Annotated in this window: 37 protein-coding genes, 1 tRNA gene, 1 other RNA gene and 1 pseudogene; 29 read left to right on the forward strand and 11 right to left on the reverse strand. The window is 64.4% G+C overall.

All coding sequences use genetic code 11. The features are described from left to right. A pseudogene (locus tag KEM60_RS05705) lies at positions 1 to 254 on the forward strand (oxidoreductase); the annotation flags it as partial. A gap of 26 nt (positions 255 to 280) precedes the next feature. On the opposite strand, the gene KEM60_RS05710 reads toward KEM60_RS05705, so the two are convergent. The 3 genes from KEM60_RS05710 to KEM60_RS05720 are packed head-to-tail and all read right to left on the reverse strand — an operon-like array spanning position 281 to position 2,933. Continuing rightward, entirely contained in the window at positions 281 to 1,324 is a 1,044-nt protein-coding gene (locus tag KEM60_RS05710) for a cell wall metabolism sensor histidine kinase WalK (protein ID WP_219106503.1), read from the reverse strand. Continuing rightward, the gene (locus KEM60_RS05715) at positions 1,321 to 2,082 is read right to left on the reverse strand and encodes a response regulator transcription factor (protein WP_219106610.1); all 762 of its coding nucleotides are present in this window, start codon (positions 2,080 to 2,082) and stop codon (positions 1,321 to 1,323) included. Before KEM60_RS05715 ends, KEM60_RS05710 begins: the two co-directional genes overlap by 4 nt. 38 nt (positions 2,083 to 2,120) lie before the next feature. Next, positions 2,121 to 2,933, reverse strand: a complete 813-nt coding sequence (locus tag KEM60_RS05720; RefSeq protein WP_219106504.1) for a FadR/GntR family transcriptional regulator — start codon at positions 2,931 to 2,933, stop codon at positions 2,121 to 2,123. A 190-nt stretch (positions 2,934 to 3,123) separates the two neighbouring features. Between KEM60_RS05720 and KEM60_RS05725 the strand changes: the two genes are divergently transcribed. Next, on the forward strand, positions 3,124 to 3,645 hold the full coding sequence (locus tag KEM60_RS05725; protein WP_219106505.1) for a gluconokinase: 522 nt from the start codon (positions 3,124 to 3,126) through the stop codon (positions 3,643 to 3,645). After that, positions 3,642 to 5,042 carry a GntP family permease gene (locus KEM60_RS05730; protein WP_219106506.1) on the forward strand — a complete coding sequence of 467 codons (1,401 nt, stop codon included), beginning with the start codon at positions 3,642 to 3,644 and terminating at the stop codon, positions 5,040 to 5,042. The genes KEM60_RS05725 and KEM60_RS05730 overlap by 4 nt, the downstream gene beginning before the upstream one ends. Positions 5,043 to 5,106: 64 nt before the next feature. On the opposite strand, the gene ffs is transcribed toward KEM60_RS05730, so the two are convergent. After that, positions 5,107 to 5,203: signal recognition particle sRNA small type (gene ffs / locus KEM60_RS05735), an RNA gene on the reverse strand. Positions 5,204 to 5,363: 160 nt separating this feature from the next. Here ffs and KEM60_RS05740 point away from each other — a divergent pair. Beyond that, positions 5,364 to 5,453, forward strand: a tRNA-Ser gene (locus KEM60_RS05740). Between the two features lie 130 nt (positions 5,454 to 5,583). Beyond that, positions 5,584 to 6,495, forward strand: a complete 912-nt coding sequence (locus tag KEM60_RS05745) for a M48 family metallopeptidase (protein ID WP_219106507.1) — start codon at positions 5,584 to 5,586, stop codon at positions 6,493 to 6,495. 58 nt (positions 6,496 to 6,553) lie between these two features. Here the strand turns inward: KEM60_RS05745 and KEM60_RS05750 are convergent, their stop codons facing one another. Together KEM60_RS05750 and KEM60_RS05755 are read right to left on the reverse strand one after the other, a co-directional pair. Next, complete coding sequence (locus tag KEM60_RS05750) at positions 6,554 to 7,252, reverse strand: response regulator transcription factor (protein ID WP_219106508.1); 699 nt, start codon at positions 7,250 to 7,252, stop codon at positions 6,554 to 6,556. Further along, positions 7,252 to 7,986 (reverse strand): sensor histidine kinase, encoded by a 735-nt coding sequence (locus KEM60_RS05755; protein WP_255574295.1) that lies wholly within the window; start codon positions 7,984 to 7,986, stop codon positions 7,252 to 7,254. Before KEM60_RS05755 ends, KEM60_RS05750 begins: the two co-directional genes overlap by 1 nt. A gap of 120 nt (positions 7,987 to 8,106) precedes the next feature. On the opposite strand from KEM60_RS05755, the gene KEM60_RS05760 reads away from it, so the two are divergent. Both KEM60_RS05760 and KEM60_RS05765 read left to right on the forward strand, forming a co-directional pair. Beyond that, a complete protein-coding gene (locus tag KEM60_RS05760; RefSeq protein WP_219106509.1) occupies positions 8,107 to 8,799 on the forward strand; it encodes an ABC transporter ATP-binding protein in 693 nt (230 codons plus the stop codon). Beyond that, positions 8,796 to 10,217, forward strand: a complete 1,422-nt coding sequence (locus tag KEM60_RS05765) for an FtsX-like permease family protein (RefSeq protein ID WP_219106510.1) — start codon at positions 8,796 to 8,798, stop codon at positions 10,215 to 10,217. The genes KEM60_RS05760 and KEM60_RS05765 overlap by 4 nt, the downstream gene beginning before the upstream one ends. 17 nt (positions 10,218 to 10,234) lie before the next feature. Here KEM60_RS05765 and KEM60_RS05770 read toward each other — a convergent pair whose 3' ends face one another. Beyond that, positions 10,235 to 11,218: a BadF/BadG/BcrA/BcrD ATPase family protein gene (locus tag KEM60_RS05770; RefSeq protein ID WP_219106511.1), complete on the reverse strand. Its 984-nt coding sequence runs from the start codon at positions 11,216 to 11,218 to the stop codon at positions 10,235 to 10,237. Between the two features lie 424 nt (positions 11,219 to 11,642). Between KEM60_RS05770 and KEM60_RS05775 the strand changes: the two genes are divergently transcribed. The 17 genes from KEM60_RS05775 to KEM60_RS05855 all read left to right on the forward strand — a co-directional run bounded on the left by KEM60_RS05775 (position 11,643) and on the right by KEM60_RS05855 (position 30,739). Further along, entirely contained in the window at positions 11,643 to 12,200 is a 558-nt protein-coding gene (locus KEM60_RS05775; RefSeq protein ID WP_219106512.1) for a LytR C-terminal domain-containing protein, read from the forward strand. Between the two features lie 174 nt (positions 12,201 to 12,374). Further along, positions 12,375 to 13,538, forward strand: coding sequence for a [citrate (pro-3S)-lyase] ligase (citC, locus tag KEM60_RS05780; RefSeq protein WP_219106513.1), 1,164 nt, complete (start codon positions 12,375 to 12,377; stop codon positions 13,536 to 13,538). A 141-nt stretch (positions 13,539 to 13,679) separates the two neighbouring features. Next, positions 13,680 to 13,982: a citrate lyase acyl carrier protein gene (gene citD, locus KEM60_RS05785; RefSeq protein WP_219106514.1), complete on the forward strand. Its 303-nt coding sequence runs from the start codon at positions 13,680 to 13,682 to the stop codon at positions 13,980 to 13,982. A 38-nt stretch (positions 13,983 to 14,020) separates the two neighbouring features. Next, positions 14,021 to 14,977 (forward strand): citrate (pro-3S)-lyase subunit beta, encoded by a 957-nt coding sequence (gene citE / locus KEM60_RS05790; protein WP_219106515.1) that lies wholly within the window; start codon positions 14,021 to 14,023, stop codon positions 14,975 to 14,977. After that, the gene (gene citF, locus KEM60_RS05795; RefSeq protein WP_219106516.1) at positions 14,974 to 16,557 is read left to right on the forward strand and encodes a citrate lyase subunit alpha; all 1,584 of its coding nucleotides are present in this window, start codon (positions 14,974 to 14,976) and stop codon (positions 16,555 to 16,557) included. Before citE ends, citF begins: the two co-directional genes overlap by 4 nt. Continuing rightward, positions 16,554 to 18,110, forward strand: coding sequence for a citrate lyase holo-[acyl-carrier protein] synthase (citX, locus tag KEM60_RS05800; protein ID WP_219106517.1), 1,557 nt, complete (start codon positions 16,554 to 16,556; stop codon positions 18,108 to 18,110). Before citF ends, citX begins: the two co-directional genes overlap by 4 nt. Before the next feature lie 100 nt (positions 18,111 to 18,210). Next, positions 18,211 to 19,467 (forward strand): hypothetical protein, encoded by a 1,257-nt coding sequence (locus KEM60_RS05805; protein ID WP_219106518.1) that lies wholly within the window; start codon positions 18,211 to 18,213, stop codon positions 19,465 to 19,467. A gap of 184 nt (positions 19,468 to 19,651) precedes the next feature. Continuing rightward, positions 19,652 to 20,683: a LacI family DNA-binding transcriptional regulator gene (locus tag KEM60_RS05810; protein ID WP_219106519.1), complete on the forward strand. Its 1,032-nt coding sequence runs from the start codon at positions 19,652 to 19,654 to the stop codon at positions 20,681 to 20,683. Continuing rightward, positions 20,680 to 22,182 (forward strand): sugar ABC transporter ATP-binding protein, encoded by a 1,503-nt coding sequence (locus KEM60_RS05815; RefSeq protein ID WP_219106520.1) that lies wholly within the window; start codon positions 20,680 to 20,682, stop codon positions 22,180 to 22,182. The genes KEM60_RS05810 and KEM60_RS05815 overlap by 4 nt, the downstream gene beginning before the upstream one ends. Further along, entirely contained in the window at positions 22,172 to 23,155 is a 984-nt protein-coding gene (locus tag KEM60_RS05820; protein WP_370626297.1) for an ABC transporter permease, read from the forward strand. Before KEM60_RS05815 ends, KEM60_RS05820 begins: the two co-directional genes overlap by 11 nt. A 57-nt stretch (positions 23,156 to 23,212) precedes the next feature. Next, positions 23,213 to 24,169, forward strand: a complete 957-nt coding sequence (locus KEM60_RS05825) for a substrate-binding domain-containing protein (protein WP_219106521.1) — start codon at positions 23,213 to 23,215, stop codon at positions 24,167 to 24,169. Continuing rightward, positions 24,166 to 25,134, forward strand: a complete 969-nt coding sequence (locus KEM60_RS05830) for a ribokinase (protein WP_255574298.1) — start codon at positions 24,166 to 24,168, stop codon at positions 25,132 to 25,134. The genes KEM60_RS05825 and KEM60_RS05830 overlap by 4 nt, the downstream gene beginning before the upstream one ends. Beyond that, positions 25,131 to 25,523 carry a D-ribose pyranase gene (rbsD, locus tag KEM60_RS05835; RefSeq protein ID WP_219106522.1) on the forward strand — a complete coding sequence of 131 codons (393 nt, stop codon included), beginning with the start codon at positions 25,131 to 25,133 and terminating at the stop codon, positions 25,521 to 25,523. The genes KEM60_RS05830 and rbsD overlap by 4 nt, the downstream gene beginning before the upstream one ends. A gap of 98 nt (positions 25,524 to 25,621) precedes the next feature. After that, positions 25,622 to 27,826 (forward strand): chorismate-binding protein, encoded by a 2,205-nt coding sequence (locus KEM60_RS05840; RefSeq protein WP_219106523.1) that lies wholly within the window; start codon positions 25,622 to 25,624, stop codon positions 27,824 to 27,826. Continuing rightward, entirely contained in the window at positions 27,823 to 28,611 is a 789-nt protein-coding gene (locus tag KEM60_RS05845) for an aminotransferase class IV (RefSeq protein ID WP_219106524.1), read from the forward strand. The genes KEM60_RS05840 and KEM60_RS05845 overlap by 4 nt, the downstream gene beginning before the upstream one ends. A 103-nt stretch (positions 28,612 to 28,714) precedes the next feature. Then, a complete protein-coding gene (locus KEM60_RS05850) occupies positions 28,715 to 30,196 on the forward strand; it encodes an exonuclease domain-containing protein (RefSeq protein ID WP_219106525.1) in 1,482 nt (493 codons plus the stop codon). 207 nt (positions 30,197 to 30,403) lie between these two features. Continuing rightward, positions 30,404 to 30,739 (forward strand): hypothetical protein, encoded by a 336-nt coding sequence (locus KEM60_RS05855; RefSeq protein WP_219106526.1) that lies wholly within the window; start codon positions 30,404 to 30,406, stop codon positions 30,737 to 30,739. A 167-nt stretch (positions 30,740 to 30,906) separates the two neighbouring features. Here the strand turns inward: KEM60_RS05855 and KEM60_RS05860 are convergent, their stop codons facing one another. Genes KEM60_RS05860 through KEM60_RS16860 form a run of 4 tightly spaced genes read right to left on the reverse strand, consistent with a single transcriptional unit; the run spans position 30,907 to position 33,843 of the window. Continuing rightward, a complete protein-coding gene (locus tag KEM60_RS05860; protein WP_219106527.1) occupies positions 30,907 to 31,080 on the reverse strand; it encodes a hypothetical protein in 174 nt (57 codons plus the stop codon). Positions 31,081 to 31,113: 33 nt separating this feature from the next. Further along, a complete protein-coding gene (locus tag KEM60_RS05865) occupies positions 31,114 to 32,514 on the reverse strand; it encodes an MFS transporter (protein ID WP_219106528.1) in 1,401 nt (466 codons plus the stop codon). A 1-nt stretch (position 32,515) separates the two neighbouring features. Beyond that, positions 32,516 to 33,313 carry a nitrate/nitrite transporter gene (locus KEM60_RS05870; RefSeq protein ID WP_370626305.1) on the reverse strand — a complete coding sequence of 266 codons (798 nt, stop codon included), beginning with the start codon at positions 33,311 to 33,313 and terminating at the stop codon, positions 32,516 to 32,518. Continuing rightward, a complete protein-coding gene (locus KEM60_RS16860) occupies positions 33,250 to 33,843 on the reverse strand; it encodes a nitrate/nitrite transporter (protein ID WP_370626299.1) in 594 nt (197 codons plus the stop codon). The genes KEM60_RS05870 and KEM60_RS16860 overlap by 64 nt, the downstream gene beginning before the upstream one ends. Positions 33,844 to 34,094: 251 nt before the next feature. Here KEM60_RS16860 and KEM60_RS05875 point away from each other — a divergent pair, with 251 nt between their 5' ends. The 5 genes from KEM60_RS05875 to KEM60_RS05895 are packed head-to-tail and all read left to right on the forward strand — an operon-like array spanning position 34,095 to position 41,356. Further along, on the forward strand, positions 34,095 to 37,847 hold the full coding sequence (locus tag KEM60_RS05875; protein WP_219106529.1) for a nitrate reductase subunit alpha: 3,753 nt from the start codon (positions 34,095 to 34,097) through the stop codon (positions 37,845 to 37,847). A gap of 29 nt (positions 37,848 to 37,876) precedes the next feature. After that, a complete protein-coding gene (narH, locus tag KEM60_RS05880; protein WP_219106530.1) occupies positions 37,877 to 39,532 on the forward strand; it encodes a nitrate reductase subunit beta in 1,656 nt (551 codons plus the stop codon). Next, a complete protein-coding gene (gene narJ / locus KEM60_RS05885; protein ID WP_219106531.1) occupies positions 39,529 to 40,299 on the forward strand; it encodes a nitrate reductase molybdenum cofactor assembly chaperone in 771 nt (256 codons plus the stop codon). Before narH ends, narJ begins: the two co-directional genes overlap by 4 nt. After that, positions 40,296 to 41,066 (forward strand): respiratory nitrate reductase subunit gamma, encoded by a 771-nt coding sequence (gene narI, locus KEM60_RS05890; protein ID WP_219106532.1) that lies wholly within the window; start codon positions 40,296 to 40,298, stop codon positions 41,064 to 41,066. The genes narJ and narI overlap by 4 nt, the downstream gene beginning before the upstream one ends. After that, positions 41,063 to 41,356 carry a DUF6457 domain-containing protein gene (locus KEM60_RS05895; RefSeq protein WP_219106533.1) on the forward strand — a complete coding sequence of 98 codons (294 nt, stop codon included), beginning with the start codon at positions 41,063 to 41,065 and terminating at the stop codon, positions 41,354 to 41,356. Before narI ends, KEM60_RS05895 begins: the two co-directional genes overlap by 4 nt. Positions 41,357 to 41,732: the final 376 nt, after the last annotated feature.

Below are 41,732 nucleotides of genomic sequence, written 5' to 3' on the forward strand. Positions count from 1 at the left end.
GGGCCACTCATGTGGGGGTGCGGGCGGTGCAGGTGCGGGTCGATGGCGGGGGGTGGCAGGAGGCTGAGTTGAGTGCTGAGGTGGGGGTGGATTATTGGCGGCAGTGGCGGTTGCCGGTGGAGGTAGGTGTTGGGGAGCATCGGGTGCAGGTGCGGGTGATTGATCGGGGGGGTGCGGTGCAGACTGAGGCGCGGGCGGCGGTGGCTCCGAATGGGTCGACGGGGTGGCATCAGGTGGTGTTTACCTGCCGGTGAGAGGCGTCGGTGTCCTGAGGGTGCGGTCAGGGGTGAGGGCTGGGTTGGTCGGGTAGGGCGGGCAAGCGCAGCGCGAACCGGCAACCGCTAGGGATGTTGGTGACGGTGACGTGGCCGTGGTGGCCGTCGACGATGGCTTGGACGATGGCGAGCCCGAGGCCGGCTCCGGAGGATCGGAATGGGCCGCGTTCGGGGGTGCGGGCGCTCGATCCGCGCCATCCTGGGGAGAACACTTGGGTGAGGTCGTCACCGGGGATCCCGCCGCATCCGTCTTCGACGGCGAGTTCGATGTGGTCGCCGAGGTGTCGTGCGGTGACGGTGACGCGACCTCCGGGTGGGGTGTGTTGGACGGCGTTGACGGTGAGGTTGAGGCAGGCTCGGGAGAGTTGTCGGATGTCTCCGTGGACCCACAGGCCGTCTTCGGCGTACCCGTTGAGGTCGATTCCGGTGGCTGCGGCGGCGGGTCCGACGCTGGCGAGGGAGTCGGAGACGAGGTCGGCGACGTCGAGGGGGGATCGTTCGGTGGGGGTGGTGCCGGCGTGCAGGCTGGTCAGGGCGAGGAGGTCGTCGACCATGGCGGAGGTGCGTTCGGTTTCCCGCAGGATTCGCCGGAGGTAGTCCTGGGGGTCGGTGGCGACGCCGTCTTCGAGGGCTTCGGCCATGGCTCGGATTCCGGCGAGGGGGGTGCGCAGGTCGTGGGAGACGGAGGCGACGACGTCTCGGCGGACGCGTTCGGCTTCGGCGGCTTCGCGTCGTCGGGATTCTTGGCGGGCGCGTTCGCGGTCGACGGCGTGGACTCGGGCGGCGAGTAACACTCCGACCAGGAGGGCGACCGGGATGGTCGCGCCGATCATGGAGACGAGCACTTTGAGGCGGGCGCCGTCGAAGAGCATGGTGCGGGTGCCCATCAGCACTCCGGCGGCGACGGAGAGCACTGCGACGAGGGGGGCGGCGACGGTCGCGACGGTCACGGAGCGTCGGGACAGGGCGATGGTCAGTGCGGCGCCGACCAGTCCGACGAGCAGGGTGGCGCTCATCGCGGTGGTGACGGGGTAAAGGTCGGGGTTCACGGGGTGGCTCCGGGAGGCGCGGGGTGGTCGGTGGTGCCGTCCCAGCGGTAGCCGACGCCCCAGACGGTGACGATGCGGGTGGGGCGGGGTCCTGGTTCGATTTTTTCCCGGAGGCGGCGTACGTGGACGGTGACGGTGGACTGGTCGCCGTGTTCCCATCCCCAGACCTCTCGCATCAGGTCTTCTCGGGAGAATGCGACTCCGGGGTGGGAGAGAAGGTGGACGAGCAGGTCGAATTCGCGGGTGGTCAACGACAGAGTACGGCGACCGAGTCGGGCGCGGCGGGCGGTGATGTCGACGACGAGATCACCGTCGTGCAGGGTCGATGAGGGTGCGTTGGTGTCGGCGTTCGGGGACGGTGCGGGGTCGTTCGTGGAGGGTACGGTGGGGGCCGGGGTGGCTCGTCGTAGCACTGATTGGACTCGCAGTACCAGCTCTCGGGGGCTGAAGGGTTTGGCGACGTAATCGTCGGCGCCGACTTCGAAGCCGAGGATACGGTCGGGTTCTTCGCCGCGGGCAGTGAGCATGACGACGGGGATGGCGCCGATGTCAGTGCGGATACGTCGGAACACTTCCAGCCCATCGAGGCCGGGCAAGGTGAGGTCGAGGACGACCAGGTCTGGTCGGTGCGCCGCGGCGAGGGTCAGCGCTCGCAGACCGTCATCGGCTTCATAGGTGCGCAGGCCAGCGGCGTGGAGGTAGCTGACGACGACCTCGCGGACGGTGGGGTCGTCGTCGACGACGAGCACGGTGGACACGCTGGCAGGATGCCATGTCCGGATGGGTGACGGGTGGGTCAGTGGTCGGCGGTGGCGATGGCGGCCATCGCGGTCTGTGATTCGTCGACGATGGCCCGCATGGTGTTTTCGGCTTCGTCGACGCGCCCGCCGGCAATGGCTGCGGCGACCTGACCGTGCCATCGGACTGCTTGGGGCTCCGGGACGGACGGCATGAGGTGGTGGTGGGTGCGGCCGACGAGGACTTCGCGGACGACCGGGGCGAGCGCGGCGATCATTTCGTTGCCGCTGGCGCGCAGCAGGGTGGTGTGGAACGCAATGTCGTGGCCGAGGTAGTCGATGAGGTCGGGGATGCGCGCGGCGACGGCCATTCCGGTGGCGGCGGCGGTGAGTGCTTGGGCGTGGTCGACGTCAGCTTGTTGCGCGGCGAGCCGGGCGGCGAGGGGTTCGATGCCTCGGCGGAGTTGGCTGATCGACGTGAGCTGATCCATCCGCCCCGGACCATCTAGTCGCCAACGAATAAGTCTGGGGTCGTAGACATTCCATGATTCGACGGGGAGCACTCGAATCCCGATACGGCGACGGCTGGCCACCATCGACATCGATTCGAGGACTTTGACCGCTTCCCGGACGACAGTGCGTGAAACGCCGTACTGTTCCTCCAACTCCTCAATTCGCAAGATCTGATCAGGTGCCATCGTGCCGTCAGTCACCGCAGTACCGAGTTGGTCCAACAACCATTCGTGCAGCGGACCCGAGGGGTCACGCGGGGTCACCGCCAGCGCTGCTTCCCAGCGTTCATCCCGCGGGGTATCCGACGGGTCGACACCGGGAGCAGTCGCACGAGATGGTCTGCCGACCCGAGAAGGCATGTGCCTGAGCATAGTCGGCTGCGCCATCGGGAGTTCCGCAGCTACCTGCCCGCACAGATCATTTCTTTGCGCATCATTTCATTGCAAAGATCATATTTATGGCGCATGCTCGGCTGCGGGCCGCGCAACGCCGTACGGCGTCATACCGGCCACCCCCACTCACCGGTCAACGCCGACCCCAGGAGGATGCATGGGCAACGCAGCCCCTCTCGTCGTCGTCATGGGCGTGTGCGGATCAGGCAAGAGCACCCTGGCCGAGGCACTCGCCCCGGCGCTCGCCATCCACACCGCAGACGCCGATACGTTCCACCCCCAGGCCAATGTCGACAAGATGTCTGCTGGGACCCCCCTCACCGACGCCGACCGGCTGCCATGGCTGGACGCCATTGGCCAGTGGTTGGCTGACCACCGAGAATCAGGCGCGGTCGTCTCCTGCTCAGCATTGAAATCGACCTATCGTGACCGGCTTCGCACGATCGCCCCCGATGTCTTCTTCGTTCATCTGGCTGGCCCGATAGACGTGGTGACTGAACGAGTCGCCGAACGCAGCGACCATTTCATGCCGTCATCACTTGTGGCTTCGCAATACGACATCTTGGAGCCACTAACCCCCGCCGAACACGGTCTGACCCTAGACTTCACGCTGCCGGTGCCGCAGCTGGTCGAGCAGGTCAGCGCAGCTCTGAGCTCGACTTCTCGGGAGACACGATGAATATCCTCACCCTCGGCCTCGCGGCCGCCAATCCCGTCCCCACGGCGTCTTCGGGTCAACTCGTCCTGGCGGCACTCGGGGGAATCGCGACCCTGGTCGTCCTCATTACGTATGTCAAACTTCACCCATTCCTGTCATTGATCTTGGGCTCCTTGGTCGTGGGTCTGGCTGCGGGAATGCCGCTGCAGGCCACCACGGATAGTTTCACCAAAGGTGTGGGATCCACCGTCGCCAGTGTGGGTCTACTGATCGCCCTGGGCGCGATGATCGGCAAGCTTCTGGCTGACTCCGGCGGCGCTGACGACCTTGTCGACACCATCATCGGCAAAGCCTCCCCCGCCGCCCTGCCTTGGGCGATGGGCTTGGTGGGCGCCTTGATCGGTCTGCCGATGTTCTTCGAGATCGGTCTTGTTCTGCTGATGCCGGTGATCCTGTTGGTGACCCGCCGCTCCGGTCTGCCGTTGATGAAGGTCGGCATCCCGGCACTGGCCGGTCTGTCAGCGATGCACGGTTTCGTCCCCCCACACCCCGGTCCGTTGGCTGCCGTGGACGCCTTGAAAGCCGACCTGGGAGTGACCCTGGGCTTGGGCATCCTGGTGACCATCCCGGTGATCGCCCTGTCCGGCCCGCTCTTCGGATCGCTAGCGGCGCGCTGGGTGCCCGTGGGCGCCCCTGACCTCTTTGTCAGCGCCGACGAACAGCAAGGGACAGCAGGCACCGGCACCGGTCGGCGTCCTGGCTTCGCCACCACCCTGTGCACCGTGCTATTGCCGGTGGTCCTGATGATGGGCAAAGCTCTGGCTGACATCTTCGCCACCAAGGACAACCCGGTACGTCAGTTGTTGGACTTCGTGGGCGCCCCACTGACCGCGCTGTTGATCACGGTGCTGGTGGGTGCGGTCACTTTGGGTCGAGGCGCCGGGATGAACCGTGAGTCGCTGGCTGCGACCTTCGGTGGCTCGCTCGGCCCCATCGCGGGGATCCTGCTCATCGTGGGATCCGGCGGTGGCTTCAAGCAGGTCCTGGTGGACACCGGGATCGGCACGATGCTCGCCGGATGGATCACCGGGTCCAGCGTGTCCCCGCTGTTGCTCGCCTGGCTGGTGGCGGTAGTCATCCGACTGGCGACCGGTTCTGCGACGGTGGCGACGATCACCGCAGCAGGCGTGATGGCCCCGGTGGCGGCCTCTGCTGGCGGGACCGGAGCGGCACTGCTGGTGCTGGCGATCGGTGCTGGATCCGTGTTCTTCAGCCACGTCAACGACGCAGGCTTCTGGCTGGTCAAGGAATACTTCGGCCTGGACGTCTCCCAGAACCTGAAGACCTGGTCAGTGATGGAGACGATCGTGTCGGTCTCCGGTTTGGTAGTCGTGCTCTTGCTCGGCCTGATCGTCTGACTCTAGGGACGACCTTGGGGGGTCCCGACGGTGCCGACCGGCACTCGGAGGGGCCCCCGAGGCATGAAAGGACCCCCCGCGTACCTGGAAGAGCTCACTTACCCTTGCTGCATTCCTGCCCTGGGGGAGTTCAGTGAGGTACCACCACGCGGGGGGCCTTCCCACACTCTAGACCAGAGCGGGCCACGGATCGAACGGGGTCAACCCACCAGGCCCGGCACACCTTCGCAGACCAGCCTCCCACCGCTGCGATCCACCTGAGAATCCGCTAACAGCCTGCTGAATTGGGCGAGTGGGTCACCCTCCGGTATTCTTCGTCGCGGAGGATTCGCATAGTGGCCTAGTGCGCACGATTGGAAATCGTGTTGGGGATGAAACCCCTCGCGGGTTCAAATCCCGCATCCTCCGCCAGAGACGCGTGATGGGCCCCGAAACTGCTGTTTCGGGGCCCATCACGCGTCTCTGGCCCAGAAGGGTGCTGACCGCCCGACCGCCCTGTCGGGCCGAGGCCCATTGCCGCGACAGGACCAAAGGGACGCACATGACGGGATCGATCCACGACGCCATCACCGCTGACCCCCCATATCAGCCTCCTGTCCCCCACCCTCACCACTCCGCCTGCCAGCGACCGAGCATCGAAGCATTCCGGCATCGTGCTGAAGTGCCGATGCTCATCACCGGTGGCATCCTGACCGCCACCGTGATTCCGTTGCTGATCGCTTTCCTCCTCACCGATCAGGCGATCCCCGAATGGCTCATGGGCGCTCTGGCGGGACTGTCCGCGCCCTTCTTGGCCTGGGCGGCCCTCATCCGCTGGAATTACTGGAAGACCATCGCCAACGGCGTCGAGATCACTCCCCGACAACTACCCGAGGTCTACCAGGTCTACTCCGAACTCGCCCAGGAGATGGGCTTCGGTGATGCGGCAGGGCTCAACGCGATCCCGCAGCTGTACGTCGTCAACGGCAATGGCACCATCAACGCCTTCGCCTCTAAGTGCGCACTATCCAAGGCCTACATCGTCATCAACAGTGACCTTCTCGACCTGGCCACGATGTATGGGGATTACCACGCGCTCCGCTTCGTCATGGCCCACGAGCTCGGACACATCCGGTGCCGCCATGTCAGCCTGTGGCGTCTGCTGCTGATACCGGTCGCCTCGCTGCTCTATGTCAACCAAAGCATCACCCGCGCACAGGAATACACCGCTGACCGGGTGGCTTCCTATTACGTCCCGGACGGCGCCGAGGCCATGATCGCGTTATATGCGGGCAAGCATGTCTCTCGGTACATCGACATGGATGCCTACTTTGAGTCGGTGCAACGCCACGAGGTGAGTTGGTGGCTGCGGATCGTCAATCTGTTCGCCGATCACGCTGTGGGGTTCCGCCGCCTGGATGCCTTGCGCCAAACCCGCACCCGCGGTTGGGATGTGCACGGCCGAATGCTCTGACCTGAGCAGGGCAGCCCCGACACTCGTCAGCGCGTCGCACGTCAAGACTTCAGCACGGTCAGTGACCTGGGAAGTCAGCCGCAAATGGTCGTTGCGCCAGGAAGGTCAGGACAGCCCGCACCCGGCGGTTGTCTTCACCTGCGTCCAGCCCCAACTTGGCGAAAATACCGGCGACATGTTTAGCCACAGCCGCTCCGGACACCACCAATTCCGCCGCAATCTGACCGTTGGATAGGCCTCTGGCCATGAGTTCAAGGACATGGAGTTCCCGCCTCGTCAGGTCCCCGAGACCTGCTCGACGGGAGCTCATCATGGCGCGGGCGACGTCGGGGTCGATGACGACGCCACCGCCGATCATCAGGCGAAGCGAGGCGAGAAAATCGGTGACATCAGCGACGCGGTCTTTGAGGAGATAGCCGGTGCCCGCCCGAGCGGGCAGGTCGAGGAGTTGCTGCGCATGGGTGGGAGCGACGTACTGGCTGAGCACCATCAGCGCAATGTCGGGGTGATGGCGGCGGATGTCCAGCGCGGCCAGGAGGCCATCGTTAGTCATGGTCGGGGGCATTCGTACGTCGATGATGCACAGGTCCGGGAGGCGCCCGTCTGCGGCGAGTTCGGTGACAGCCTGGGTCAGGGTATCGGCGCGGGACACCGTGGTGATCACCTGCCAGCCTTGGCGAGAGAGCAGACCGGCCAGTCCTTCACGAAGCAACGCGGCATCATCCGCGATGATCACAGTGGGGGTGTCTTCGCTCATCAGCAGGCACTCCCGACGATTCCGGTCTCGCCGTACTGGAGCAGTAGCGGTGCCTGCGCGGCGATCTGGGTGGGTCCCCCGACGGGGCTGGTCACCTCCAATGATCCTCCGAAAGCGGCGAGCCTTTCCCGCATTCCGGCTAGTCCGTGTCCGGCAATGATCTGGGCACCGCCGGGACCATCATCCACCACCGAGACCCGCAGGTGGGTGTCAGCGGTCAGCAGCACGCTCGCTGACGCTTCTGGGGCGTGTTTGGCGATATTGGTGAGCGCCTCGGTCGCAAAGAAATAAGCGGTAGCCAGAACCCCTTCTGGGACTTCCGGGAGCGGATGGGGGCAGATCATCCGTACCGGTATCGGAGAACTCCTGGCGACGTCGTGGAGGGCAGCAGCCAAGCCCAGCTCGGTGAGGGACTGCGGATGGATCCCCCGCACGGTGATGCGCAGCGAGTCCAAGCCGTGTTGGACCGCGGACCTGGCCTCTGAGATCAACGTAGCGAGGTCAGGATCACCAGTGAGAGTCGAAGACAGTTGAGCCTCACCAAGTTTCATGGTGGCGGCAACAAGATATTGCTGGACGCTGTCATGGAGGTCGCGTTCGATACGTCGACGTTCCACCTCGTAGGCCTCAACGATGGTCCGACGGGATGCCGTCAGGTCAGCCAACGAGGACCGGGCCTGATCCTCACGTGACCGGCCTGCGCCGCGTCGGCCCCACACTCCACCACCCCGCACGATGTCAGCCTAGTGGTGCCCAGTCAGGTCGCTACGGATCTGGGGGTAGCGCTAGCACTACCTCAGACCCGGGTGTCGGCACCATCGCCGCGGCGGGAGAATTCGGGTCGAATGGCTGTCATGAGTTCTTTACTGTCCACCGAGGACATCACGCTGCATTACGGCTCAGTGGCTGCGTTGGCCGGAGTGAGCCTGCATATCGAGGCAGGTGAGTCGGTGGCCATCATGGGCCCGTCGGGTTCGGGCAAGTCGACGTTGTTGCATTGTTTGGCGGGCATTGTTGTCCCCGACCATGGACGGGTGGTTTTTGCCGGTCAGGATCTCACCCGGTTGACGGACCGACAACGCTCCCATCTACGACTGCGTCAGCTCGGTGTGGTCTTCCAAGACGGGCAGCTCATCCCTGAGCTCCCAGCTCGGGAGAATGTCGCCTTGCCGTTGATGTTGCAGGGTATGGCTCGAGGCGCAGCGTTACGGACCGCTGACGAGCATCTGACACGTCTGGGGGTGGGCGAGTTGCGGGGACGGCGCCCTGGGGACATGTCTGGTGGTCAGAGTCAACGGATCGCGGTGGCGCGCGCTTTGGCTGGGCAGCCACAGATCGTTTTCGCCGATGAACCCACCGGTGCCCTCGACCAGGCGACTGGTCACGAGATGATGCAGCTGTTGACGACGACAGCCCGGATGGCGCAGACATCGCTGGTCGTGGTGACCCATGACATTGACGTGGCCCGATGGTGTTCTCGGCTGGTCGAGATCCGGGACGGCCTGATCCACGCTGACCGCCGGTGGGATGCGGAGGTGGCGCGGTGAGTGCCGCCGCAAACAATCTGGGACGGGCAACATACCTACTGGCCAAGGCGCGGTTTTCGACGCGTTCAGGGGAGTCGCTGCTCTATGGGGCATCAGTGCTAGCTGCTGCCGTCTCGGCAACGATCACTTTCACCACTGTCGCAGGGACGTGGATGTTCTGGCAGCGATCTGCGCATCCGACGGGGTTGCATGCCGCGCTAGTCAACGAGACCGGGTTTGAAACGATCCTGAATTTCTATGTGGGCTTGGCTTCGCTGGCATGCGCTTTGGTGCTGCCAGCGGTGATATCCCTGGCGGTGTCTGGGGCTCAGTTAGGGGCGCGTGGGCGGGAGCATCGATCGGCAGCGCTCCGGCTGATCGGTTTGTCTTCTGTAGATGTGACCAAGATGGCGCTGGTGGATGCGGCGGTGCAGTCGGTGGCGGGTACCTTCGTGGGTCTGGTGGTGTACGGGGCCACGGCGTCATCCTGGGAGAGGATGACGTTCCAGGCCGTGGCAATCCGGGACGGCGAGATGTGGATGCCGTGGTGGCTGACGTTGACTGTCGCACTTGTCCTGGTGGGAGTGTCGCTCGCGTCATCAGCGTGGGGGCTGCGCCAGGTGCGGATCTCCCCGTTGGGCGTGTCACACCGAGCCAACAAGCCCGCGGCACGGGCGTGGCGACTGGGGGCATTCGTGATCCTCGTGCTGGTGTCGATGATCGTGGCGCAGAGCACGACAGCGTTGCGAGGTGGCACAGGTCTTTTCATGGTGGCAGCGGTCTTGGCGTTGATGATCGCCGGGGTCAATCTGCTCGGTCCGTGGATCTTGCAGCTGGTGGCTCGGGTGGTGGCGCTCGCGCCGTGGCCGACGGTGATGGTGGCCGCCCGGCGGGTCATCGCCGACCCGGTCGCTACCTGGACGCGGGTGTCCACCATCATGGTGTTGGCGTTTGTGGGTGGGTTCCTTGCGACGGTGCCCTTCGGGTATAAGTCCGCGTCAGCCACCCCAACTGTGCGGGCATTCATGGATGGTGCCGCTCCTGATTTCGTCCAGGGCGGGGTGATCACGGTAGCTTTCGGTTTTCTGTTGACGTCGACGTCATTGCTGATCACTCAAGCGTCAGCGACGATCGGGCGGGCCGAGCAGTCGCGGGCGTCGTACAAGATGGGTTTTCCGGCGGGTTTCGCGATGCGGGTGATGTGGTGCGAGACGTTCGGGCCGTTGCTGCTCAGCACGGTCCTGGGCGGGCTGGCCGGGGTGCAGGCAGCGATGCCGTTGGCGCGACAGGCCCGCAATCTCGGGTTAGCACCAGGTGACGCTGGCGCCTTGATCGGTGCAGTCCTGGTAGGTGGGTTAGGGATCGCGGTCCTCGCGTTGAGCGCGTCACATCCGTTGCAACGACGACTGGTGCACACTGAGCGACGCCGTAACGACTGAGGGTGCGCTTGTCCCGGTCAGGAGCCGATTTCGCCGGGCTCGTCGATCCACAGGTACGGCGGATGGTGACTCAGGCTGGACGTGCTGGTGCTGCTGAGCAGGTGCTCCCCTAGGAGCCGAGCGCCTTCAAGAGTGCCGCCCAGCCCGGGGACCAAGAACAGATGTCGGCGGCCCAGCGCGGAAGCCAGTGCGACGCGCAGTTCGTCCAGGTAGAGCAGACCGCCGACTGCCACGAGAGGGCTGTCTGGGACGAGTTGTGCTCCCGCGGCGAGGAGATCGGTGAGGTGTTCGCCGGCCTGTTCGACGATGGCTCGGGCGATGGGGTCGTGGTGAGCTGCCTGACAGACTCTCGGCGCAAAAGCAGTGAGGGCGCTGTCAGCGTCCTTGCCAGCTGCGAGCGCGGGCCATTGGTGTTCGGGTCCGAAGGTGGTCCGGCCGAGTTCTAGCAGACTCGCTGAGCCGTGCGGCACGCCGTCGCGTTCGCGTAGTGCGGCGGCGAGTCCTTGGGTCCCGATCCACGCGCCGGAGCCGCGTCCGCCGAGGGGGGTGCCCCAGCCGTCGAGGGTGACCCAGATCTGGTCGAGGTCGGTGGCTAGGACGGTGGCGGTGGCGGCGACGTCGAGGGTGATGCCGGGGTGGACACCACCGAGCGCGCCGATGTGGGTGGCGGTGAGGTCGGCGGTCACTGCGATCCGCGCGGCGGGGTAGGTGGTGCGCATGGTGTGCGTGAGGTGGGTTGCGGTGGGTCCGCACCAGGCGCGGGGGACGGCCCAGACGACGGATTGCGGCGGACGGCTGCTGCGGGCGGTCAGGGCGGTGACGGCGGCGACGAGGTCGCGGGCTTCGTGGGGGCCGACGGGCGTGGTGGGTGCGTCGGGGACGTCGACGATGGTGTCGGCGGCGTCGGTGAGTCCGGTACGGCGGGCTCGGACACCGCCGATGCCGACGGTGACGGCGAGGACGTCGTGCGTCGGGGGCGGTTGGGGGGGAGGGTGCCTCACGGGTGACTCATCGGCGTTGCTGGGCAGCGTTGAGATGCGCGACCGGGTGGATCCAGGCGTATCCGGCGCGGATCTCGTCGAGGTTCACTCCCGACGTCGTGGGAGAATCGCTCACGCTCGTGAGCGTACGACGCCGGGCCGCGCCTGATCGATGATCGGGCCCGGCCAGATGGATGCGGCCCGGGTGGGTGCAGTGCGCCTGGGTTCTGTGTCCACCGATGTCGTCGTGTGGTGGTGCCTGATCGCGGTGGACGGGTGCTTTTTTCGTGAGTGGGTTCGCGCAGCGGCATATGTGCCGCTTCACCAGTGGTGATGACGCATCGGGGCGATCTTCTGTCGTGGTTTTCCACAGGACACGATTGCGGCCTCATCGCGCGAGTGCCCTGTCCTCGGGCAGGATGGGCGCAGTAATGAAGGAGAAACGGTGACAGAGGATCACGACGACGGCTATGCCGAGGTGGAGAGCGAACGCCGCCGTGCCATCGCGACCCTTTCTGCGATGGGTTCGGTGCTGTTGGTCACTTTCGTTCTGGCGTTCTCCTTCATCCAGGGATGGTTCGGGAGCGACTCGACGGTGCCGGTGGCTGCGAAACCGTCAGCAAAGGCGTCAACGGCACCTGCGGATAAACCCTCCGCTACCTGCACGCCTGCAGTGACGGGCCCCCCGGTCTCGGAGATCACGGTGAACGTCTACAACAGCACTCAACGGGTGGGGTTGGCGTCAACGACAGGGAAGACCTTGGGTGATCAAGGTTTCAAGATCGGGAAGATGTCGAATGACCCGTCGGGACGGAAGGTAGATGGGGTCGCCGAGATCCGGTTCGGCGAGTCAGGTGCGGCAAAGGCCGAGGTGGTGTTGTTGCGTTTCCCCGGAGCCGTGAAGGTGCAGGATAACCGCACCGATGACACGGTTGATGTCTCTATCGGGGAACGGTTCGCCTCGGTCAATGCGGTGGCGACTGAGGCTATGCCGCGCTGCTGACCTGGTGTTCTGATGGTCGCTGGCGGGCGCCGTTGGTCGCCTGGCTGGAGGCTGCTGCGGGGAACACGGCGTGTCTCGGCGCGCGGACGCCTAGGCTAGGGGCATCTGACCATCCCGGCCGACGGTGGGCTCTCCCGGGATCCCCGTCATCCGACGACACCGAAGAAGCCTTCCGTGGACGACATCCCCTTGGACGAGATCAGCTACGACACGGTGATCCCAACCTTGCAACCAGGAACGATGGCTCAGGTCAGGGATCTGATCGCCCAACAGGGATTGCAGGTCGACTCGGGCATTGATGTCTACTGCGTGGCCCGCCGACAGGACCGGCTCGTCGGCTGCGGCGGGTTGAGTGGTGACGTCATCAAATGCGTGAGCATCGACGATGCCGTCCAAGGGCAAGGTGTCGTGGAAAAACTGATCACCGAACTCACCTACACGGCAGTCGACCGGGGTGTCCACCATTTGTTCCTCTACACCCGACCTCAATATGAGCAGGCTTTCTCCGGGTGTGGCTTCCATACGATCGCGTCGGTCCCAGACACGGTAGTGATGATGGAGAACACCGCGTCCGGGGTGTCCACGTGGACCGAGCAGTTGACGTTCTACCGACGAGACCGCCCCAAGGTCGGCGCGTGCGTGGTGAATTGCAATCCCTTCACGCTGGGCCATCAATATCTGCTGCAGCAGGCCGCGCAGGACTGCGATTACCTCCATGTCTTCGTGGTGTCTGAGGACGCCAGTTTCTTCCCTTACCGTGACCGATTGGCGTTGGTCCGTGCCGGGGTCGCCACGCTGCCCGAACGGGATCGGATCCACGTCCATCCTGGCTCGCCGTACATCGTCAGCAAAGCGACGTTCCCGACGTACTTCTTGAAGGACGAAGGAATCATTGACATGGCAGCCACCGCAATTGACCTGCGGATCTTTCGGCAACACATTGCCCCAGCGTTGGGGCTGACCCACCGGTACGTCGGAACGGAACCGTTGTGCCGCGTCACCCGGCAATACAACGCCGACATGCGCTACTGGCTGGAGCAGGCATCGGACTCGGCGCCGCCGGTGACGGTCGTGGAAATTCCTCGATTGACGTCCCATGATCGGGCCATCTCAGCGACCGAGGTGCGCCGACGGATCCTTGACGGCCGGTTGGATGGGCTGCGTGACCTGGTGCCATCAGCGACGTACGCCCTGATCATCGAGCGGTACGGCGACGCCCACGACAAAGCCCGGGCGACTGCGGAGGCCAACTCGGAGGCTTCATGGTCGGACCCGCACGTGCGGGAATCCGCGCTCGCCGCCTTAGAACGCGCCTTCGTCGGGGCCCCGGTGGCCTGATGCGCTCCGTCCTGTCCGGACCGTTGGCATCCCCTCCGGTGGTGCCGCAGAGCTGGACTCCGCCGCGTCATCGCGGCCGTGAAACGTCGTCGGCGATGTCCGACGCGAAAAAAGCCACCTAGCAGCGACGAGAGGACGACCGTGCAAATCATCCAGCCGGCGGTGGCCGGCACCTTGGAGTCCAGTGATCTGATGGTGCGCATCACACCACCAGACCGGCCCGACGGAGCGATGGAGGTGGTGGTGACATCCACGGTGATGGCGCAGTTCGGTGACGCCATCCGGGAGGTCGTGTCCTCAACACTGCAGGACCTCGGAGTCCATGCCGGACATGTCCTCGTGGAGGACAAAGGCGCCTTGGACTTCACCATCCGGGCCCGAGTGCAAGCAGCCTGCCTGCGAGGGTCGGGCGCGCCGGACGCGATCGACTGGGCTCGGCTATGAACACCACCGAGGTGTCTGACCAGATCAGGAGCACGGTCATGCCCGCAAGGCCACAGGCAGCGGCGATGTCGACGTACACCGCCACCCCAGCACCGCACGCAGGTCGACGGGATATGCGTGCGGAGCGACCGCACCGCTCGATGTTGTTCATTCCAGGCAGCAATGCCGCCATGGTGGCCACGGCGTACGTCTTTGGGCCGGACGCGGTGATGTTTGATCTGGAGGACGGAGTCGCCCTGCGGGAGAAGGACTCGGCCCGACTGATGGTCTTCCATGCGCTGCAACACCTGTCCTACCAGGACATGGAAACGGTGGTGCGGATCAACCCGTTGGACACCCCATTTGGGCCAGCTGACCTCGAGGCGGTAGTGCGGGCCGGGGCGAAAGTGGTCCGACTCCCGAAGACCGAGACCCCAGATCAGATCCATGAGCTAGAACGCCACGTGGAGGACATCGAACGAGCTTGTGGGCGTCCGGTGGGTTCGACCCGGTTGATGGCGGCGATCGAATCCGCGTCTGGGGTGGTCAACGCGGTGGCGATCGCCACGGCCAGCCCCCGCATGGATTCCATTGCGTTGGCGGGTTTTGACTACGTCATCGACATGCAGACCACTCGCGGCGATGGCACTGAATTGTTCTACGCCCGCTGTGCGGTGCTGCACGCGGCTCGCGTCGCTGGGATCGGCGCGTACGACGTGGTCTGGTCGGATCTCTCTGACGAAGACGGTTTCCTCGCCGAGGTCGAACTGATCAAACGGCTCGGTTTTGATGGGAAATCCTTGATCAACCCACGACAGATCGACCTCCTGCACAATGCCTACGCGCCAACCCAGTCGGAGTTGGACCACGCTCGTCTGGTGATTGAGGCCGCTGATCGCGCCGAAGCCCAAGGTTTGGGAGTGATTTCGTTGAACGGCAAGATGATCGACGCGCCGATCGTCGCTGCAGCACGACGGACCGTCCAGTACGCCGATGCGTCAGGAGTACGTCGATGACTGTCTCCCCGAGCAATGGCACTTCGACGTACACCACCCGCAGTTACGCCGACAACACGTTGCGGGTGCGCGGACTGGCCGCACCCGAACTGGACGGGTTGACGCCGTACACCAGCTTTGATGCGGCGGCGCCACACCTCTCAGATGCCAAGGCGAAACGGACCCGCAAGATCGTGGACTCGGTGGAGGAAGCGATCCGTCGCAGCGGGCTGCGCGACGGGATGACCATCTCCTTCCATCATCATTTCCGGGAAGGCGACAAGACAATCCTCCGGGTGGTTTCCACCCTGGCGCGCATGGGTTTTCAAGACTTGACGCTGGCGTCGAGTTCGTTGAACAACTGCCATGCCGGGCTGATCGAACACATCCGGTCTGGGGTGATCCGGCGGATCTACACCTCCGGGATGCGCGGACAGCTGGCCCGAGAAATTTCCGGCGGCTTGCTCGACGAGCCGATTCACATCCATTCCCACGGTGGCCGGGTCGGGCTGATCAGCCAAGGTGAGTTGCACCTGGACGTCGCCTTCCTCGGGGTCAGTCAGTGCGACGCGATGGGCAACGCCAATGGCACCGCCGGGCGCAGCGCCTGCGGCAGCCTGGGATACGCAATGGTCGACGCGGCTTTCGCTGACGTCGTGGTGTTGCTCACCGAGGAAATCGTGGAGTATCCGCACCTGCCGGCATCGATCAGCCAAGACCAGGTCGACTGGATCGTGCCCGTCGAGGAGGTCGGTGACCCGGCCCGAATCTCGGTGGGCGCGGCCCGGGCGACGTCAAACCCTCGGGAGCTGCTGATCAGTCGGCTGTCCGCGGATGTCATTGAGCACAGTGGCTTTTTCAACGACGGTTTTTCCATCCAAACCGGTTCGGGTGGTTCAGCGACCGCGACTGCGCGATTCTTGGAGACGAAGATGCGCCGCCAAGGGATCACCGCGAGTTTTGCCTTGGGCGGGATCACCGGCGCGATGGTTGACCTGCACGAGAAAGGTCTGATCCGGTCGATCCTGGACACGCAGAGCTTTGACTCTGTTGCGGCGAAGTCGTTGCGGGACAACCCAGCCCATCATGAAATCTCCACCAACGAGTACGCCGCGTTGACCTCCAAGGGAGCGTCGGTCGACGAGATGGACATCGTCATCCTGTCCGCGTTGGAGGTCGACGTGGACTTCAACGTGAACGTCATCACCGGTTCAGACGGGCTGATGATGGGAGCTTCCGGTGGGCACAGTGACACCGCTGCCGGGGCGCATCTGCCGATCATCGTGGCGCCGCTGATCCGTTCGCGTATCCCCACCGTGGTGGAGCGGGTGACGACGTTGGTCACGCCGGGCGTCAATATCGGTGCGGTGGTCACTGACCATGGCATCGCCGTCAACCCTGCCCGTCCCGAACTGGCGGAGCGGCTTCGGGCAGCGAAGTTGCCGGTGTGCAGCATCGCGGAGTTGCACGAGCGCGCCCTGGCCATCTGTGGTCGGCCCCGCCCGATCGAGTTCGATGAACGCATCGTCGGGGTGATCCGCTACCGCGACGGATCGGTCATCGACGTGGTCCGGCAGGTTCATTCCCCCACGTCACGGTGATTCCCTCAGGACATCGCAGGTCCGCTGCCCTCCCGGTGCGACCGGGAGGGCAGCGCCCTGAGATCGCCGCAGCGGTTTTAGCAGCCCGGGAAGCTCGAGCCGAGCGGCAGCGGTCATTGTTGGCGCCACCGCACGTGACTGCGGTGGTGTCAGCGACGCTGGTGGTGCCCGGTCCGCAGAAATGCCCGCCGTGGACGGTCCCGGTGTGGGCTGAGATGGTGGCCGTTGTGCGCCGCACGATCGCACTGCGAGGGTGGCCAGTGGCGGCCGAGGACATCCGCGCTGGTGGTGTCGGCGGGGATGAGGCGCTGTGGGCACTCACCGCTGCCCCAGAGGTGGTCAAGCGGGCGCTCGTCGATGTGGAGGACAGCCATCCGTGCGGGCGGCTGTGGGATCTTGATGTGCTGACCCTCCAGGAGGGGATCGCCCGGCCGTTGTCTCGTGGCGGGTGGGGTTCGTTGCCGCGACGGTGCCTGGTCTGCGGGGAGGCAGCGGCCGCATGTGCCCGCAGTGGCGCACATGCCCACTCTGACGTGGCTGCGGCATGTCGACGGATCGTCACCGGGTGGGAACTGGCGGAGGCGTCACCATATGCGTCGTCGGCGTACCAGGCATTGGTGACGGAGGTGTGGCACACCCCGAAGCCAGGACTGGTCGACCGGATGAGCTGTGGGGCACATCCAGACATGGATGTGTCGTTGTTTGAGGTCAGCGCGGCATCGGTGGTGTCGGGATTCACCGCGTGTGAGCAGGTGGGTCGGTCGGTGGGGCGGCGGGGAAAGTCGCCGGTGACGATGATGCCGCAGTTACGGCGAGTGGGCATCGCGGCGGAGGCCCGGATGTACGACGCCACCGGCGGGGTCAACACGCATAAGGGCGCGATTTACGCCTTGGGGCTGTTGACGGCGGCTGCGGGGTGGGTAGCGTCGGCGTCGCCAGCGGTGGTGGCGGCGGTGACCGGCATCTCGGACCACGACCCGGTGTCGGTGGTGTGCGCGGTGGTGTCGGTGATGGTGCGCGGGGAGTCTTCGAGTCCGCCACTCACCGAGTTGGACACGCACGGAGCTCGGGCGCGGGCGACATACGGGATGGGTGGGGCGCCAGCGGAGGCGGCGAGGGGTTTTGACTCGGTACGCCGAGGGTCGTTGCCGGCGTACCGGCGGGTCTTGGCGGCGGGAGGAGATGTTGACTCGGCCTTGTCGGAAGCGTTGCTGGTGTTGTTGGCGAGCAACGATGACACCTGCCTGGCAGCTCGCGGTGGCCTGGTGGCGGTGCAGTCGGTGCGGGAGTGGGCGGCGGGGATGCTCGCGGCGGGTGGGGCGGCGGCTCGGGATTTTGCGGAGCACGCAGAGCGGTACGACGTGGAACTGTCGGCACGGGGCTGGTCGCCGGGAGGCTGCGCGGACTTGTTGGGGGTGACGGTGTTTTTGGCGTCATTGACCCCAGTGGCCCCGGAGACGTCACTGCTGGTATCTCAGCGCAGCGACATTTATGAATCATTCTCTCCAGCAATCGATTTGGATTCTGCGATTGAGGCTTCTGCCTGGCCTTAAGCCCCCTGAGACGTCGCAGAGGAGCGTAGTCTCGACAGTGCGCGTAGATCGAGGGGCGGAGGTCGTCGGAATGGTTCCTTGGGGGAGGCATTGGCCCCGCGTGACGATCCCCCATCACCACCGCGCGACACCAGGCGGCGAAGACCCCACCGCATCACTACGGACCGCTGCCGCAGAGCTGGACTTCCGCCCAGTCTTCCGCACCATGACCCGCGACCGATCAGCACTCATCGCCAGCCATCCAGCGGGTGCGGACGCTGCCCGCGCCCGCGCCTTACGCATAGCCCTCCTCGACTCCCCCGATCTGGTCAGCCTCGATGGGATGCGCGCCGCGGGAGTAGCCATGGCCCTGCGAGCGGCGCCCACTCCGATCGACACCCCGGTATTGGTGCCGGTGACGGTGCAAGCTGCGCTTACTGACACAGTGCAAGAAGCCTTCGCCGCACTCCCCGCTGGCTCCGGGATGATCCTGGAACATCAAGACGTCACCGCCGATCCTCGCAGCGCACAACGAGCGGTCATTGACCTGCGGGTCAAGGGAGTCTCGTTGATCGCGATATCAGGCCTGACTGCCGCACCCGCCACAATGCACCCGGTGGTGGCCCATGCGGAGCGACGCGCCGTCGAGCTGATCCGACCGGACATTCTGCTCCTGGACGTCGACAAGCCACTGGACTACAGCGAGCGCAGAGAGTCGGTCAGCGCGTTAGTGGCGGCGGTGCGGGGGGCCCGGCCGTGGGTGGTAGCTGATTCGGTCGGCAGCGCGGTCGACGAGTGGGCTGCGGTCTCTGCTGGGGCGACCCATGTGGCCGGTCCGTTTGTCACGGCAACCTCTCAGGTCGCGGATCACCCGACGACGTCGGTGGAGGTAGACAGCGCGACCCGCACCCCGTTTGAGGTGATAGCGGCGGCGTATCCCCCGCGGGTGGTGGACAAGGAAGAGATGCTCGCTGCTGGATGGACCTTGGAGCAGGCCGCTCTGTCCGTCGGGATGCATGCGGACATGTTTGTCTGCGCGCAGCATTCGCACTATTTGGACGAGCGGGCAGTGTCGACGTACCGGGAGTTGGTGGACCGGGGAGTGGCGGTCACGATGATCGGGGCCGGGTCGGAGCAGTCGCCCGTGTCGGGGATGTTGTGGGGTCATCTGGCCGACGACGACCCGATGACGCAGGAGTGGATCATGGTGACCTTGTTGCCTGGGTCCGGGATGATCTTGGCCGGGCGGGATAGACCGGTAGGCACCCATACCGCAGAGCGGGAGCGGCGCTTTGATTGCATCCGCACCGATGACCGAGTTCTGGCGGTGCGAATCGCGGGAATGATCACCGATCGGGTGCATCACGCCGCGGTCTGAGGTGATGGCCCTGCGTCGTCACTGAGCTGGGAAAGCTCGACGGCATTGATGCCGTCTCACCTGCGAAGATACTCCGTTGCGCGAGGCCCGCTTGACGTGCGGAAGCGCAGAGGAGCATGATGCGAAAACGATTTCACTGGAATCGTTTCCACAATGATGTGCAAAGGCTGCACGAGGAGGTGCCATGGCCACCCTGCGCGACGTCGCCCGAGCGGCCGGAGTCTCCATGGCCACGGCGTCCCGAGCCCTCACCGGCTCCGGCCCGGTGGCCCCAGAGACCCGCAGCAAGGTCGCCGCCACCGCCCGACGGTTGGGCTATCAAGCCAACAACCTCGCCCGTGGCCTGCGCACCCAGCGCACCCGCACCATCGGTCTGCTCGTCCCAGACGTGCGCAACCCTTTCTTCACCGACCTGGCCTACCACGTCGACAAAGCCGCCACCGAACGTGGCCTGGCCCTCATCATGGGCAGCGCCGACGAACAAGCCGGACAGCAAGACCGCTACCTGCGCGCACTCACCAGCCACCATGTCGACGGCATTATCGCGGTCCCACAGGGCAGCGCCAGCCGGACCCTGATCGAAACCGCCGCGGGCACTCCCACCGTCCTGGTCGACCGCGATCCCGGCATCCCCGGTGTCCCCACCGTCACCAGCGACAATCACGGTGGTATGACGGCGCTGGTCGATCACCTCGTCGGTCTCGGCCGCCGACGTATCGGGGTCGTCGCTGGCCCCCAGTCGACCTCCACCGGACGTGACCGCCTTGAGGCGCTTCGCAACCGACTCGACCACCACGGCCTCGACCTGCCGGACGCCCACATCGCCGAAGGCGACTTCCAACTCGCCAGCGGGCTCGAAGCCACCCACCACCTGCTAGACCGCGGCGACCTCGATGCCATCGTGGCCGCCGACAACCTCATGGCGTTAGGCACCTTGATGGTGCTGCGACACCGCGGCGTACGCATCGGCGAAGACATCGCGCTGGCCTGCGTCGACGACATCCCCTGGTTCTCCCTGGTCGATCCGGCAGTCACGGTCGTCGCTCAGGATGTGCGGCTCCTCGGTGAAGCCGCCGTACAGCTCCTGCAGGACCAATGCAATGGCGCCCAGGTCGCTTCCGTCGTCGTCCCGATGCACCTCGTCCCTCGGGCTTCCTGCGGTGAGCTCGATCAGAACCCCTCGTCCCCCCAACCCGTGAGCGGAGGTCGCGCGTGAGCGACTGCGTCCTGGCCCTGCACGGTGTCAGCAAATCCTTCAACGGCGTCGCTGCCCTCCACGGCGTCGACCTTGAACTACGCGCTGGAGAAGTCCACGTCCTCCTCGGTGAGAACGGCGCTGGAAAATCCACCCTGATCAAAATCATCGCCGGAGTCCACCAACCCGATCAGGGTGAGATCCACCTAGACGGCGACGTCGTACGCATCACCGACACCGCCACCTCCGAACGGTGCGGCATCGCCACCATCCACCAGGAACTCAACCTGGTCCCCACCTTGTCCGTCGCGGAGAACATCACCCTGGGACGCACCCCTCGCCGTCACGGACTGATCGACCGCGCCGAGATGCGACGCTACGCCCGCGCCGCCCTCGACCGGGTAGGTCTCGACGTTGACGTCGACCGCCCTGCCGGCAGCCTCGGCATCGCCCGGCAACAGCTCGTGGAAATCGCCCGCGCGCTGGCCCAGAACGCCCGCATCCTCATCCTCGACGAGCCCACCGCAGCCCTGACCCGCACCGAAACCGACATCCTTTTCGACATCGTGCGAGAACTGCGCGCTGCCGGAGTCGCCATGGTATTCATCAGTCACCACCTGGACGAGATCGCCGAGATCGGCGACCGGATCACCGTCCTGCGAGACGGCAAGTACGTCGACACCGTTTCCGGCTCCACCAGCGAAGACGAACTGGTCCGCCTCATGGTCGGTCGGGACATCGATGACCTCTACCCCCGGCGCGCCGGGGACCTCGGCGAAACCCTGCTTGACGTCCGAAACCTCAGCAGCACCGGACTATTCGACGACATCACCCTCCAGGTCCGCGCTGGCGAAGTCGTCGGTCTGGCCGGACTGATGGGCGCCGGACGCACCGAACTCCTCCGGGCCATTGCCGGAGCCGACCGTTACGACGCCGGTGAAATCCGCATCGCCGACAGCCCTCTCCCCCGCCATGACGTCGCCGCCGCCGTCCGGGCCGGAGTGGGTCTGGTCCCTGAGGACCGCAAAACCTCCGGCCTGGTGCTGGGTGCCTCCATCACCGACAATCTCGGCTACGCCACACTGCGCCCCACCGCCCGCGGCCCGCTCGCGGACCTCAACGGTCAACGCGAACGCGGCGTCGACGTCGCCGACACCCTGCGGTTACGGCGCGCGTCCATGACCCAACAGGTGCGCAGCCTCTCTGGCGGCAACCAGCAGAAAGTGGTCTTCGGACGCTGGTTCATGGCCGGCACAAAAGTACTGCTGCTCGACGAGCCCACTCGGGGCGTCGACGTCGGCGCCAAAGTCGAAATCTACGAACTGATCAACCGCGTGACCGCCGCCGGCGGTGCCGTCCTGCTCGCCTCGAGCGAGCTCCCCGAGGTCATCAGCATGAGTGACCGCGTCCTCGTCATGGCCCGAGGACGCCTCGTCGGGGAACTACCCGCAGCGCAGGCCAGCCAGGACGCAGTCATGTCCCTGGCCGTCAAGGAGGTCGAGTCCACCCGTGTCCACTGAGATCAGCGCTGCCCCACCGGCAGCGGCCACCGGCCCCACCCCCCGCGAACGGGTCACCACATTCCTCTCCGACAACGGTGCCCTCGTCGGCTTGGCCGTGGTCTGTCTGGCCATGTTCATCGCCACCCCCGACTTCCTCACCGCCCAAAACCTCCTCAACGTGGGCGTCCAAGCAGCGGTGGTGGCGGTCCTCGCGTTCGGCATGACCTTCGTCATCATCACCGCCGGCATTGACCTGTCCGTGGGTTCCGTCGCCGCGCTCGCCGCGATCAGCGCTGGCTGGGCCACCACCAGCGCCGGACTTCCCGGCTGGATGGCGCTGCTGGTCGGCCCCGCTGTCGGGCTGCTCGCCGGAGCGGTCTGTGGGCTCGCCGTCGCCTACGCCAAACTCCCCGCGTTCATCGCCACCCTGGCCATGCTGTCCATCGCGCGGGGACTCACCCTGGTGATCTCCGGCGGCCGCCCCGTCGAAATGCCTGACGCTGTCACCTGGCTCGGCGCCGACCTTGGCCCGGTCCCGGTCCCGGTCCTCATCCTCATCCTGGCAGCGCTCATCACCGCTTTTGTGCTCCGCCGCACTGTTTTTGGCTTGTCGCTCTTCGCCGTCGGTGGCAACGAAGAAGCTGCCCGCCTCGCTGGTCTTCCCGTCGCGCGCCTCACCGCCAGCGTCTATGCCCTATCTGGCCTGTTTGCTGGGATCGCCGGTCTGGTCCTGGCCGGGCGGCTCGCCTCCGCGCAGCCCCAAGCCGCCAGCGGCTACGAACTGGACGCCATCGCTTCCGTCGTCATCGGTGGCGCCAGCCTCTCCGGCGGCACCGGCAAAGCCAGCGGCACCCTCGTCGGCGCCCTCGTCTTGGCCGTCATCCGCAACGGTCTCAACCTCCTCAACGTGACGGCCTTCTGGCAACAGGTCGTCATCGGACTGGTCATCGCCCTCGCCGTCGGATTCGATGTGATCCGGCAGCGTCGGTGACCCCGCACCCCAGCGACCCCCCACCCCCACTCAGAGTCGAGTTATCAGGGAGAACCCATGTCTAGCACCACCCGTCGTACCCTCGCCGTCGCACTCCTGGCAGGCACCCTCGCCGTGTCGACAACCGCCTGCAACCGGGAGTCCTCGAGCTCCGGCGGCAAGGGCTCCTCGGGGGGCACATCGATCACCTTGGCCCTGTCAACGTTGAACAACCCGTTCTTCGTGGACCTGCGGGACGGCGCACAAGACGCCGCCAAGGCCGCGGGATCCACCATCAACGTGGTTGACGCACAGAACGACGCTGCCACCCAAGCCAACCAGCTCGCGGACGCCGCCACGAAGAAACCCAGCGCGGTGATCATCAACCCCGTCGACTCCGACGCAGCTGGTGCCGCAGTCAAACCGGTCAGCAACGCCAAGATTCCGGTGATCGGCGTGGACCGCGGCGTCAACGGCGTGGACATCGCCACCCTGGTCAGCAGCGACAACGTCGCCGGGGGTAAGCAAGCCGCTGAAGCGTTGGCTAAAGCAATTGGCGAGAAGGGCGAAATCCTGATCCTTCAGGGTGTGGCCGGGACATCCGCCAGCCGAGACCGTGGTCAAGGCTTTGAGGAAGGCCTCAAGGCGTTCCCCCAGATCAAGGTGGCCGCCAAGCAACCAGCAAACTTCGAACGTGCCCAAGGCCTGAACGTCACCACGAACCTGCTGCAATCACACCCCAATGTGACCGCGGTCTTTGCCGAGAACGACGAGATGGCACTCGGCGCCGTCCAGGCGTTGGGCGCGAAGGCAGGCAAAGAGGTCAAGGTCTTCGGCTTCGATGGCACTGCTGACGGCTTGAAGGCCGTGAAGGCCGGCACCATGGTCGGCACGATCGCCCAGCAGCCCAAGGTGCTGGGACAGAAAGCCGTCGAGTTGGCTCTGCAGATCGCCGACGGCAAACAGGTCGACAAGAAGATCCCGGTTGAGGTCAAGACGGTCGAGGTCGGCAACGTCGGGGAATACCTGAAGTGATCGCCACGACACACGGTGAGGGAGGTGACCCGGGCACGCACCGGGTCGCCGTCCTCGGCTCGTTGAACGCCGACCTCTTCGCCCGAGTCGAGCGGCACCCCTTACCTGGAGAAACGGTCCTCGGCGACGGCGGACAAGCCCGGGCTGGCGGCAAAGGCGCTAATCAAGCGGTCGCAGCCGCCCTGAGCGGGGCACGTGTCCGGATGATCGGCGCGGTCGGCTCCGACGGCCACGCCGAGGTGGCCGTGGCGGGTTTACGCCGCAGCGGCTGTGATCTCACCGGGATCCGTCAGGTCGAAGGGCCTACTGGTCTAGCACTGATCACCGTCGATGCCGCGGGAGAAAACTCCATCATCGTGGTCCCTGGGGCCAACTTCCTGGTCGGAGACCCCGAACTGGCTCAGCTCGCCGACCTGCACGCGGGTGACTTCCTCATCACTCAAGGCGAGCTGCCCGTACCAGTCGCCGCCGCCGCCGTCCGTCGTGCCGTCGACGTGGGAGCTCGGCCGGTGATCAACCTGGCCCCCGTTGTCGACTATCCCGCTGAGGCGCTGCTCGCCGCGAATCCGCTGATCGTCAATGAGCATGAAGGTCTCGGCGCCGCCAAGATACTCGGGGTGGACGTCTCGCCGGACTGCCCCCCGGCGGACGTGATCTGTCGACTCGTTGACGCCGGTGTGGCCAGTGTCGTCATGACCCTCGGCTCGCACGGCGCACTGCTGTTGACCGCCGCAGCCCGCGAAGCTGGGCCGGTGAACGTTCCGGCGGAGTCGGTCACGGTGGTGGACACCACCGGTGCCGGTGACGCTTTTGTCGGCGCGTTGGTCGCCTCGTTGGCCGCTGGTGGCGACCTGGTGGAGGCGGCACGTCGCGCGACCCGGTTTGCCGCGCTGTCGGTAACCCGGGAAGGTGCCCAAGATTCCTACCCGACCGATAACTCCAGTGAGGACGTGACCTCTTCATGAGACGTGCGGGCCTACGCCACGCCGAACTCTCCCGTCTGATCGGCCTGCTCGGCCACACCGACACCGTGGTGATCGCTGATTGCGGGCTGCCGATACCTCGTGACCTGCCGATGGTCGATCTGGCTTTAGGTCATGGCGAGATCGCTTTCCGCACCGTACTAGACATCATGCTCTCCGAGATCGTGGTGCAGGCTCACACGGTCGCTGACGAAAGCCTCGACTCTCAGGTGCAGGAATGGTGTGCGGAGCGGGCCCCACACCTGGGCGAGGCGATCATGGTGCCGCACGAGGAGCTGAAAGCGCGAGTGGCTCAGGCGGCGTTCGTCGTACGTACGGGTGAGGAGACCCCATACGCCAACGTCATCCTGCAGTGTGGGGTGCCGTTCTGAGCTGGTGAGCTTCCGATCTCGCCCCCGGACACTCGGGGTGCGTCGGTAGCAGGGCCCGTCGAGGACGTAGCGTAGGGCGGCCGGAAAGGAGCCCACCGATGCCTGTTGACGACCCCGTGCTTCCTCTCGACGTGCCCGCACCCGGCGAGACCCCGCCACCTCGCCGAGGGATGTCGGTGCTGGTCGTCGACAATGACGACTCGTTCACCTTCAATTTGGTCGACCTGATCCGCAGCCATGGCTGCCGCGTGGACGTGGTCGACAACCGTCAGCAAGAGGTCTTAGACCGCCTCGACCAGTACGACGCCGTGGTGCTCTCCCCCGGACCCGGCAGCCCCCACCTGGCTGAAGACATCGGGATATGCCGCGCCCTGCTGGAGGGGCAGGACATCCCGGTGTTGGGAGTGTGCCTGGGTCACCAGGTGATGGTGGCCGCTGCGGGAGGCCAGGTGGACCGAGCTGACCAGCCACGGCACGGGCTCATCGAAGACGTCGTCCATGACGGGTCGGGGGTATTTGCCGGGGTCCCCTCTCCGATGCCAGCGATGCGCTATCACTCGCTGGTGGCAGTGTCTGTGCCGGAGTCGTTGGTGGTGACAGGTCGCGGTCCAGGCGATCAAGTGCAGGCGGTAACCCATCGGCATCGTCCGTGGTGGGGGGTGCAGTTCCATCCAGAGTCGGTGGGCACCCCGGCAGGTGCGGTATTGGTCGGCAACTTCCTCTCCGCGGCAGCAGCGTGGAACCAGCAAGCAGGTCGAGTGGTTCAGCGTGGTGACAGTCACTCCGGAGGTACGCCGACGCTCGGCGCAGCTGAACTGACCTGTGGCGCTGCCGTGTCGACACCGCCGTGGACCATGACGCATCAGACTGTGGCGCTCGCGGTGGATCCTGCGGTGCTGCAGGCACAGCTGTATCAGCTCGGGGCGCCCTCGTTCTGGCTGGACAGTTCCGACGCTGAGTCGATGCCTGTCACGCCGGAGCAGCCGGGCAGCCGGTGGTCCTTCCTTGGGGACGCCCAAGGCCCGTTGGCGCGAGTCGCGACGTACGACCTGACCACGTCAGTGACCACAGTGACGGATCGCGCTGGGACACAACACTGGTCGGGAGAGTTTCTGGATTTCTTAGCCACTGATATGGCGTCGCTGCCGCAGTGCGAACTGGCCGATGGCATGCCGCCGTACGTCGGTGGATGGGTGGGTTTCCTCGGCTACGAACTCAAAGCGGAATGCGGCGCGCCCCGTCGTGCCGCTCACGGGCATCCGGAAGCGGCCATGATTTTCGCCGATCGATGTGTGGCCTATGAGCATGACCGTGGTCGATGGCATCTGGTGAGCTGGTCGGACCCGTCATGTCGCGAGGAGCAGGACCGCTGGGCGTCTGGGATTGCGCGGCTACTTCGGCAGCTTGCCGAGGAGGCCGCACCAGCGCCTCCGGCACCGCATCCACCTCCGCTGTCGGTGCGGGCCCGACACTCGCAGGACGAGTACGTCGCCTTGGTCGCACAGGCGCAGGAACTCATCGCCGCCGGACAGTCCAGTGAGATCTGCCTGACCTCAACGTTGACTGCGACTCCACCTCCCCATTTCGCCGCCGATCTGCCCGGCTGGTATTCCCGGTTGCGCCAAGCTAACCCAGCTCCTTATGCCGCTTGGGTGAGCGTGCCTGGAGTGACTGTGCTGAGCACCTCCCCTGAGTGTTTCCTCACGATCAGCCCATCCGGGGAGGTGACATCCGAGCCCATCAAAGGCACCCGGCCACGCAACGCCGACCCGACAGTGGATGCTCAGCTACGCGCCGACCTCACGGCCAGCGTGAAAGACCGCGCAGAAAATCTGATGATCGTCGACTTGGTGCGGCATGATCTGACCCGGACCGCGCTCCCGGGGTCGACTCGGGTGGCCGAGTTGTGCGCCATCCGCAGTTATGCGACGGTGCACCAGATGGTCAGTGTCGTCGCCAGCCAGATTGGGGCCCAAGACGATCGGGTGGGTGTGCTGCGGGCAGCTTTTCCTCCAGGGTCAATGACTGGTGCCCCCAAACTGCGGACCATGTCCTTGATCGATGATCTGGAGCAGGCGCCACGCGGGGTGTATTCGGGTGCGCTGGGGTATCTCTCGCTATCGGGGGCAGTGGATATGTCGGTGGTGATCCGCTCGGTCGTGGCTGTCGATGACGAGCTGCGTTACGGCGTGGGTGGGGCGGTGACGGCGTTGTCGGTGCCGCAAGAGGAGTTTGACGAGACGATGGTCAAAGCACGGCCACTGTTGCGGTGGTGTGCTGTCGACCAGGTGGAGGGTGGGTGAACTCCGTGAGCGGGGAGCACCCCGAGACACCAGCCGCCGGGTCATCCTGGTCGGTGGTGGAGTCGTGGTCGGTGGTGGAGTCGTGGTCGGTGGTGGACGGACGGGTCGCTGACCTGGATGCTCACCGGGACCGGTTTGTCCAGTCGTGTCGTCGATGGGTGCCGGCAGCGCGTCCTGATCAGATTGACAACGGGTGGACGCAGCTGTGTGACCAGATTCCTCGGCAGGGAGCGTGGTTTCCGCGGATCGAAGTGGATGGCACCAGTGGCGTGGTGTCGTGGCTGGTGCGGCCAATGCCACAGCGGGGACCGGTGGCGCGGGCGTGGGTGATGCCGCGAGGTGACCAGCGCCGATTACCTCAGGTGAAGGGGCCTGACCTGCGGTGGTTAGCGCAGGCGCGAGCAACAGCGGTACGCCGAGGCTGCGATGAGGCGGTGTTGGTCGGGCCGGACGGATCAGTCGTGGAGGGGGCGTTCACGACGGTGGTGTGGTGGCGGGATGGGGCGTTGCATGTGGTGGAGGACGGGATTCCCCGTTTGCCGTCGGTGACGGAGGCGCGGCTGCGGCGCTGGTGCCAGGAGGTGGGGGTGCAGGTCCGGTCGGGTCGATTGCCGGTGGCGACAGCGCATGACGTGGAAGTGTGGGCGGTGAACTCGGTGGATCAGGTGCGGCTCCTGGTGTTTCCTGACCTGGAAGGTACGTCGGAGCCGGTGTGGTCGCACCAGTTTGTGGCGGCTCGTGCCGCACTGAATCGTGGGTGGGAGCCGCTGCCTGGCGCGGGATAGCTCCTTGCGATCGGGGCGTAGCTTCTCAGAGGGGTCGCCGTACGGGCGATGGGGGATCAGGCGGTGCCTGCCGCCAGCAAATGAGGCGACCCTGGGGAGGGGCATGGGCGGCGCCCTGATCTGGTTGGTGATGGTCGCGACAGCCGCTGCGGTGGTGTGGGCTTTTCTGCCGCGACCGGCGCAACGGTCGCCGACGCCGTCCTGCGCGGAGGAGAAACGGGAGCCGACCTCATCGCCACGTCCGATGCCCACGTCTGGGCCAGCCCCCAGCACTGCCCGGGCAGAGATCAGCTCACGTGCTGCGGCACCGGGGAATGCTGGGCCACGGAGTGCCGAAACTCCACCACGGGCCGCGTCGACGTCGGCGTCCCGCCGTACCGCTCTGTTTGCCGAAGGGGTCGTGGCAGCGACCTCGTCGACTGCTGAGGGGTTCACCCATGACGGTCCTTACGCCTGTCTCCAGGTGATGACGTCGGGTTTTTCGCCCGCCCGAGATCGGGTGGTGGAGGTGGCAGTGGTGCGTTGTGATGCCACCGGGACGGTGCAGCGTGAGTGGACCACGATGATCGACCCGGCACGTTCAGAGATTTCCGGGACCGCCGTGCACGGATTGACATCGGGGGTGTTGCAGGGAGCCCCAGGATTCGCAGAGACCGCTACAGCCTTGTTCGCCGAGGTAGAAGGGTGCGTGCTGGTCGTTCACCAGGCTCGGATGGTAGAGGCCTTTGTGGCGGCGGAGTGCCTACGAGCAGGGGTGTTGGCGCCGACGATGCCCGTCGTGGATATGTCGTCCTGGGCGGCATCGGTGTGGGGTTTACCGAATCCACGATTGGCAACAGTCGCCCGGCACGTGGGGTTACGACGGACGGTGCCCTCGTCGGCATTAGACGACGCCCGGATATGCGCGGCCGTGGTGCCGCTGATCGCTGGCCGGTGTGGTGATCGACTGCGCTATCCGGTGCCGCCGGTGTCGATGGACGCGACCGATGGACGTCACCGTGGTGAGCCGCGATGGGTGGCCCGCCCCGGCGGATCTGCGGGGATCGCCCCACACAGTTGGCTAGCCGACCTGCTATCGACCGTCCCGATGAGCGCAGCGGAAACCCATGATCCAAGGTCGGCGGCGCTCGTGGAGGCCATCACTTCGGTTTTGCCGGTGGGCAGGATCGTCACGGCTGACATCCGCGACTTGACCGCGGCCGCGGCTCGCGCAGGGTTACCCGCCACGCAGATCCGCGCAGTGACAGAGCGTCTGTTGGAATCGATGCGTCGCGTGACCTTCGCACAGGGTGTCCCGTCCCAGGATCAGGTGCGGCAGTTGCGCGGCGCAGCGCATTCGTTGGGTGTTCCCGGCTATTTCGACGACCTCGTCCAGCAGCCTCCCGCAGCTGCTCCTCTCCCCGGATCGGGGTCGTTTAGCAGACCGGTCCGCAAACCGCTCCCGCCGCCCCCCTCAGCATTGCCCCGCTGCGGTCGATGCCTCCGCATCGGTCATTACGTCGCGCAATGCCCCCGCGGCGCTGGCGCGCTCCCTCCGGGGCCGGTGACGCCGACTCGCAGTATCAGCCCAGTTGACCCGATCTGAGCGGCCCGTTCCTGGGAGCTCTCAGCCACCACTGACCGGACAGCGCGGGCCACAACAGACAATTGCGCGATCCAGTCGGGTCAGGTCCCTGTCCGAGATGCCGATTCGAGGGGGCAGACATGACGCCACAGAAGGCATCGTTCTCCCCCGCTCCTTTGCATTCCCTTCGCCACGCTGCCCAGGGTGGTCGACGACAAGGACCTGATCATGAATGTGAATTCCACCAACACTTCGTCGCTGCTCTCCGGGGCATATGAAGAGTATCGCCGCTATGAGCGTTATCTGGCACTTGCTTATGCCATTGGTTTGGTCACGGTGACAGTGATGTTCTTCCCCGGCGGGGCGTGGCCGGGTTGTGTAGCAGTCGCCACTTTGTTGGCCATCTCCTTCCGCCAATATCACCGGGCGGTGCACCGTTATGTTGGCCTTCCCGGACCGGACACTGACCAGGCGGTGCAGGTGTGGGGTACGGCGGCGCAAGCTTGCGTTTGGGGTTCGGTGCCGATCGTGCTGGCATTGGCGGTGCTGCAGTTCGTTCATTGATCGTCGACCCGGGCGGAGCGGTCGGGTACGGCGTCTTCAGGTCAGCGAAACATCTTTTGTGGCATCTCTGAATAGCTGTGATTCAAGCCGAGAGGCTCGTACCGGAGGGAAGGTACGAGCCTCTCGTCGTGTCGGCCGGGATCTGCCCTACCAAGCCGACACACCGATCACACAGGACGGAACAATCCCACACGACCGGAGCCACACACCACCTGCTCCCCCCCACCACTCACCACACCACGACCCACCACCGGAACACCACACCCCGGCACCACATCACCCACACCCCCCAGAAGACCGACCGCCCCATTGTCGCTGTAGTCACCGGTCGCGGCTGTCATACGACGTACGACGTACGACGGGACGACCGGAGGTCAGCTTGGCTTCGGTGCTCCTGGGCGGGCGTAACGGACCCAGGTGATGGCGGTGCAGAGCACCGCGAAACCGATACCGATCGCGTAAAACGCGGTGGCGGGCATCAGAGTCAACCCGATTCCGAAGAGGAACGGTCCGAACGCGGCGATGGCGCTGGTCCATCCGATGACTCCGCCTGCTTGGCGTTTTTCGAAGATCATCGGCATCTGTTTGAAGGTGCTGGCGTTGCCGATCCCGGCAAACAGGAAGATCGCCATCATGCCCCAGAAGAACCGGTCGAAACCGCCTTGAAGGGCCGCCGCTGAGGACGTGTCAGGGACCAGTGTGGTCATGGTGAATCCAATGGACCCGATGAGTCCGATCCCGGAGATGAGCGACCAGAGCGCTCCACCCATCTTGTCGGTCAGTGGGGAGAACGCGAATCGGGCGACTGCGCCGACGAGCGGGCCCCAGAACACGTATTTCACCGGATCAGGCACGGCGTATCCCGCGATGAGGACCTGAGCGGTTGCGCCAGTGCCGGAGACGATGGCGGCGTTACCGGCGCCGTACAGGTTGCCCATCAGCAGACCGAATTGGGCGGACAGCCCGGAGAAGGTCCCGAAGGTCATGATGTAAAGCAGGGTCATATACCAGGTGTCGACGTTGCCGAAGATGTCGAACTGCTGCTTGACGTTGGCCGTGATCGGCACTGACTTCAGCGTCATCCAGGCGAGGATGGCGCCGCAGATCATCAGCGGGATCCAGAAGAAGGCCCCGTTTTGATACCAGACGGTGACGTTAGCTTTTCCGGCGACTTTCATCTGTTGGGAGCCGCCGACGACGCCCAGCCAGGACAGTCCGATGAGGATCGGGACAAACAGCTGGACCAGGGAAACCCCGAGGTTGCCGATGCCGGCTTGCAAGCCCAGCGCAGTGCCAGCCATGCGTTTGGGGAAGAAGTACGACGTGGAGGGCATGAACCCGGAGAAGGCGCCACCGCCGATACCGGCGAGGAAGGCCAGGACCATCAGCTCCCAGTACGGCGCGGTGGGGCTCATCACCCGCACGCCCCAGCCGAGGGTGGGGGCGATGAGGAGCACCGTGGTCGCAGCGACCATTTTGCGGGTGCCCATGATGGGGGGCAGGACCATCCAGATGATGCGCAGCAGGCCACCGGCAAGACCGGGCATGGCTGCCATCCAGTAGAGCTGCTCCTTAGTGAAGGAGTATCCGAGAGCGTTGAGCTTCGGCACGATGGCGCTCGGCAGGAACCAGGCGACGAAGCACAGGGTCAGACAGAAGGTGGTGACCCACAGGGTCCGCCAGGCCAGGGGTTTGTCCCACCTGGCGTCATCCTCGGGGTCCCAGCTGGTCAGCCATTCCCCGCCGGAGCGGTCGGATAACGGAGCGGCGCTCATGTTAGGCCTCTTGGGGGTCGCGATGGATGTGGGAGTGGTCGATCGCGTGCTCGTGGGTGTCGATGCCCTGACGTTTCATCCTGACGATGGTCAGGTGCATCCAGATCGCGGAGATCAGAGTGATGAGGAAGAGCACGAGGAAGGTCGCCGTCTGCATTCCGGTGGCGGCTTTGACGTAGTAGAACAGCGGCGGCAAGAAGAACCCACCCAGGCCGCCGAGCATCCCGACCAGGCCGCCAACGGAGCCGACGTTAGTGGGGTAGTACTCGGGGATGTGCTTGTAGACGGCGGCTTTGCCGATACCCATGGCGCATCCGACGAGGAAGACCACGGTGGCAAACAGAGCCAACGGCAGGCCGGGCACAATCAGGATGCCGCAGAGGACCAGCATCAGCCCGAAGGTGAGGTACATGACGCGGCGGGCACCCCACCGGTCGGAGGCCCAGCCCCCGACGGGGCGCAGCAGTGACGCGGGGAAGATGTAGCTCGCGGTGAGCAGGGCTTGCGCGGTCAGGGGTACGCCGTACGCATCGCTGTAGTAGGTCGGCAGGACCGAGGAGAGCGCGACGTAGGCACCGAAGACGACGACGTAGTAGAGGCTGAACCGCCAGACCCGCATCTCTTTGAGCGGCTCCAGCATGTCTGCCAGCGGTTTGGCCTGGCCGGGGGTGCGGTCTTGGCGGGGCACAAAGATCCAGGTGAGGATACCGAGCAGGATCAGCAGCGCGGTGTAAATCAGGGGGATGAGGCGCCAACTGCCTTTAGCGCCGAACATATCGATCGCGAAGGGAGCTGAAATGAGAACAGGGGCAAGGAATTTGGTGCCAGAGGCGCCGACATTCCCGGCGCCAAAGACGCCCAGAGCAAATCCTTGGCGTCCCGAGTGAACCACGCTGCGTTCCAGGCGGTCCCGACAGTAAAGAGGTTCCCGGCGAATCCGACGAGGAAGGACAGCGCGAGCAACGCGGTATAGCTGTTGGCGTGTGCCACGAAGTAACAGGGGATGGCAGTGAGGAAGAGGAAGGCGATTGTCAGCTTCCGCCCACCGATCCGGTCGGTGAGTATCCCCGCAGGTAGACGCCACATGGAGCCGTTGAGGATGGCAGCGGCCAGCACCCAGGAATATTGCTCCTCATTGATGCCGAGCTCAGCTCGGATGGGTTTGGCGAGAATCCCGAACATCATCCACACCGCGAACATCACGGTGAACGCGATGGTCGACATCGTGACGACGGCAGTAGAGCCTTTCGCCTGGGTTTGAGTGGTCTGCGCGGGTGCCGTACCGGATGTGTCGGCGGCGGAACTCGCCGCGGGCTGCGACGTGGTCATGACGCTCCTGTGGGGCGAATAAAAAGGAACATCCCACGGTAACACCACCGCAAGTCGCCACGGAACTCTACAAATAGGGACGAAAGACCCCTTGTTCGTGACGATAGTCCAGGTCGCAGCGAGGCCCCCAGTGGCATGGGCAGCCTGAGGTCTGTCGTGGTTCAATGACAGTAGTCCTTCAAATTGGCGGCCCGAGAATCGTGCGCTCGCACCCGGTTCGCCGTCGACCCCCCTCTCCCCAGGAGCAGCGCATGAGCATGCACGCCGGACAGAGCCGGACGACGGGACTGGACGGACCTCTCTCCGCCGCTCTCGTCGGCACCCGCCGATTCTTCACCTCGGCGACGGTGTCTCCGGACGGTCGCTCCCTGGAGAAAGTCGGCGGACGCAGCGGCGACAGCTTCTACCGGGACCGCTGGAGCCACGACAAGGTGGTTCGTTCCACCCATGGCGTGAACTGCACCGGCTCCTGTTCATGGAAGGTGTACGTCAAGGACGGCATCATCACCTGGGAAGCTCAGCAGACGGACTACCCCTCAACTGGCGCCGACCGCCCCGAATACGAGCCGCGCGGCTGCCCCCGAGGTGCTGCTTTCTCTTGGTATACCTATTCACCCACGCGCGTGCGTTATCCGTATGTCCGGGGTGTGTTGTTGGACATGTTCCGCGCCGCAAAGAAGCAGTACGGCGACCCCGTGCTCGCCTGGGCGTCGATCATGCAGGATCCCGACAAGGTCCGCCGCTACAAGAGCGCCCGCGGCAAGGGCGGTCTGGTCCGGGCTAGTTGGTCCGAAGCCGTCGAGATCGTCGCCGCAGCGAACGTCTACACCATCAAACGGTGGGGGCCCGACCGCATCGCTGGCTTCTCCCCCATCCCCGCCATGTCAATGGTGTCGTACGCCTCTGGAGCCCGCTTCACCGAACTCATCGGTGGCGCGATGCTGTCTTTCTACGACTGGTACGCCGACCTGCCGGTGGCCTCACCGCAGATGTTCGGTGACCAGACCGATGTCCCGGAGGCCGGAGACTGGTGGGACGCCGGATACCTCATCATGTGGGGTTCCAATGTGCCATTGACCCGCACACCGGACGCGCACTGGATGACTGAGGCCCGGTACCGCGGGCAAAAGGTCGTCGTCATGTCGCCGGACTACGCTGAAAACGTGAAGTTCGCCGACGAATGGTTGGCGCTCGCCCCCGGCACCGACGCCGCGCTAGCCATGGCGATGGGTCATGTCATCCTGAAGGAGTTCTTCGTTGACGCCCCGGTGGAGTTCTTCACCGACTACTGCACGACGTACACCGATCTGCCGTTCCTGGTCGACCTGCAGGTCGCGGACGGTGAGCACGCCACTGACGACGGGGCGCCGTCGTACCTGCCCGGCAAGTTTGTGGTGGCTGGGGACTTGCCTGATGTGCTTGCTGAGGCAAGCACGAGTGAAAATGCCATGTGGAAACCGGTGCTCATTGATGCTGTGACTGACGATGTGGTCGTCCCCCATGGCACCTTGGGCGACCGTTTCGGCGAAGAGGGTATGGGGCGGTGGAATCTCGATGTGGGGGCTACGCGTCCTCGGTTGTCGCTGTACGACGCCCCGGACACGGAGCAGGTCCTCGTCCACCTGCCACGGTTCGACGCCTTGGACGGCAAGGTCGCTGACTCCCCCCGTGGGGTCCCGGCCCGTCGGGTTGGTTCCCGCCTGGTGACCACAGTGTTTGACCTGATGCTCGCCCAGTACGGCGTGGCCCGCCCCGGGCTGCCCGGCACGTGGCCCCGTTCGTACGACGACGTGGACGCGCCATACACCCCGGCGTGGCAGGAAGACATCACTGGTGTCCCGGCGGCAGCAGTCGCTCGGATTGCCCGGGAGTTCGCGCAGAATGCCGTGGACACTCAGGGCCGGTCGATGATCCTGATGGGTGCTGGGACAAACCACTGGTATCACTCGGACCTGATCTATCGGGCGATGCTGACGTTGACCACCATCACTGGATGTCAGGGCCGTAACGGTGGTGGCTGGGCGCACTACGTCGGCCAGGAGAAGATCCGGCCGCTCTCGGGTTTCCAGCACACCGCGTTCAGCTTGGACTGGCATCGGCCGCCGCGGCACATGGCGCAAACGGCGTACTGGTATCTGCACACCAGCCAATACCGTTATGACACCTATTCCGCCGCTGATGTCACCGCTGGCCTGGACGATTTCGACGGGCGCACCGTCGCTGACCTGGTCGCTCAGTCGGCACGATCCGGGTGGCTGCCCAGCTATCCGACGTTGAACCGGAACCCGTTGACAATCTGCGACCAGGCTGAGCAAGCAGGCATGACCCCGCAGGAGTACGTCGTCGACCAGTTGACGAAGGGTGAGATGCTCTTCGCCGCGGAAGATCCTGACGCGGAAGAAAACTGGCCACGGGTGCTGATGATGTGGCGAGCCAACCTGTTTGGGTCATCCGCCAAGGGAGACGAGTATTTCCTGCGCCACCTGCTCGGCACCGATCACGGCGTGAATGCTGCCGAGGCGGCTCCTGATCAACGTCCTAAGGAGGTCGTGTGGCGGGACGAAGCCCCGGAGGGCAAGCTCGATCTGCTCATGACGATCGATTTCCGCATGACCAGTTCGACGATCCTGTCCGACGTCGTGCTGCCTGCCGCGACCTGGTACGAGAAAAACGACATCAACACCACGGACATGCATCCCTTCATCCATTCGTTCAATCCAGCGATTGCCCCGCCGTGGCAGTCCAAGACCGACTGGGATGCGTTCGTGGAGATCGCAAAGGTGTTCTCTGACTTGGCCGGTGACCACTTGGGGGTGCGCAAGGACCTCGTGGCCAAACCGTTGTGGCATGACACTCCGGAAGCGATGGCCGCCGAACATGGTGTGGTCACGGACTGGCGGCGCGGGGAGTGCGACCCGATCCCCGGCAAGACGATGCCGGTGCTCGCCGTCGTCGAACGCGACTACGGTGCGACGTACCAAAAAATGACCAGCGTCGGACCGCTCTTTGAGAAGCTCGGCAACACCACAAAAGGCATCACCTACGACGTACGTCGTGAGGTCGACTACCTGCGCCGCAAGAATGGCACCGTCCGCGGCGGAGTCGGCGATGGCCAGCCCGCATTGAAGAGCGATATCAACGTCGCTGAGACGATCATGGCGTTGTCTGGCACCACGAATGGCCATTTCGCCACGCAAGGGTTCAAGACGCAGGAAAAACGCTGCGGGAACGTCATGCACGACCTGGCCGCCGAGCATGAGGGCAAGATGATCACGTACGCCGATACGGTGTCCGCGCCGGTCCCGGTGATTACCTCCCCGGAATGGTCGGGCTCTGAAACTGGCGGACGACGGTACAGCCCATTCACGATCAACATTGAACGGTTGAAGCCGTTCCACACGTTGACCGGTCGCATGCAGTTCTACGTGGACCACGACTGGATGCAGAAAATGGGCGAAACGTTGCCGACGTATCGGCCGCCGTTGAACATGACCCAGCTGTTTGGTGAGCGGGCCCTGGGAGAGACCGCGCAGATGGGTGACAGCGTCGGAGTGTCGGTGCGTTATCTGACGCCACACAACAAATGGTCGATCCACTCCGAATACCAGGACAACCTCTTCATGCTGTCACTGGGGCGAGGCGGACAGTCAGTGTGGATGAGTGACCGGGACGCCGAGAAGATCGGGGTGCAAGACAACGACTGGATCGAATTGGTCAACCGCAACGGGGTCGTCGCAGCCCGATGTATCGTCACTCACCGCATGCCGGAGGGCACGGTATACATGCCGCACGCCCAAGACCGATTGATTGATGTGCCGCTGACCGAGCACAACGGCAAACGCGGTGGGATCCACAACTCCATGACCAGGATCATGGTCAAGCCGACGCACATCATCGGCGGTTATGCCCAACAGGCCTACTTCTTCAACTACATCGGCCCGACCGGCAACAACCGTGACGAAGTCACGATGATCCGTAAACGCAGCCAAAACGTCGAGTACTGAAGACACCCGGACGAGGAGAGGCAACACGTATGCGCATCATGGCCCAGATGGCGATGGTGATGAACCTCGACAAATGCATCGGGTGTCACACCTGTTCAGTGACCTGTAAGCAAGCCTGGACCAACCGGACCGGCACCGAATATGTCTGGTTCAACAACGTCGAGACCCGACCTGGCCTGGGGTATCCCCGCCGGTATGAAGACCAGGATGAGTGGAAGGGCGGCTGGGAACTCGCCGCCAACGGCCGACTAAAACTCAAAGCCGGTGGCCGGTTGAAGAAACTCCTGCAGATTTTCTCCAACCCCAAAATGCCGTCCATTCAGGACTATTACGAGCCGTGGACGTATGACTACGAGACGCTGCTGAACGCCCCGGCGCAGAAACATTTCCCCGTGGCCCGGCCGCACTCGCTGATCTCAGGTAAACCGATGAACATTTCGTGGTCGGCGAACTGGGATGACGACCTGGGCGGCTCCACGAAGACCGCGCACCGCGACGTGATGCTCAAAGGCATCGCAGACAAGGTGAAGTTCGAATTTGAACAAACCTTCATGTTTTACCTGCCTCGGATCTGCGAGCACTGCCTGAACCCGGCGTGCGCGGCGTCGTGTCCCTCCGGTGCGATCTATAAACGCGTCGAGGACGGCATCGTCCTCGTCGATCAGGATCGGTGCCGAGGCTGGCGGATGTGCATCACCGGCTGCCCTTACAAGAAGGTGTACTTCAACCACAAAACGGGCAAAGCAGAGAAATGCACTTTCTGTTTCCCTCGCATCGAGGTTGGCATCCCCACAGTGTGCGCCGAAACGTGCGTGGGTCGCCTCCGCTACATCGGGTTGATGTTGTACGACGCAGACGCGGTGCTTGCTGCCGCAAGCGTCCCCGACGAGCAGCTGTATGACGCGCAGCGCTCAGTGTTCTTGGATCCGCACGACCCGCATGTCATCGCCGAGGCCGAGCGCGCAGGGATCCCCGGTGATTGGATCACCGCAGCTCAACGCTCCCCGGTGTACAAACTCATCAACGATTACCAGGTGGCTCTGCCACTGCACCCGGAATATCGGACCATGCCGATGGTCTGGTATATCCCGCCGCTGTCTCCAGTCGTCGATGTCATCCGCGACACTGGCCATGACGCGGAAGACTCCGCCACGCTGTTTGCTGCGATTGAGGCGCTACGCATCCCCGTGGAATACCTGGCAAACCTGTTCACGGCAGGCGATGTCGCCCCGGTCAATGACGTGCTGCGCAAACTCGCGGCGATGCGCTCGTACATGCGTGACATCAACCTGGGCCGCGATCCCAACGGATCGATCCCGATGAGCGTCGGCATGGCCGAAGAAGACATGTACGACATGTTCCGGCTCTTGGCGCTTGCTAAATACGACGAGCGTTATGTCATTCCCACTGCGCATGCTGAACAGGCGCACGACTTGGAAGAGCTGGCGACCAGTTGTGATGTCGCCGCATATGACACGGATGTGCAGGGTCTCTTCGGTGAGGGGTCGGGTGGGAGCACACCAATCGCAGTGGAGAACTTCCGCATGTTGCAGCAACGCCAGACCGCTGACGAGCTCGCTCCGACCGGAAGCAATCGGGTGAACTTACTCAACTGGGACGGCAAGGGCATGCCTGCCGGGATGTTCCCTGAGGGTGGTTCTGCGGATCGGGAGGCGCAACGGTGAGGTTGGCATTACGTCGCCGTAAGAGCGGCCAGTTGCCATGGGATGCGGATACGACGGCAGCGGTCTGGCAGTGCGCGTCGCTGCTATTGGGTTATCCCGATGAAACGTTGATGGCGCAACTATCGACGATCATGCAGGTCACCCAGCAGCTTCCTGCCGCGGTAGGTGGCCCCTTGGGTCGGCTGGCTGCGGATCTATCAGCTGCTGATCCTCAACAGGTACGCCGCGACTATGTGTCGACGTTCGATTACACCCGCCGGTGCGCGCCGTACGTGACGTATTTCTCGTGCGGTGATACCCGGAAGCGGGGGGTGGCGTTAGTGAAGTTCAAACAGGCCTACCGCCAAGCTGGGGTCGAGCTCTCTGACGCGGATGCTGAACTTCCTGATCATTTGTCGGTGGTCTTGGAGTTTGGGGCATCGGTGGATCTGACGGCGGGATTGGGTTTGGTGTTGGAGCATCGGGCCAGCGTGGAGGTGCTGCGGTTAGCGCTGCTGGATGCGGGGTCGCGATGGGCTGACGCGCTGGTCGCGGTGTGCGCGACACTGCCGCCGTTGGACGGTGACGAACGGAGCGCGGTGGCTCGACTGATCGAGGAGGGACCTCCCGCTGAAGACGTGGGGCTGGCGCCGTACGAGATTGACCCGCGTCTGAATCCCCATCCCGCAGATGACGTGTCGTGGGCGTCGTCCGCCTCGGCGTCGTCACCGGCCGGTTCGAGTCCTACTTTCTCTGTCGCTGTCCCCTCTGAAGGAGTCCGCTCATGAACACCCTGCTGTGGGTGGTCTTCCCCTATGTCTGCCTGACCACGTTTGTGGTAGGGCATATATGGCGATATAAGTACGACCAGTTTGGATGGACAACGCGTAGCAGTCAGTGGTACGAGGATCGATTGTTGCGGTGGGGTTCACCGATGTTCCATTTCGGCATTCTTTGTGTGGTCCTCGGGCATGTCATGGGGTTGTTGGTGCCGAAATCCTGGACCGAAGCGGTGGGTGTCAGCCAGGAGATCTATCACTTTTTGGCGGTGTCAGTGGGGCTCCTCGCCGGTGTCCTCACTTTGGTGGGGCTGGCGATTCTGGTGTATCGACGTCGTACGACGGGACCGGTGTTTCAGGCCACTACGCCGATGGACAAGGTGATGTATGCCTTCTTGGTGGTGACCATCTTGCTCGGGTTGGCTAACACGTTGGGATGGCAAGCACCAGGTATCGGCAGCGGCGGTATCGCTGTCGACCATTACAACTATCGGGATGGCGTGAGCATTTGGTTCCGGCAGTTCTTTACCTTGCAGCCAGATGCCCAACTCATGGCGGCAGCACCGTTGGGTTTCCAGCTGCATATTTTGGTGGCTTGTGCCCTGTTTGCGTTGTGGCCGTTTACTCGGCTGGTGCATGTGTTCTCTGCGCCGTTGGGCTATCTGACTCGTCCCTATGTCGTCTACCGGTCTGCTGACCGGCGTCCGGGTGCCGGTGTGGGCACACATGCGCCTCGTCGCGGCTGGGAATCACGTCCGGAGCTGCCACAACGATGAATACATCTATCCCGTCCCGACCCACCCATGACCTCACGGTGGAGCAGGAACGTTGGAACGCGTGGGTGCGGTCCACGTCCGACTTGTTGGGCATCGATCCCGCTGTGGTTGACATCTCAGCCATCCACGATTTGACTCGTACGATTGCCCGTGAATTGGATCGGCCATTGGCGCCGGTGAGTTCTTTCATGTTAGGTGTGGCGATCGGTGCGCGTGGGGCTGATGCTGATCCGGCGGCATTGACGGCGCTGATCGAGTCGACAGTTCATTCAGATCTACATCAACGCTGATTCAGGCAAAATCAGCTTGACAATAAAGGATGAAACGACGAACGATCAGGGTGATCTGAGTCCCACGCCTCCCTAAAACGCACCCCTACCGTGTCTCCGGTAGCCAGCATCTTTTCAACTAGCTCTTCAGTAAAAAACACCAAGTTAGGGTATTTGGGCTGCGGAAGTATGAAAGCCCCAGTTTGGGGCACTAGCTCAGGTCGAAACACTGGGAAATCTAGCACCAGTACTGTTTCTTCACCGTCGGCCCACAGTAAGGGCGTTATTCACGAGGCGTTTCCAGGTCATTCTTGGCTACCAGCCAAGTCGATAGAGCTCGAGTCGGGTAATGACGGCAATGATATCGGGGAGTTCGGTGAGTCTGCCTCGATAGCCG

This window comes from Austwickia sp. TVS 96-490-7B (assembly GCF_019331795.1).
GTDB lineage: Bacteria > Actinomycetota > Actinomycetes > Actinomycetales > Dermatophilaceae > Austwickia.

Coding starts and splice junctions, on each gene's coding strand:
- KEM60_RS05895 (WP_219106533.1), top strand. CDS start 41,063: ATGAATACATCTATCCCGTCCCGACCCACCCATGACCTCACGGTGGAG.
- KEM60_RS05825 (WP_219106521.1), top strand. CDS start 23,213: ATGTCTAGCACCACCCGTCGTACCCTCGCCGTCGCACTCCTGGCAGGC.
- KEM60_RS16860 (WP_370626299.1), bottom strand. CDS start 33,843: ATGACCACGTCGCAGCCCGCGGCGAGTTCCGCCGCCGACACATCCGGT.
- citF (WP_219106516.1), top strand. CDS start 14,974: ATGACTGTCTCCCCGAGCAATGGCACTTCGACGTACACCACCCGCAGT.
- narI (WP_219106532.1), top strand. CDS start 40,296: ATGAACACCCTGCTGTGGGTGGTCTTCCCCTATGTCTGCCTGACCACG.
- citE (WP_219106515.1), top strand. CDS start 14,021: ATGCCCGCAAGGCCACAGGCAGCGGCGATGTCGACGTACACCGCCACC.
- KEM60_RS05860 (WP_219106527.1), bottom strand. CDS start 31,080: ATGACAGCCGCGACCGGTGACTACAGCGACAATGGGGCGGTCGGTCTT.
- KEM60_RS05725 (WP_219106505.1), top strand. CDS start 3,124: ATGGGCAACGCAGCCCCTCTCGTCGTCGTCATGGGCGTGTGCGGATCA.
- KEM60_RS05850 (WP_219106525.1), top strand. CDS start 28,715: ATGGGCGGCGCCCTGATCTGGTTGGTGATGGTCGCGACAGCCGCTGCG.
- KEM60_RS05810 (WP_219106519.1), top strand. CDS start 19,652: ATGGCCACCCTGCGCGACGTCGCCCGAGCGGCCGGAGTCTCCATGGCC.
- KEM60_RS05760 (WP_219106509.1), top strand. CDS start 8,107: ATGAGTTCTTTACTGTCCACCGAGGACATCACGCTGCATTACGGCTCA.
- KEM60_RS05840 (WP_219106523.1), top strand. CDS start 25,622: ATGCCTGTTGACGACCCCGTGCTTCCTCTCGACGTGCCCGCACCCGGC.
- KEM60_RS05865 (WP_219106528.1), bottom strand. CDS start 32,514: ATGAGCGCCGCTCCGTTATCCGACCGCTCCGGCGGGGAATGGCTGACC.
- narH (WP_219106530.1), top strand. CDS start 37,877: ATGCGCATCATGGCCCAGATGGCGATGGTGATGAACCTCGACAAATGC.
- KEM60_RS05855 (WP_219106526.1), top strand. CDS start 30,404: ATGAATGTGAATTCCACCAACACTTCGTCGCTGCTCTCCGGGGCATAT.
- rbsD (WP_219106522.1), top strand. CDS start 25,131: ATGAGACGTGCGGGCCTACGCCACGCCGAACTCTCCCGTCTGATCGGC.
- KEM60_RS05730 (WP_219106506.1), top strand. CDS start 3,642: ATGAATATCCTCACCCTCGGCCTCGCGGCCGCCAATCCCGTCCCCACG.
- KEM60_RS05745 (WP_219106507.1), top strand. CDS start 5,584: ATGACGGGATCGATCCACGACGCCATCACCGCTGACCCCCCATATCAG.
- KEM60_RS05750 (WP_219106508.1), bottom strand. CDS start 7,252: ATGAGCGAAGACACCCCCACTGTGATCATCGCGGATGATGCCGCGTTG.
- KEM60_RS05720 (WP_219106504.1), bottom strand. CDS start 2,933: ATGCCTTCTCGGGTCGGCAGACCATCTCGTGCGACTGCTCCCGGTGTC.
- KEM60_RS05875 (WP_219106529.1), top strand. CDS start 34,095: ATGAGCATGCACGCCGGACAGAGCCGGACGACGGGACTGGACGGACCT.